The 56,682-nt window shown below is 60.5% G+C and carries 50 protein-coding genes and 2 pseudogenes (2 of these 52 running past the window's edge); 32 read left to right on the forward strand and 20 right to left on the reverse strand.

What is annotated here, in order from left to right; all coding sequences use genetic code 11:
- The 12 genes from treZ to AB4P90_RS15720 form a co-directional block, all read left to right on the forward strand.
- Positions 1–1,671, forward strand: partial view of a malto-oligosyltrehalose trehalohydrolase gene (gene treZ, locus AB4P90_RS15665; RefSeq protein WP_395605105.1) — the 3' portion only. The gene continues 75 nt to the left of window position 1, outside the view; only the last 1,671 of its 1,746 coding nucleotides appear in the window; the start codon falls outside the window, past its left edge; the stop codon is at positions 1,669–1,671.
- Entirely contained in the window at positions 1,668–3,752 is a 2,085-nt protein-coding gene (gene malQ / locus AB4P90_RS15670; protein ID WP_014718608.1) for a 4-alpha-glucanotransferase, read from the forward strand. The genes treZ and malQ overlap by 4 nt, the downstream gene beginning before the upstream one ends.
- On the forward strand, positions 3,749–6,499 hold the full coding sequence (locus tag AB4P90_RS15675; protein ID WP_395605106.1) for a malto-oligosyltrehalose synthase: 2,751 nt from the start codon (positions 3,749–3,751) through the stop codon (positions 6,497–6,499). Before malQ ends, AB4P90_RS15675 begins: the two co-directional genes overlap by 4 nt.
- Positions 6,500–6,522: 23 nt before the next feature.
- Positions 6,523–6,792 carry a DUF2934 domain-containing protein gene (locus tag AB4P90_RS15680; RefSeq protein WP_003191595.1) on the forward strand — a complete coding sequence of 90 codons (270 nt, stop codon included), beginning with the start codon at positions 6,523–6,525 and terminating at the stop codon, positions 6,790–6,792.
- A 121-nt stretch (positions 6,793–6,913) separates the two neighbouring features.
- A complete protein-coding gene (gene glgX, locus AB4P90_RS15685) occupies positions 6,914–9,073 on the forward strand; it encodes a glycogen debranching protein GlgX (RefSeq protein WP_395605107.1) in 2,160 nt (719 codons plus the stop codon).
- 1 nt (position 9,074) lies between these two features.
- Positions 9,075–10,073: an acyl-CoA dehydrogenase gene (locus AB4P90_RS15690; RefSeq protein ID WP_395605108.1), complete on the forward strand. Its 999-nt coding sequence runs from the start codon at positions 9,075–9,077 to the stop codon at positions 10,071–10,073.
- Positions 10,070–10,828 (forward strand): PIG-L deacetylase family protein, encoded by a 759-nt coding sequence (locus AB4P90_RS15695; protein WP_395605109.1) that lies wholly within the window; start codon positions 10,070–10,072, stop codon positions 10,826–10,828. The genes AB4P90_RS15690 and AB4P90_RS15695 overlap by 4 nt, the downstream gene beginning before the upstream one ends.
- The gene (locus AB4P90_RS15700) at positions 10,825–11,424 is read left to right on the forward strand and encodes an SAM-dependent methyltransferase (protein WP_073845454.1); all 600 of its coding nucleotides are present in this window, start codon (positions 10,825–10,827) and stop codon (positions 11,422–11,424) included. The genes AB4P90_RS15695 and AB4P90_RS15700 overlap by 4 nt, the downstream gene beginning before the upstream one ends.
- Positions 11,421–12,080: a glycosyltransferase family 2 protein gene (locus AB4P90_RS15705; RefSeq protein ID WP_020302308.1), complete on the forward strand. Its 660-nt coding sequence runs from the start codon at positions 11,421–11,423 to the stop codon at positions 12,078–12,080. Before AB4P90_RS15700 ends, AB4P90_RS15705 begins: the two co-directional genes overlap by 4 nt.
- Before the next feature lie 290 nt (positions 12,081–12,370).
- A complete protein-coding gene (locus AB4P90_RS15710; protein WP_014718615.1) occupies positions 12,371–13,132 on the forward strand; it encodes a PIG-L deacetylase family protein in 762 nt (253 codons plus the stop codon).
- A gap of 212 nt (positions 13,133–13,344) precedes the next feature.
- Entirely contained in the window at positions 13,345–15,492 is a 2,148-nt protein-coding gene (locus AB4P90_RS15715) for a TonB-dependent siderophore receptor (protein WP_395605110.1), read from the forward strand.
- A gap of 978 nt (positions 15,493–16,470) precedes the next feature.
- Complete coding sequence (locus AB4P90_RS15720) at positions 16,471–17,163, forward strand: methyl-accepting chemotaxis protein (RefSeq protein WP_395606101.1); 693 nt, start codon at positions 16,471–16,473, stop codon at positions 17,161–17,163.
- A 57-nt stretch (positions 17,164–17,220) separates the two neighbouring features.
- Here the strand turns inward: AB4P90_RS15720 and AB4P90_RS15725 are convergent, their stop codons facing one another.
- Positions 17,221–18,126, reverse strand: a complete 906-nt coding sequence (locus AB4P90_RS15725) for a LysR family transcriptional regulator (protein ID WP_395605111.1) — start codon at positions 18,124–18,126, stop codon at positions 17,221–17,223.
- A 68-nt stretch (positions 18,127–18,194) separates the two neighbouring features.
- Positions 18,195–18,968, reverse strand: coding sequence for an SDR family oxidoreductase (locus tag AB4P90_RS15730; RefSeq protein WP_038450297.1), 774 nt, complete (start codon positions 18,966–18,968; stop codon positions 18,195–18,197).
- Positions 18,969–19,101: 133 nt separating this feature from the next.
- On the opposite strand from AB4P90_RS15730, the pseudogene AB4P90_RS15735 reads away from it, so the two are divergent.
- A pseudogene (locus AB4P90_RS15735) lies at positions 19,102–19,257 on the forward strand (VOC family protein); the annotation flags it as partial.
- Positions 19,258–19,261: 4 nt separating this feature from the next.
- Here AB4P90_RS15735 and AB4P90_RS15740 read toward each other — a convergent pair.
- A complete protein-coding gene (locus AB4P90_RS15740; protein WP_032902435.1) occupies positions 19,262–19,927 on the reverse strand; it encodes a TIGR02466 family protein in 666 nt (221 codons plus the stop codon).
- Between the two features lie 217 nt (positions 19,928–20,144).
- Between AB4P90_RS15740 and AB4P90_RS15745 the strand changes: the two genes are divergently transcribed.
- Both AB4P90_RS15745 and AB4P90_RS15750 read left to right on the forward strand, forming a co-directional pair.
- The gene (locus AB4P90_RS15745) at positions 20,145–20,405 is read left to right on the forward strand and encodes a DUF6429 family protein (protein ID WP_395605112.1); all 261 of its coding nucleotides are present in this window, start codon (positions 20,145–20,147) and stop codon (positions 20,403–20,405) included.
- 95 nt (positions 20,406–20,500) lie between these two features.
- Positions 20,501–21,118 (forward strand): LysE family translocator, encoded by a 618-nt coding sequence (locus AB4P90_RS15750; RefSeq protein ID WP_032902438.1) that lies wholly within the window; start codon positions 20,501–20,503, stop codon positions 21,116–21,118.
- 273 nt (positions 21,119–21,391) lie between these two features.
- On the opposite strand, the pseudogene AB4P90_RS15755 reads toward AB4P90_RS15750, so the two are convergent.
- Together AB4P90_RS15755 and AB4P90_RS15760 are read right to left on the reverse strand one after the other, a co-directional pair.
- A pseudogene (locus tag AB4P90_RS15755) lies at positions 21,392–21,907 on the reverse strand (GNAT family N-acetyltransferase).
- A 117-nt stretch (positions 21,908–22,024) separates the two neighbouring features.
- A complete protein-coding gene (locus tag AB4P90_RS15760; protein WP_395605113.1) occupies positions 22,025–23,239 on the reverse strand; it encodes an aldose 1-epimerase family protein in 1,215 nt (404 codons plus the stop codon).
- A gap of 497 nt (positions 23,240–23,736) precedes the next feature.
- On the opposite strand from AB4P90_RS15760, the gene AB4P90_RS15765 reads away from it, so the two are divergent.
- Positions 23,737–24,039 (forward strand): hypothetical protein, encoded by a 303-nt coding sequence (locus AB4P90_RS15765; RefSeq protein WP_395605114.1) that lies wholly within the window; start codon positions 23,737–23,739, stop codon positions 24,037–24,039.
- Between the two features lie 114 nt (positions 24,040–24,153).
- Here the strand turns inward: AB4P90_RS15765 and AB4P90_RS15770 are convergent, their stop codons facing one another.
- From AB4P90_RS15770 to AB4P90_RS15785, 4 genes are all read right to left on the reverse strand, one after another.
- Entirely contained in the window at positions 24,154–25,503 is a 1,350-nt protein-coding gene (locus AB4P90_RS15770; protein ID WP_395605115.1) for an AAA family ATPase, read from the reverse strand.
- A gap of 338 nt (positions 25,504–25,841) precedes the next feature.
- A complete protein-coding gene (locus AB4P90_RS15775) occupies positions 25,842–26,870 on the reverse strand; it encodes a DUF4238 domain-containing protein (RefSeq protein WP_116667391.1) in 1,029 nt (342 codons plus the stop codon).
- A 66-nt stretch (positions 26,871–26,936) separates the two neighbouring features.
- Complete coding sequence (locus AB4P90_RS15780) at positions 26,937–27,491, reverse strand: hypothetical protein (RefSeq protein WP_395605116.1); 555 nt, start codon at positions 27,489–27,491, stop codon at positions 26,937–26,939.
- A gap of 168 nt (positions 27,492–27,659) precedes the next feature.
- A complete protein-coding gene (locus AB4P90_RS15785) occupies positions 27,660–28,607 on the reverse strand; it encodes a LysR family transcriptional regulator (RefSeq protein WP_395605117.1) in 948 nt (315 codons plus the stop codon).
- A 94-nt stretch (positions 28,608–28,701) separates the two neighbouring features.
- On the opposite strand from AB4P90_RS15785, the gene AB4P90_RS15790 reads away from it, so the two are divergent.
- The 4 genes from AB4P90_RS15790 to AB4P90_RS15805 all read left to right on the forward strand — a co-directional run bounded on the left by AB4P90_RS15790 (position 28,702) and on the right by AB4P90_RS15805 (position 33,212).
- Positions 28,702–29,886, forward strand: coding sequence for an MFS transporter (locus AB4P90_RS15790; protein WP_020302295.1), 1,185 nt, complete (start codon positions 28,702–28,704; stop codon positions 29,884–29,886).
- 58 nt (positions 29,887–29,944) lie between these two features.
- On the forward strand, positions 29,945–30,427 hold the full coding sequence (locus AB4P90_RS15795) for a VOC family protein (RefSeq protein WP_073452359.1): 483 nt from the start codon (positions 29,945–29,947) through the stop codon (positions 30,425–30,427).
- A gap of 245 nt (positions 30,428–30,672) precedes the next feature.
- Positions 30,673–32,049, forward strand: a complete 1,377-nt coding sequence (locus AB4P90_RS15800) for a pyridoxal-phosphate dependent enzyme (protein WP_395605118.1) — start codon at positions 30,673–30,675, stop codon at positions 32,047–32,049.
- Positions 32,046–33,212 carry a cystathionine gamma-synthase gene (locus AB4P90_RS15805; RefSeq protein WP_014718631.1) on the forward strand — a complete coding sequence of 389 codons (1,167 nt, stop codon included), beginning with the start codon at positions 32,046–32,048 and terminating at the stop codon, positions 33,210–33,212. The genes AB4P90_RS15800 and AB4P90_RS15805 overlap by 4 nt, the downstream gene beginning before the upstream one ends.
- A 122-nt stretch (positions 33,213–33,334) precedes the next feature.
- Here the strand turns inward: AB4P90_RS15805 and AB4P90_RS15810 are convergent, their stop codons facing one another.
- The gene (locus AB4P90_RS15810; RefSeq protein WP_395605119.1) at positions 33,335–35,533 is read right to left on the reverse strand and encodes an OsmC domain/YcaO domain-containing protein; all 2,199 of its coding nucleotides are present in this window, start codon (positions 35,531–35,533) and stop codon (positions 33,335–33,337) included.
- A gap of 145 nt (positions 35,534–35,678) precedes the next feature.
- Here AB4P90_RS15810 and AB4P90_RS15815 point away from each other — a divergent pair, with 145 nt between their 5' ends.
- A complete protein-coding gene (locus AB4P90_RS15815; protein WP_014718633.1) occupies positions 35,679–36,239 on the forward strand; it encodes a cysteine hydrolase family protein in 561 nt (186 codons plus the stop codon).
- Positions 36,240–36,301: 62 nt separating this feature from the next.
- On the opposite strand, the gene AB4P90_RS15820 is transcribed toward AB4P90_RS15815, so the two are convergent.
- The 3 genes from AB4P90_RS15820 to AB4P90_RS15830 are packed head-to-tail and all read right to left on the reverse strand — an operon-like array spanning position 36,302 to position 38,017.
- Positions 36,302–36,751: an NUDIX hydrolase gene (locus tag AB4P90_RS15820; RefSeq protein WP_395605120.1), complete on the reverse strand. Its 450-nt coding sequence runs from the start codon at positions 36,749–36,751 to the stop codon at positions 36,302–36,304.
- Entirely contained in the window at positions 36,744–37,541 is a 798-nt protein-coding gene (locus AB4P90_RS15825) for a nucleotidyltransferase domain-containing protein (RefSeq protein WP_395605121.1), read from the reverse strand. The genes AB4P90_RS15820 and AB4P90_RS15825 overlap by 8 nt, the downstream gene beginning before the upstream one ends.
- Positions 37,538–38,017, reverse strand: coding sequence for an AAA family ATPase (locus AB4P90_RS15830; RefSeq protein WP_395605122.1), 480 nt, complete (start codon positions 38,015–38,017; stop codon positions 37,538–37,540). Before AB4P90_RS15830 ends, AB4P90_RS15825 begins: the two co-directional genes overlap by 4 nt.
- 640 nt (positions 38,018–38,657) lie before the next feature.
- On the opposite strand from AB4P90_RS15830, the gene AB4P90_RS15835 reads away from it, so the two are divergent.
- On the forward strand, positions 38,658–39,083 hold the full coding sequence (locus AB4P90_RS15835; RefSeq protein WP_054921373.1) for a DUF2231 domain-containing protein: 426 nt from the start codon (positions 38,658–38,660) through the stop codon (positions 39,081–39,083).
- A complete protein-coding gene (locus tag AB4P90_RS15840) occupies positions 39,080–40,372 on the forward strand; it encodes a sorbosone dehydrogenase family protein (RefSeq protein WP_014718638.1) in 1,293 nt (430 codons plus the stop codon). The genes AB4P90_RS15835 and AB4P90_RS15840 overlap by 4 nt, the downstream gene beginning before the upstream one ends.
- A gap of 30 nt (positions 40,373–40,402) precedes the next feature.
- On the opposite strand, the gene AB4P90_RS15845 is transcribed toward AB4P90_RS15840, so the two are convergent.
- Entirely contained in the window at positions 40,403–41,311 is a 909-nt protein-coding gene (locus AB4P90_RS15845; protein WP_058411001.1) for a LysR substrate-binding domain-containing protein, read from the reverse strand.
- 92 nt (positions 41,312–41,403) lie between these two features.
- On the opposite strand from AB4P90_RS15845, the gene AB4P90_RS15850 reads away from it, so the two are divergent.
- Both AB4P90_RS15850 and AB4P90_RS15855 read left to right on the forward strand, forming a co-directional pair.
- Positions 41,404–42,387 (forward strand): DMT family transporter, encoded by a 984-nt coding sequence (locus AB4P90_RS15850; RefSeq protein ID WP_395605123.1) that lies wholly within the window; start codon positions 41,404–41,406, stop codon positions 42,385–42,387.
- Positions 42,384–43,229, forward strand: coding sequence for an alpha/beta fold hydrolase (locus AB4P90_RS15855; protein WP_395605124.1), 846 nt, complete (start codon positions 42,384–42,386; stop codon positions 43,227–43,229). The genes AB4P90_RS15850 and AB4P90_RS15855 overlap by 4 nt, the downstream gene beginning before the upstream one ends.
- On the opposite strand, the gene AB4P90_RS15860 is transcribed toward AB4P90_RS15855, so the two are convergent.
- Together AB4P90_RS15860 and AB4P90_RS15865 are read right to left on the reverse strand one after the other, a co-directional pair.
- Positions 43,216–44,619: an MFS transporter gene (locus AB4P90_RS15860; RefSeq protein ID WP_019817168.1), complete on the reverse strand. Its 1,404-nt coding sequence runs from the start codon at positions 44,617–44,619 to the stop codon at positions 43,216–43,218. The genes AB4P90_RS15855 and AB4P90_RS15860 overlap by 14 nt on opposite strands.
- Positions 44,620–44,762: 143 nt before the next feature.
- Positions 44,763–45,293, reverse strand: coding sequence for a GNAT family N-acetyltransferase (locus tag AB4P90_RS15865; RefSeq protein WP_014718643.1), 531 nt, complete (start codon positions 45,291–45,293; stop codon positions 44,763–44,765).
- Between the two features lie 576 nt (positions 45,294–45,869).
- Between AB4P90_RS15865 and proP the strand changes: the two genes are divergently transcribed.
- The gene (proP, locus tag AB4P90_RS15870) at positions 45,870–47,372 is read left to right on the forward strand and encodes a glycine betaine/L-proline transporter ProP (protein WP_014718644.1); all 1,503 of its coding nucleotides are present in this window, start codon (positions 45,870–45,872) and stop codon (positions 47,370–47,372) included.
- 53 nt (positions 47,373–47,425) lie between these two features.
- Entirely contained in the window at positions 47,426–47,932 is a 507-nt protein-coding gene (locus tag AB4P90_RS15875; protein WP_395605125.1) for a GAF domain-containing protein, read from the forward strand.
- Here AB4P90_RS15875 and AB4P90_RS15880 read toward each other — a convergent pair.
- A complete protein-coding gene (locus AB4P90_RS15880) occupies positions 47,907–48,830 on the reverse strand; it encodes an AraC family transcriptional regulator (RefSeq protein WP_198833556.1) in 924 nt (307 codons plus the stop codon). The genes AB4P90_RS15875 and AB4P90_RS15880 overlap by 26 nt on opposite strands.
- 163 nt (positions 48,831–48,993) lie before the next feature.
- Here AB4P90_RS15880 and AB4P90_RS15885 point away from each other — a divergent pair, with 163 nt between their 5' ends.
- Positions 48,994–50,016 carry an alpha/beta hydrolase gene (locus tag AB4P90_RS15885; protein WP_395605126.1) on the forward strand — a complete coding sequence of 341 codons (1,023 nt, stop codon included), beginning with the start codon at positions 48,994–48,996 and terminating at the stop codon, positions 50,014–50,016.
- The gene (locus tag AB4P90_RS15890; RefSeq protein WP_395605127.1) at positions 50,013–51,203 is read left to right on the forward strand and encodes an MFS transporter; all 1,191 of its coding nucleotides are present in this window, start codon (positions 50,013–50,015) and stop codon (positions 51,201–51,203) included. Before AB4P90_RS15885 ends, AB4P90_RS15890 begins: the two co-directional genes overlap by 4 nt.
- Here AB4P90_RS15890 and AB4P90_RS15895 read toward each other — a convergent pair.
- Positions 51,196–52,017: a helix-turn-helix domain-containing protein gene (locus AB4P90_RS15895; protein WP_014718649.1), complete on the reverse strand. Its 822-nt coding sequence runs from the start codon at positions 52,015–52,017 to the stop codon at positions 51,196–51,198. The two genes, AB4P90_RS15890 and AB4P90_RS15895, sit on opposite strands and share 8 nt — an antisense overlap.
- A gap of 102 nt (positions 52,018–52,119) precedes the next feature.
- Between AB4P90_RS15895 and AB4P90_RS15900 the strand changes: the two genes are divergently transcribed.
- The gene (locus AB4P90_RS15900; protein ID WP_032872382.1) at positions 52,120–53,331 is read left to right on the forward strand and encodes an MFS transporter; all 1,212 of its coding nucleotides are present in this window, start codon (positions 52,120–52,122) and stop codon (positions 53,329–53,331) included.
- 497 nt (positions 53,332–53,828) lie between these two features.
- Here the strand turns inward: AB4P90_RS15900 and AB4P90_RS15905 are convergent, their stop codons facing one another.
- Positions 53,829–54,143, reverse strand: coding sequence for a DUF2834 domain-containing protein (locus AB4P90_RS15905; RefSeq protein ID WP_014718650.1), 315 nt, complete (start codon positions 54,141–54,143; stop codon positions 53,829–53,831).
- Between the two features lie 191 nt (positions 54,144–54,334).
- On the opposite strand from AB4P90_RS15905, the gene AB4P90_RS15910 reads away from it, so the two are divergent.
- Positions 54,335–56,044 carry an amidase gene (locus AB4P90_RS15910; protein ID WP_020302599.1) on the forward strand — a complete coding sequence of 570 codons (1,710 nt, stop codon included), beginning with the start codon at positions 54,335–54,337 and terminating at the stop codon, positions 56,042–56,044.
- A 129-nt stretch (positions 56,045–56,173) separates the two neighbouring features.
- Here the strand turns inward: AB4P90_RS15910 and AB4P90_RS15915 are convergent, their stop codons facing one another.
- Positions 56,174–56,407 (reverse strand): DUF6434 domain-containing protein, encoded by a 234-nt coding sequence (locus tag AB4P90_RS15915; RefSeq protein WP_014718652.1) that lies wholly within the window; start codon positions 56,405–56,407, stop codon positions 56,174–56,176.
- Positions 56,408–56,561: 154 nt separating this feature from the next.
- Here AB4P90_RS15915 and AB4P90_RS15920 point away from each other — a divergent pair, with 154 nt between their 5' ends.
- Positions 56,562–56,682, forward strand: partial view of a nuclear transport factor 2 family protein gene (locus AB4P90_RS15920; RefSeq protein ID WP_014718653.1) — the 5' portion only. The gene runs 311 nt beyond the window's last position; the window shows 121 of its 432 coding nt (coding positions 1–121); it begins with the start codon at positions 56,562–56,564; its stop codon lies beyond the right edge, outside the window.

Consider the following 56,682-nt stretch of genomic DNA (forward strand, 5'->3'; position numbering starts at 1 on the left):
TGGGCGCCAGACGCATTTTATGTCAGCGTTGAATTGGAACAGGGTAAAACCATCGTCATGCTTCCCCAGGCCGGTGGTTGGTTCGAAGTCGAAGTCGCGTGCCCTGCCGGCACGCTTTACCGCTTTAATATCGATGGCGAAAACACGGTGCCCGACCCCGCTTCCAGGGCCCAGGCGCTGGATGTGCATGGGTGGAGCCGAGTAGTCGACCCCCTCGCCTATGAATGGCACCACAGCCAGTGGCAGGGTCGCCAGTGGCACACGGCGGTGATCTACGAACTCCACGTCGGCGCCATGGGCGGCTACGCTGCCGTCGAGAAACACCTGCCCCGCCTGGCTGAACTAGGCGTCACCGCAATTGAATTGATGCCTTTGGCGCAATTTCCCGGCGAACGCAATTGGGGCTATGACGGCGTGCTGCCCTATGCGCCCCACGCCACCTACGGCACTCCCGAGCAACTCAAGCAACTGATCGACAGTGCCCACGGCCACGGTTTGGCCGTGATCCTCGATGTGGTCTACAACCACTTCGGCCCCGACGGCAATTACCTGGGCCAGTACGCCCAGGGGTTCTTCCAGGAGGACGTGCACACCCCCTGGGGCGCTGGTATTGATTTCGAGCGCCGTGAAGTGCGGGATTTCTTCCTCGATAACGCCCTGATGTGGCTGCTCGAATACCGCTTCGACGGCCTGCGCCTGGATGCCGTGCACGCCATTGACAACCCCGGGTTTCTACAGGAACTGGCACAACGGGTACGCCAGCAGGTGGACGGCGGACGCCACGTGTGGCTGATGCTGGAAAACGAACTGAACCAGGCCAGCCTGTTGCAGCACGATTTCGACGCCCAATGGAATGACGACTTTCATAATGTGCTGCACGTACTGCTCACCGGTGAAACCGACGCTTACTACAGCGATTTTGCCGAGCAGCCCACCGCCAAGCTGGCGCGCTGCCTGGCCGAGGGGTTCATCTACCAGGGTGAAACGACACGCCATGGTCATGCACGGGGCGAACCCAGTGCGGAACTGCCCCCCAGCGCCTTCGTCGCATTCCTGCAGAACCACGACCAGGTTGGCAACCGCGCTCTGGGCGAACGCCTGCACCAGTTGTGTTCGCCCCAGGCCCTGAAAGCCGCGACCGCCCTGCTGCTGCTGTGCCCCATGATCCCGATGCTGTTCATGGGCGACGAAGTAAATGCCGCCGAGCCCTTCCTGTTTTTTACCGACCATCATGGCGAACTGGCCGAGGCGGTGCGTGAGGGGCGGCGCAATGAATTCGCCGACTTCGCGGCGTTTCACGACCCCGAGCAACGCCAGCGCATCCCCGACCCCAACGCGCTGCAAACCTTTTTACAGTCGGTGCCCTCCTTCGTCGAGAACGACCACACCCAGCTCTACCGTCACCTGCTGAGCCTGCGTCACACACACGTGGTGCCGCACTTGCCCGGCACGGTGGCCCTGGGCGCGCAGGTGCTGGCTGACCATGCCGTCACCGCGCGCTGGCGTCTGGGCAACGGCCGTGTGCTGCAGATCGACCTGAACCTGAGTGAACAGCCCCTGGATCATCCGGCACCCCACCCGATTATTTTCCAAACGCCTGCCCAGCAAGGTGCGCACTTACCGCCCTTGAGCGCACGCGTTTGCTTATCCCCTGTTGGAGACATTCTTTGAGCGAAGCGAACCTGGAAATTCTCGCCAGCCGCGCAGGCCTGGCCGTCGATTGGATCGATGCCAACGGTCGCCCGCAGCATGTAAAGCCTGACGCCCTGCGCGCCGTGCTCAAAGGCCTTGGGCATCCGGCCGACAGCGATGCCGAGATCGACGCCAGCCTGCAGCAACTTGAGCAGGCGCAGCAAGACACCCACCTGCCGCCGTTGATGACCACCGACAGTGGCGCGGGCCTGGACCTGGCGCGTTATTTCGCCCCCGATACCCCGTGTCGCGTCAGCCTGGAAGGCGGCGAAACCCTGGAACTGCGCCTGGACGGCGAGGCTGTGCTGCCCGGCGTGATCGCCCTGGGCTACCACCAGGTGCATATCGACGGGCAAACCTTCACCCTGGCCGTCGCTCCCAGCCACTGCTACAGCGTGGCCGACGCGGTCGACAGCCAACCCGCTCGTGCCTGGGGCCTCAGCGCCCAACTCTATGCCTTGCGCCGCCTCGGCGATGGCGGTTTTGGCGACACCCTGGCTCTGGAGCACCTGGTGCGTTCCGCCGCCGAGCGCGGCGCCGACGCTGTGGCGATCAGCCCGATGCACGCGATGTTCAGCGCCGACACCGAGCGTTTCAGCCCTTATTCACCCTCCAGCCGCCTGTTTCTCAACAGCCTGTATGCTTCGCCGGCGTGCATCCTCGGTGAACGTGAGGTGCGCAACGCCATCGAAGCTGCCGGGTTGGCTGACGAGTTGCATGCCCTGGAACAGCTCCCGCTGATCGACTGGCCGGCCGCCGCCAAGGCCAAGCAACGCCTGCTGCGCACACTGTATGAAGACTTCCGCCACGGCGCGCATCCCCAGCATGCCGACTTCCAAAGCTTCCGCCAGACCGGCGGCGAAGCCCTGGAAAACCACTGCCGCTTCGAAGCCATACAGGCCCAGCGTGCTGCCGCCGGTGAGGACCTGGACTGGCGCCAATGGCCCGAAGCCTGGCGCACGCCGCAAAGCCCGGCCCTGGCGCAGTTCGCCGAGGAAAACCGCGACGAAATCGGCTATTTCGCCTTCACCCAATGGCTGATCGCCCGTAGCCTTGAGCGCGCGCAACAAGCCGCCCGTGGCAGCGGCATGGGCATCGGCCTGATCGCCGACCTAGCGGTGGGTGCCGATGGCGGCGGTAGCCAGGCCTGGAGCCGTCAAGACGAACTGCTGGCCGACCTGACCGTGGGCGCGCCACCGGACATTCTCAACCGCGCAGGCCAAGGTTGGGGGATCTCTGCCTTTTCCCCAGAGGGCCTCAAGCGCAATGGCTTTCGCGCCTTTATCGAAATGCTGCGGGCCAACTTCGCCCATGCCGGCGGCTTGCGCATCGACCATGTGATGGGCCTGCAACGCCTGTGGGTGATCCCCCTGGGTGCATCACCCCGCGAAGGCGCCTATTTGTATTACCCGGTGGACGACCTGCTGCGTTTGCTCGCCTTGGAATCGCACCGCCACCAGGCCATCGTCCTCGGTGAAGACCTGGGCACCGTGCCTGAGGGCCTGCGCGAAAAGCTCAGCGCCCGCTCGATCCTGGGTATGCGTGTGCTGCTGTTCGAACAGAACCATGACGGCCAGTTCAAGCCCATCCTCGATTGGCCCGACAACGCCTTGGCCACCACCAGTACCCACGACTTGCCGACCCTCAACGGCTGGTGGCACAGCCGCGATATCGAATGGAATATCCAGCTGGGCCTGATCGATGCGCCCACCGTGGACCAATGGAGCGAACACCGCCTGCGCGAACGCCAGGCACTGCGCCAAGCCTTGAGCCAGGACCCGCAGAACTTCATCGATGAGATCCGCAACGACACCGACCATATGATCGACGCCAGCGTGCGCTACCTGGGCCATACCCGTGCGCCACTGGTGTTGTTGCCCTTGGAAGATGCATTGGGCATCGAGGAGCAAGCCAACCTGCCGGGCACCCTCGACACCCACCCCAATTGGCGCCGCCGCTTGCCCGGCGAAGCCGCCAGCCTGCTCGACAATGACAGCGCCGCGCGTCGCCTCGAACTGCTGGCCGTGGCGCGCAACCAAGCCTATGAGCGTGACCGATGAACGCACTGCCCCTGCGCGCCACCCAGCGCCTGCAATTTCATAAAGATTTTACCCTCGATGACGCGGTGCCACTGGTGCCGTACTTTGCCCAACTGGGCATCAGCCACCTGTATGCTTCACCACTGTTAAGCGCCCGCGCCGGCTCCATGCACGGCTACGATGTGGTCGACCCGACCCGCGTCAACCCGGAACTGGGGGGCGAAGCGGCGTTGCGTCGCCTGGTCGCCGCGCTGCGTGAGCACGACATGGGTTTGATCCTCGATATCGTCTCCAACCATATGGCCGTGGGCGGCGCGGATAACCCTTGGTGGCTGGACCTGCTGGAATGGGGCCGCCTGAGCCCCTACAGCGAGTTCTTCGACATCCAGTGGCACTCCCCCGACCCGCTGCTCAAGGGCCAGTTGCTGATGCCCTTCCTCGGCAGCGATTACGGCGAAGCCTTGCAGAACGGCACCCTGGCGCTCAAGTTCGATGCCGCCCAGGGGAGTTTCTACGTCGAGCATTACGAACACCGTTTTCCGATTTGCCCCAGGGACTACGGCCTGATCCTGGGCAACGATGAGTTACTCAAACCCCTGGCCGAACGTTTCGCCGCCCTCGCCTATCAGCACGACGCCTACGCCGAAGCCACCACGCTCAAACAAGCCTTGGCCGAACGCGCCAGCGAGCTGCTACCCGCTATTGAACAACGCCTGGCCGCATTCGACAGTCGCCAGCCCGAGGGCTTCGAGCGCCTGCATCACCTGCTGGAACAACAGACCTATCGCCTGGCCAGTTGGCGCACCGCCGCGGACGACATCAACTGGCGGCGCTTCTTCGACGTCAATGAATTGGGCGGCCTGCGGGTCGAACGCACGGCGGTGTTCGAAGCCACCCATGGCAAGATTTTCGAGCTGATCAGCGCTGGGCTGGTCGACGGGCTGCGCATCGACCATATCGACGGCCTGGCTGACCCGCGTGGCTATTGCCGCAAATTGCGTCGGCGTGTGGACGCGCTGTCACCCGAGCGCCACTTGCCGATCTTCGTCGAAAAGATCCTTGGCGAAGGCGAAACTTTGCGTGAAGACTGGCAGGTGGACGGCACTACCGGCTACGAGTTCATGAACCAGTTGTCCTTGCTGCAACACCATCCCGAAGGTTTTGCACCGCTGGCCGAGATGTGGACGCGTCACAGCGAACGGCCTTCAGCCTTCAGCGAAGAAGCGCGGCTGGCGCGCCAGCAGATCCTCAATGGTTCGTTGGGCGGCGACTTCGAAAGCGTGGCCCAGGCCCTGCTGCAAGTGGCCCGCGATGACGTGATGACCCGCGACCTGACCCTGGGCGCCATCCGCCGGGCCCTGCAGGAACTGATTGTGCATTTCCCGGTGTACCGCACCTATATCAGCGCCAAGGGCCGCAGTGCGGCCGACGACAAGGTGTTCCAGCAGGCCATGGAGGGTGCACGCAGTACCCTCAACGAAGGCGACTGGCCGGTGCTCGACCATCTGGAACAATGGTTGGGTGGTCAGCCCTGGCGCAATCGCCCGGTAGGCCGGGCGCGCAAGATGCTCAAGCATGCCTGCGTGCGCTTCCAGCAACTGACCTCGCCCGCCGCCGCCAAGGCTGTGGAAGACACCGCCTTCTATCGTTCGGCGGTGTTGTTGTCGCGCAACGATGTGGGTTTCAGTACCGAGCAATTCAGTGCGCCGTTGGCAGATTTCCATGCGGCCAATCAACAACGCCTGAAGACCTTCCCCGGCAACCTGCTGGCCACCGCCACCCACGACCACAAACGCGGCGAAGACACCCGTGCGCGCCTGGCGGTACTCAGCGAGTGCGCCCCCTGGTATGCCGAACAGGTCGAGCACTGGCGCGGCCTGGCCGAGCCTTTGCGCGAGAGCGAAGAGAGCCCCTCGGCGGGTGATGAACTGATTCTTTATCAGGTGCTGCTGGGCAGTTGGCCGCTGGAGCCCAACCCCGATCTGGAGGCGTACCAGCAACGCCTGTGGCAGTGGCAGCAAAAAGCCCTGCGCGAGGCCAAGTTGCAGAGCAGTTGGAGCGCGCCCAACGAGGCTTACGAAAAGGCGGTGGAAGCGTTCCTCAAGCGCCTGCTGCTCAGTGAGGCCGGTGCGCCGCTGCGCAGTGCGTTGGACATCGCTGCGCAGGCCATCGCCCCCGCCGGCGCCCTGAATGGGCTGGCGCAAACCTTGCTTCATCTGACCGTGCCGGGTGTGCCGGATATTTACCAGGGCGATGAGCTCTGGGACTTCAGCCTGGTCGACCCGGACAACCGGCGCCCGGTGGACTTCGCTGCGCGGCAACGTGCATTGCAGGCACCACCGGACATCGGCGAACTGTTGTTCAACTGGCGCGACGGGCGTATCAAACAGGCAGTGATCGCCCAGGTACTGGGCCTGCGTAAAGCCTGCCCCGAGCTGCTGCGCCATGGCAGCTATACACCGCTGGAAGTGCTGGGCCAGCACGCGGAACGGGTGGTTGCGTTCTACCGTGAACATCAGGGCAGGCAGTTGCTGGTGGTGGTGCCGCGCTGGTCTTATCCGCTGCTTGAAAACGGGATGTTTCCCCAGATCAATGCCCAGGTTTGGGGCGATACACGGGTGAAATTACCGTTCGCCGCCCCTGCACAAAACTGGAAGGGACTTTTTCAAACGGGCGTAGTCACACCCAACAAGGAGCTGTTGATCAGCGCTGCCCTGGGGGATCTCCCGGTCAATGTCTTTATCAATCCTGATAATCAAGAAAGCTGAAAATTTTCTGTGAGGAGTTTGTGATGAGTAAAGAAGACAAACGCATTCGCGAACTGGCGCATCAGATCTGGGAGTCTGAAGGCAAGCCTGATGGCGCCCATGATCGCCACTGGGAGATGGCGCGCAAGCTGGCGGAAGCCGAGGCGCTGACGCCGAGCAAGCCTAAACCGGCCGCCAAGCCGAAAACCGCGCCCAAGGCTGCGGCAAAGCCCAAACCTGCTGCGCCTGCCGCCGCCAAACCTGCGGCGAAGAAACCCGCCGCCCCGAAGAAGCCCAAACCGCCCGCCCCATGATTTCCCGGGCCTGCAGCACGCATTGCGCGCTGCAGGCCCTTTTCCGTCCAAGCCATGCGCTGAAGCACCGTCAGTACGGCGGCGTTCGGCCCGAAAAAAGACCCCTTGCAGGAGCAACTCGATGAGCAAGCCCGACAACACCACAGCGACGCCGGTTCATGAGCCGTCGCGGATCCGTGAAGGTTTGCCCTTCCCCCTCGGCGCCACCTGGGATGGCCTGGGTGTGAATTTTGCGCTGTTTTCCGCCAACGCCACCAAGGTGGAGCTGTGCCTGTTTGACGATACCGGCGAGGTTGAGCTGGAACGCATCGAACTGCCCGAATACACCGACGAAATCTTTCATGGCTACCTGCCCGATGCTCACCCCGGGCTGATTTACGGTTATCGCGTATACGGCCCCTATGACCCGGCCAATGGTCATCGCTTCAACCACAACAAGCTGTTGATCGACCCCTACGCCAAGCAACTGGTGGGCGAACTCAAATGGTCCGAAGCGCTGTTTGGCTACACCATCGGCCACCCGGACGACGACCTCAGTTTCGATGAACGCGACAGTGCGCCCTTCGTGCCCAAGTGCAAGGTCATCGACCCGGCGCACACCTGGGGCAACGACCAACCGGTACGAGTGCCGTGGGACCGCACGATCATCTACGAAACCCACCTGCGCGGCATCAGCATGCGTCATCCTTCGGTCGGCGAGTCGGTGCGGGGGACCTGCGCCGGTTTGATGGAAGATGACGTGCTCAAGCATATCCGTCAGTTGGGCATTTCCTCGGTCGAGCTGTTGCCCGTGCACGCCTTCGTCAACGACCAGCATCTGCTGGAAAAAGGCATGACCAACTATTGGGGCTATAACAACATTGCGTTCTTCGCCCCTGACCCGCGCTACCTGGCCAGCGGCAAGATCGCCGAGTTCAAGGAGATGGTCGCGCACCTGCATGAGCAGAAGCTGGAAGTGATTCTGGACGTGGTTTACAACCACACCGCCGAAGGCAACGAGCGCGGCCCGACCCTGTCGATGCGCGGCATCGACAACGCCTCCTACTACCGGCTGATGCCCGACGACAAGCGTTTCTACATCAACGATTCCGGCACCGGCAATACCCTGGATCTGAGCCACCCGTGCGTGCTGCAAATGGTCACCGACTCCCTGCGCTACTGGGCCACCGAGATGCACGTGGACGGCTTCCGCTTCGACCTGGCGACCATCCTCGGTCGCTACCGCGACGGGTTCGATGAGCGCCACAGTTTCCTCGTGGCTTGCCGCCAGGACCCGGTGCTGCGCCAGTTGAAACTCATCGCCGAACCCTGGGACTGCGGCCCCGGTGGCTACCAGGTGGGCAACTTCCCACCAGGCTGGGTGGAATGGAACGACCGCTTCCGCGACACCGTGCGTGCGTTCTGGAAAGGCGACGATGGCCAACTCGCCGATTTCGCCGGGCGCATGACCGCCTCGGGCGAGATGTTCAACCACCGCGGGCGCAGGCCGTACAGCTCGGTGAACTTCATCACCGCCCACGACGGCTTCACCCTGCACGACCTGGTGTCGTACAACGACAAACACAACGAAGCCAACGACGAGAACAACCAGGACGGCAGCAATAACAACCTGTCCTGGAACCACGGTGTCGAAGGCCCTACCGACGACCCGGAGATCAACGCGCTGCGCCTGCGCCAGATGCGCAACTTCTTCGCCACTTTGCTGCTCGCCCAAGGCACGCCAATGATCGTCGCCGGGGACGAGTTCGCTCGCACTCAACACGGCAACAACAATGCCTATTGCCAGGACAGCGAGATCGGCTGGGTCAACTGGGACCTGGACGATGACGGCAAGGCCCTGCTCAAGTTCGTCAAGCGCCTGATCAAGCTGCGCCTGGCGTACCCGATCCTGCGGCGCGGGCGTTTCCTGGTGGGCGACTACAACGAAGACATCGGCGTGAAGGACGTCACCTGGCTCGCGCCGGATGGCAACGAAATGACCACCGAGCAATGGGAAGACAGCCAGGGCCGCTGCCTGGGCATGCTGATGGATGGCCGCGCCCAGGAAACCGGGATTCGTCGTGCCGGGGCCGACGCCACGCTGCTGCTGGTGGTCAACGCCCATCACGATCAGGTCAATTTCCGCCTGCCGCCGGTGCCGGAGGGCGAGTTCTGGACATGCCTGCTCGACACCAACGACCCGGCTGTGCGTGGCCAGGAACGCTTTGATTTCGAGCATGAGTACGCGGTCACCGCTCGCTCGCTGCTGCTGTTTGAACTGCAGCACGAAGGCGAGGTGTGAAATGGCGTTGCACGGTTTCCTTCAGGGCTACCGAGGCTATGCCGACACGCAAGCCCTGGGTAATGCCCTGAGGGCCCTTCAAGAAGAAGGCCTTGATCAACTGCCGTTGCCGGGCAGCGGCCAGACCCTGTCCCGCTTGAGCCAACTGGCCCAGGTGGCCGGGCATGACTTGCGCCTGTGCAAGTTGTTCGAAGGCCATACCGATGCCCTGGCGATCATTGCCGAACTCGACAGCCCCTTGCCGCCGCTGGGCAGCACCTGGGGCATGTGGGCGGCCGAGCCGCCGACTGCCAAGGTGCGCGTGCGTCGCGACGGCCAGCGGCTGCTCGTCGAGGGGCGCAAGGCCTGGTGTTCCGGTGCGGCGGTGGTCAGCCATGGTTTGCTGACGGCCTGGGACGAAGAGGACCGCCAGCAGTTGGTGGCCGTGGCGATGGATCAACCGGGCATCACGGTGACGAATGAGGGTTGGAAGGCGGTGGGCATGGCGGCGACCGGTAGCGTCGACATCCTGTTCAGCGCCGCCAGGGGATTTGCCGTGGGCGGCCCGGGGGACTATCTGTCCCGTCCGGGCTTCTGGCACGGTGGGATCGGCATTGCCGCATGCTGGTACGGCGCGGCGCAACGCCTGGGTGAAGTGCTGCGCGCCCAGTGCGCCACACGTGCAGAGCCCCATGCACTGGCCCACCTCGGCGCGGTCGACAGCGCCTTGAACAGCGCCGCCTGCGTGTTACGCGCCAGCGCCGCGCAGATCGACCGCGAGCCACGCGCCGATGCGCGGCAACTGGCGCAACAGACGCGTGCGTGTATCGAGGACACCGTCGAGCAAGTGATCCAGCATGTGGGCCGCGCGGTCGGCGCCGGGCCGTATTGCAAGGATCCGCACTTTGCCCAGTTGATGGCCGATTTACCGGTGTATGTGCGGCAAAGTCATGCCGAACGCGACTTGGCCGCCCTCGGTGAACAGGTCGCCGGCGAGCCCACAGGGAGATGGGCGCTATGAGGCCCAATCCGATTGTTGGCCAGGGCACGCCGTTGAGTCACTGGCAAAACAGCGCACGATTGGCCGAGTTGCCGCACATCAGTGTGGCGCAGTTGGTGCCGCCAGGGCATCGAGCGGTGATCGTCGCCCCGCATCCGGATGACGAGGTGCTGGGCAGTGGTGGCCTGCTGCAAGGGCTGGCTGCGCTGGATCGCCCTATCCAGTTGATCTCCGTCACCGATGGCAGCGCTAGCCACCCGGGCTCCCGGCGCTGGCCGGTGGAGCGTCTGAGTGTGGTGCGTCCGCAGGAATCGGCCCAGGCCTTGCACCGCCTTGGCTTGCCGCTGCACAGTTTGAAATGGCTGCGCGGCGGGTTTGCCGACAGCCATGTGGCCGAGCGCGAAACCCAGCTCTGCGAATTTATCCAGCGCCACCTCAAGCCTAACGATGTGGTGTTCGCCACGTGGTGCGAGGATGGGCATTGCGACCATGAGGCCGTGGGCCGCGCCAGCGCCAAGGCAACCAAGGCCGTCGGCGCAGTGTTGTGTGAGCTACCGGTGTGGACCTGGCACTGGGCCACCGCCGAAGACCACAAGGTGCCCTGGCATCGGGCGCGCAAGATCCCGCTGACCGCCGAGCAAGTGGCACGCAAACGCCATGCGATCCACGCCTTTGCCAGCCAGTTGGAGGGCGACCCGCAAATCGGCCTGCCACCGGTGCTGGCGCCCTATGTGGTGGAGCGCTTGCTGCAACCTTTTGAGATGGTATTCGTATGAGTGTGGCAACCCCCTACTTCGACCAGTTGTTTGCCGGCAATGACGACCCTTGGGCTTTTCGTCAGCGCTGGTACGAACAACGCAAGCGCGCCCTGACCTTGGCCGTGCTGACGCGGCTGCGCTATGTGTCGATATTCGAGCCGGGTTGTGCCAACGGCGAACTGAGTGCCGAGCTGGCGCCGCGTTGCGACCGCCTGCTGTGTTGCGACACCGCCACCGCTGCGGTGCGTCTGGCACAGGCGCGGCTGGAGCATTTTCCTCATGCCCGCGTGGAGCAGCGTCGCCTGCCAGAACAATGGCCCGGCGGGCAATTCGAACTGATCGTATTGAGTGAGCTTTGTTATTACCTTGATGTCGATGATTTTAATCGTCTGATCGATTGCGCCCTCGCCGCCTTGACCGCTGACGGGCAAATTCTGGCCTGTCATTGGCGAGTGCCCATTGACGGTTGCCCGCAAACCGCCGAACAGGTGCACGCCGTGCTCCAACAGCGTCTGGGTGTAGCACCGTTGGTGCAGTACCAGGACCCGGATTTCCTGCTCAACCTGTGGAGCCTCGATGGCACCTCGGTCGCTCGCCACGAGGGTTTACGATGATCGGTATTCTGATCCCGGCACATAACGAAGAAGCCCTATTGGATGATTGCCTGAGAGCTGCGCGGATCGCCGCCAACCACCCGGGCTTGCTGGGTGAAGCGGTACAGATTCTGGTAGTACTCGACAGTTGCAGCGATGCCAGCGCGGCGATTGCCCAGGCCCACGAGGTGCATTGCCTGCACGTGCAGGCCCGCAACGTCGGGCACGCCCGCGGCGTGGGTGCAGGGTACTTGCTGGAGCAAGGCGCGCGGTGGATTTCCTGCACCGACGCCGACAGCCGTGTCGCCCCTGACTGGTTGGTGGCCCAACTGGCCCAAGGTTGCGACGCGGTGTGCGGCACAGTCACCGTGGACGCCTGGAGCGAAGGCTTCGACCCGGCCGCGCAGATTCGCTATCAGCAGGCCTACCAGGCCCGCGACGGGCATCGGCATATCCACGGTGCCAACCTGGGCGTGAGTGCCCGCGCCTACGTAGAGGCCGGTGGGTTTGAACCGCTGGAATGCCACGAGGATGTACAACTGGTACGTGAATTGGAGCGTTGCGGTGCCTCCATTGCCTGGAGCCATGCACCGCAAGTGGTGACCAGTGCGCGACTGGATTGCCGGGCTGAGGGTGGGTTCGGTGATTACTTGAAGAGCTTGATGCGGGCTGGGTAAAAACAAAATCGCAGGCAAGCCAGCTCCCACAGGGACCCATGCCAGGCGCAGATTTTGTGGGCAACATAGACCCTCTGTGGGAGCTGGCTTGCCTGCGATGACGTCAGCCCAGCAAACATCGCATCAAAGTTGTGCAGATACCCATGCCTGTCTATGCTCCTAACGCCTCGCACAGCATTTCAGTATTGGCATGCCACGCACTCACCTCAGCGGAGCCTGCGGTGAAGACAAGAGCGTCGTTCCGTCAACGGAGCACGACCCGGTATCAACCGACAAGGATGTGACACCCCATGAAGCCTGCCTCCTTAAGCGAAGGCCGTCGCGGCCCCGCGCAAATCTGGAACACTGCGCCGCAGTTGGCGCAAACCCCCATCATCTCCCTGAACACCCTGGTACCGCCCGGCGCTCGCGTCGTGGTAATCGCACCCCATCCTGGCGATGAAGTGCTGGCGTGCGGCGGTTTGCTGCAACTGCTCAGCACCCACGAGCATCCGCTGCAATTGATCTCCATCACCGACGGCAGCGCCAGCCATCCCGGCTCTCAAGTATGGCCGGCCAGCCGTTTGAGCGTGGTGCGCCCCCAGGAAAGCGCCGAGGCCCTGCGTCGACTGGGCATGCCCTTGCACAGCCTGAAATGGATTCGTGGCGGGTTTTGTGACGACGCCCTGGCCGCCCGTGAATCGCCGATGAGCCAATTCATCGCGCGCTACCTGCAACCCGGCGACGTGGTGTTTACCACCTGGCGCAACGACGGCAATGACGACCACGATGCCGTCGGCCGCGCGAGTGCCAGGGCGTGCAGCCTAGTAGGTGCCCAACTGTATGAACTGCCGATCTGGGCTTGGCATTGGCCGGCCCGGGAAAGCGCGGTAATGCCCTGGCAGCGTGCACGCAAGGTCCGCCTGGATACCTGGACCGTCGCGCGCAAGCTGCACGCCGCCCACGCCTACGCCAGCCAATTGGTGGGTGACCCGCAGATCGGCTTACCACCGATGCTCGCGCAGATATTGCTAGAGCGCATGCGCGAGCCCTACGAAATCCTGTTCACCTGACCACCACCCTGTAGGAGCGAGCTTGCTCGCGAAAAACCTCAACGATAACGCGGGCTTACTGAATTAACGCGGCGCTTGCGCGTCTTTCGCGAGCAATCGCGCTCCTACAAACGTTGGGCTTTTCCCTACAGACTCAATCTGCCAAACTGATGCGAATAATTATCAACAGATTTACTATTCGCCACGGAAGGCACTTGGGGAGCCCTACTTTCATGTTTGTGCAACAACGCGGCGGCAACGTTTTTACACCCAGTCTGATGGCAATCACTATCGCTTTAGCAACCTCCAATGCGGCCATTGCCGCCGACGCACCGGCCACCATTGAGCTGGGCGCTACCGAGGTTTCGGGCCAACAGCTTGGCGCAACCACCGAAGGCAGCGAGTCGTACACCACCGGCTCGATGAAGACCGCAACCAAACTGCCGCTGACCCTGCGCGAAACCCCGCAGGCCGTCACCGTGATCACGCGCCAGCGCATGGATGACCAGGCCATGACCAGCATCAACGACGTGGTCAACGCCACGCCGGGGCTGTTCCTCAATTACTCCAACGGCCCTGGGCGACAAGGCTTTACCGCACGCGGTTTCGATATCGACAACCTCATGTATGACGGTATTCCCAGCGGCTACAACGGTGCGTCGGTAGGCGCCCAGCCGAACCTGGCGATGTTCGACCGCGTCGAAGTGGTGCGCGGCGCTACCGGCCTGGTGACCGGCGCAGGCAACCCTTCGGCCGCCATCAACCTGATCCGCAAGCGGCCACTGGATGAGCAGAAAGTCACGCTCACCGGCGCCGTCGGCAGCTGGGACGACTACCGTGGCGAGTTCGACGCCTCCAGCCCACTCAATGACAGTGGCACCTGGCGTGGCCGTGTCGTCACCTCTTACCGCGATGCCAACAGTTTTATCGACAAGGCCGAGCAGGATCATGGCCTTTTCTATGCCGTCACCGAAGCCGACCTGAGCGAAGACACCACCCTGACCCTCGGTTACTCGAACCAGAAGGACAAGACCAACTACTTCTGGGGCGCTTCGATGGTCGGCCTGGATGGACGCCACCTGGGCCTGTCGCGCTCTTACAACCCAGGCACCGACTGGGAAAACAAGGACCAGGAAATCAACACCGTTTTCGCCGAGCTGCGCCAGCGCCTGGCCAACGACTGGAGCCTGCAGGTCAACGCCAACTACGCCGAACAGAACGCCTTGTTCTCCGGCTCCTACCAATCGCGCTGGACCAACGACACCCTGGCCCGCACGGTGTACCAGGCCACCTACGATGAAAACCAGGCCGGGCTCGACGCCTCTGCCAGCGGCCCCTTCGAGGCGTTCGGCCGCACCCATGAACTGGTGGTGGGCGCCAGCAAGCGCATCTACGACATGACCACCCACAACTACAGCCCGTACGACCTCAACTGGCCGATCAATGCGGGCAAACCGAACTTCACCCGCACCAACAACGTTCGCGAAGTCACCACCCAGGACGGTTTCTACCTGACCAGCCGCCTGAGCCTGGCCGACCCGCTGAAGCTGATCCTCGGCGCTCGCCTGGACTGGTATGACTACGACAACCGTGATGCCGCTGGCGACTACAAGGTCACCCGCAACCTCACCCGCTACGCCGGCCTGATCTACGATCTGGACGACCAGCATTCGGTTTATGTGAGCTACAGCGACATCTTCACGCCGCAAAAAGACAAGAGCACAGCCGGCACTCCGCTCAAACCCATCGTCGGTAAAAATTATGAGGTGGGCGTCAAAGGCGAATACTTCGGTGGCACGTTGAATGCCAGCGTAGCGCTGTTCCGTGTCGACCAGGAAAACCGCGCCGTGGCCGTGGTGGTGCCCAACTGCCCGCAGGCGTCCTGTGCCGAGGCCTCGGGCGAAATCCGCAGCCAGGGTATCGACTTCGAACTGCAAGGCGCCTTGACCGAAAACTGGCAGGTCGGCGGCGGCTATACCTATGCGCGCACCCACACCATCAAGGACGACGCCAACCCGCAGAAGGTCAACAAGCAGTTCGATACCGACATCCCGGAACATCTGTTCAAAGTGACCACCCGCTATAACTTCCAGGGCCCGCTGGAAAAACTCCGCGTCGGCGGCAATATCTCCTGGCAGAGCCGCATGTACAACGACATCAAGCTAGCGGATGGCAGCAACTACCGGCTCCAGCAAGGCGGCTACGCCGTCACTGACTTGATGGCAGGCTACCGGGTCAATCAGCACCTGGATTTGCAACTCAACGCCAACAACATCTTTGATCGCCACTACTACCAGTCCATCTCCGACTCAGTGACTTATGGCGGCGACTCCTATGGCAGCCCCCGCAACATGATGTTGACTGCCAAGTACAGTTTCTGAGCCTCATGCCCACCTCGGCTGCCCGCTCGGGCAGCCGTTCTTAAAGTCCCGCGCCCGCGTGCCGATAACGCGTGGGTAACCGGCAACAATCCTGAACATCTGCTTCACTCCACAGCGGCGCGCCTGTATGGCACACCGCGTGCTTGCTTGACCTCGACGCCCCCTCTCATGGAGTAAGAGTGAATGCCCGTCCGTTTTCTCGAGCACTATCGCAAGGCCGACCGCATCATGCTGGCATTGATCTGGCTGATGTGCCTGTTCTCCCTCGGCCTGGCGTTCTGGCACGACACCCTCATGCAGGCCGTGATCGTCGGTGGCGGCACCGGCGTGGTGCTCACGGCGCTGTATCGCGTCATTGGCGGCACCCGGGTGATGCGCTGTGCACTGGGCGCCGGCTTGATGGTGATGGCGGCGTTGCACATCAACCAGGCGCACGGGGTGATCGAATCCCACTTCGGTATTTTCGCGCTGTTGGCGGTGCTGACCTTCTACCGTGACTGGCTGCCGATCCTCGTGGCGGCACTGACCATCGCGGTGCATCACGTGGTGTTCCATGCCTTGCAACACCAGGGGTTCCCCGTGTTTGTGATGGAGCATCACGGCGGCTGGACCATGGTGTTCGTTCACGCCTTCTATGTGGCGATGGAGACCGTTGCCCTGCTCTACCTGGCCGTTCATAGCCAGGCCGAAGCGGTGGAGAGCCAGGAAATGCTTGAGAAAATGCTCGCCGTCACCTCGCAGTTCACCGTGGAAACCGCCCAAGGTGAAGGCAAGGCCCACGTATCCCTCGCCAAGCGGTTCGACCACTTCCTGCAGCAACTCACCCACCTGATCGACGGCGTCGCTCGCGACTCCCATGGCCTGGGCCAGCTCGGCCAGGAACTGGCCAGCGCCAGCGGCACCTTGGAAAAAGGCGCACGGCATCAACTGGCGCAGATCGGCGAAATGACCGGCTCGATGCAGCGCATGGAAGACGCCATGGGCCACATTACGGCGCAGGTCGAACAGGCAGTGGAACATGCAGGCCAGGCCAGCCAGCAGATTGTGCGCGGCCAGGAAAGCGTCGGCCGCGCCCAGCATGAAATCAGCCAACTGGCTTCGCGTATCAACGGCACGGAGTCGACCGTGGAATCCCTGGCGGTGCAGGCAGAGCAAATCGGCTCGGTGCTGGAAGTGATCAGCAGCATCGCCAACCAGACCAACCTGCTGGCCCTCAACGCCGCCATCGAGGCCGCCCGCGCCGGCGAGCAAGGTCGTGGCTTTGCCGTGGTTGCCGATGAAGTGCGCAGCCTGGCCCAGCGCACCGCCCTCTCCACCCAGGAAATCAAGAGCATCATCGAGGGCCTGCAACACGGCAGCCGCCAAGCCGTCGAAGCCATGCACGCCAGCCGCGAAGGCGTAGAGCGCTGCGTGGCAGACAGCCAAGAGGCGGTGGACATGCTACGGGCGGTGGGCGAGGACATCGCGCACATCGACCAACTCAACGGCCACATCGTCACCACCACCCGCGAGCAGACCTCGGCCAACCTGGAGATCGTCGAGCGCTTGCAGTCGGTGCAAAGCATCGCCCAGAACACCGCCGACGACGTCGAGACACTCGCCCGCAGCAGCGAACGCCTGCCACCGATCGCGGTGCGGCTGGATGCGTTGGGGCGCAGGTTTCATCCTTGAACCCAATCCGAAACACGGCGAGTCAAAGAGAATAGGTGGATATACCGCTGGAGTGCATCAAGGTTCCAGATGCGGAGCCATCAAAGCGGCAAACCAATCGATGAACGCGCCAAGGCGACGAGAGCGTTGGCGGCGAGTCGGGTACAGGGCTGAAACGCACATGGGGGCCGGCCGATAGGCCGTCATCACCTCAACCAATTCGCCGCTGTCCAATAAATGCTGAACATCGAACAACGGCACCTGAATCAAGCCAAGCCCTGCACAGCATCCTGCGATATAGCTTTCGGCATTGTTGACCACCACGCGGCTCGGCATCATGAAAGCCTGCGCGGTGCCATCGACGCAATATTCCCACGCCGTTTCCTGACCGCCTGCGCTCGTGCTGTAGCCGATACAGACATGCCGATTTTGCAAATCGCCAGGCTGTGTGGGCACCCCGAATTCCGCCAAGTAGGCGGGGCTCGCGCAATTGACCAGCAACACCTTACCCAAAGGTTTCACCACCAGGCTGCTGTTCTGCGGGGTGCCAAAACGAATGACACAGTCAACGCCTTCCTGTACCAAATCAATGGCGCGATCGGTGGAGCCCAGGCCGAGTTGGAGTCCAGGGTAGCGGTGGAGAAACTCGGCCAACGCAGGCATCACCAGGCGCCGCGCTATGCGGCTGGGCACGTCCACTTCCAGACGGCCCATGACCTGTTCCTGATGGCGGTTAAACAGTTGGTCGATATCATCGATGTCCAGCAAGACCTGGCGCGCCTTCAGCAGTAACTGGGTGCCATCGGCGGTCAGGGAGACCTTGCGGGTTGTCCGGTGCAGCAGTCGAGTGCCGGCATTGGCCTCCAGCTGTTGAATGGCGGCCGACACGCTCGCGCGTGGCAGCCTCATCAGCCGTGCCGCTTGTATAAAACTGCCAAGCTCTGCGACCTGAACGAAGACGCGGTACTGTTCGATTCTATCCATGGACTCTCAATGCTCGGGGGGCACGGATCGATCGGCGCTCACCACGTCTGCGCCAGCGCGTTAACCGTTTACTTGGTGGTGTAGCCGCCATTGATCAAAATTGTCTGGCCCGTCACCCACCACCCGTCACTGACCAGGTTACGGATGAACGGGACCACATCCTCGATATCTGTCAGGCCCGTGCGCGAGAACGGCGACAGCGCGGCAGCCGTCTTGTGGTAACTGACCGCATCCTCACCTTCGGCCGGGTAGAAGAACGGCGTGTCCATGGGACCCGGCCCTACTGCCGTGACCGAAATCCCCCGAACGCCCAGCTCCTTCGCCGCCGCCCGCGTGAATTGCTCTACCGGAGCCTTGCTGCCGGCATACGCCGCGTAGAAGGGGGTGAAAGCGCCCAGCAATGAAGTGACGATAGTGCAGATCTTGCCATTGTCATTGAGGTGCTTGCCGGCTTCCTTGATAAAAAAGAACGCAGTCTTGGAATTGACGGCCATCATCTCGTCGTACTCCGCCTCCGTGATTTCAGCCATTGGCTTTTTCAGCACCTTGCCCACGGTATTGATCGCGATGTCCGGCCTGCCAACTGCCGCGACGGCATCATTGAAGAGTTTTTCCATCGCCCCCGCCGTGGTCAAGTCCGCTTGCAAAGCGACAGCCTTCGCGCCTAGCGCCTCGATTGCGGCAACGGTTGTGTTCGCGTCAGCCTGGCTGGAGGCGCTGTTGTAGTGCACGACCACAGCCTTGGCGCCATGCTTGGCCAGATCGCGGGCGATCAACCCTCCGAGGTTCTTCGCACCACCCGCGATCAGTGCAACCTTGCCGTTGATTGAATGATTAGGCATGACAACATTCCTTTAATTGGGAGAAGTACGCCGCCATTCTAGAGTGACCCCCGACAAAGATAAGCACACCTTGGCTGGATGCAGTGTCCAGAGATATTGCCTAATCACAAAGGCCCTATCGGTGAATGAAAAGTACGCAGATAACTTGGACAGTGTGCAGCAGCGGCTTCAACAGCTGGGTGCGGTGATAACCCGCCAGACGTTTTCGTTTCCCGGTGGCAGCCGGTTCCACTTCACCGATCCGGATGGGTATGAGTTAGCGGTGTGGAGTGTTGCATCGCTGACTTGAGCGTTCAGGCACCAAAATTGAAGGCAATGGAGATTCGCGGCCGTGTGCCTTCAAAGCGGCGTACCGAATGCATCAACCACGACGGAAACATCACGAATGTGCCCGTGGCGGCGGCGCAGGTGCTGCTGAACCCAGCAGTCAGGCAGTCTTCTACTCGCATGCGCAGTGCCGGGTTATAGGTCGAAGCCACCATGCCGCGCGGGTCCAGGAACTCCAGGTCGCCGCCCACCGCCGGGTCATCCTCGCGGCCACCGGCATCGACCCAATAAACACCGGACCAAAACGCCCCAGGGTGGCCGTGAAGTGCATTGCTGTGGCCCGCCTCATTCACGTTGACCCAGGCGTTGACCTTCCACTCGAAGCCGGGCTCGATGAACCCATATTGCTCGCTGTGCACGACGGTCATTTGGGTGGCGAACTGCGTGGCAAACCTCACCAGGGCTTCACAGGCCTCCCCGCCCCACTGCGCAAAATCACCGGCCGACTGCCAACCTCCGGCATTGCTGCGCTGCGTGCCGTAAACGTCGTCTGCCATGCGCTGGGCAATCTGGGCCTTGAGCTCAGTATTCAGCCTTTTCGCGTCGGGAAACTGAATGCTGGCCAATGGGCTTGGAAACAGCCGGCGGATGTTGATGAGCTGCGGGTCCAGTGGGTGTTCAAGGAACTGCATCGACGTTCTACCAAGTTGTGCAAGTCACTGAAAAACATACCGAATAGACGCAGTGACCGGTGTAAACCTTTGTTAAAAACTTGAGGGTTATTGATAGGTGTCGGCAAGTCGGCTAAAAAAGCTTTTGCAATCGCTCAAGCACGTGACTGCATGCATTCTTGAACCGCAAGGCCCCGAGGCTCGACAGGGTCTGTGTAATCCAAGCGGAGTACCCATTATGGAATACGACGAAAAACTGATTGAGGAAGCCGTACTTGCCCTGCTGACCACCTTCAGCTTTGATAACGGCAACTCATGGAAAGGCCACGACTTTCAAATAATGAACCGGCTTCACGCGCAAGGTTTTATCAGTAATCCGGTGAACAAAAACAAGTCCATTTGGCTGACGCAGGAAGGCTTGGAACGGGGCCGGCAAATCGCCGATCGGTTATTTGTCGCAACCCCTGAGGCCAAGCGTTCATCCAATCCGGACACCTGAAGCGCTCGCGGGGCCAGAAGCCCGGCCACGGAGTGTTAAACCGCGCTTCATCTGTTTATCCTCAAGACTCCCCGACCTGCCAACCCGGAGCCGCCATGGACCTCGCCACCCTCGCCCTCTTCCTCCCCGCCTGCTTCGCCCTGAACATGGCCCCCGGCCCCAATAACCTGCTATCCGTGAGCAACGCTACCCGCTATGGCTACCGCACCTCCTGCCTCGCCGGTCTCGGCCGCCTGCTGGCCTTCGCCGGCATGATCGCCCTCGCATCCGCTGGCTTGGCGGTGGTACTGCAAACCTCGGAGTTGTTGTTCTACGGGATCAAGATTCTCGGCGCGGCGTATCTGTTTTACTTGGCATATCAGCTATGGCGCGCAGACCCGCAGCAGGTAGAAACCGCGACGAGCAAGGTAGGCCTGTGGGCCTTGGCGCGGCAGGAATTTCTGGTGGCCGCGGGCAACCCCAAGGCGATCCTGATCTTCACCGCCTTCCTCCCGCAATTCGTGGTGCCCGGCCAACCCATCACCGCGCAATTTGCCCTGCTGGGTGTGATGTTCCTGGCCCTGGAATGGGTCGCCATCAGTGCCTACGCCTATATGGGCCTGCATATGCGTCGCTGGTTTGCCGAGCCGAAGGGCAAGCGCCTGTTCAATCGCTGCTGCGCAGGTTTGTTGTCAGCGGCCGCGGCGGTATTGTTGACTGCGCGCAGGGCGTAACCGCGGTGGGAGCGCCCTTGGCAGCCGACGCCGATCGAGCTGTGCCCCGCGATCCAAATGTGGGAGCTGGCTTGCCTGCGATGGCGGTGGTTCAGTTGAAAATTCAGTGACTGACACACCGCCTTCGCGGGCAAGCCCGCTCCCACAGGGGATCTGTGCCAGGCACTGATTTTGATGGCAATGCATGACCAATGTGGGAGCGGGCTTGCTCGCGAAGGCGGCCGGGCAGCCGACGACGATTCAACTGATGCCCAAGTTGCGTAGATACCTATGCTATCTCAACCGCAAACCATACCTCACCTCCACCAGCGCCACACCGCCCCTCTCAAGATAGCGCTCAGTCCCTGCCTCCTCGACACACCCCGCCCTGCGATAAAATCGAATCGCCCGTTCATTACCAGCCAAGACCCACAGCGTTAAACGCTCTTAGCCCTGCGCCAACAGATCCTGCAGACCGGCATTCCACAAGGCCAGCCCGACGCCGGAGTACCAATGCTCGGCGAGCACGTAGATGGCCATGACCTCACCTGCATTGGCCTGCACGGCGTCTTCGTCACGGCTGGCGCCAACGGATATCCAGCCGACAATCTGCTGGCCCACCTCGGCAACCCATACCGTCGACTCACCCGAGGCAAGCGAGCGAGCCCAATGGGCTTCGCGCCGAGCAAGCGTTACTTGCAATCCGCTCAAGAACTGGGCGGGCATCAGGTCACGGTAGGCGTCTTGCCAACTGCTGATATGCACCTGGGCAATGGCCTTTGCGTCGGCGGGTAATGCTCTGCGAATCACGGATAGGCTCCTGAAACACGGTTATTTCAGTATGCATGCCCATCGATGACAGTTGCAGGGCGCGGGTTCCGGCGTCGATGAAGAACGCCGGGGCCCGCGTGAAGGCTCCAGCCCATGTCACCCCTTGGTCAGATCCACCAAAGGCGTCTGCCGCACCTCAGTCTCCCGCCCACCCTGAATCTCGCTGACCTGCTTCAAGGCCTTTTCAACAGCCGCCTTATCCGCCAACAAGCTGTAGCTGATACGGAACTGCTTATGTTCCTTCGCCCCGATCGTAGGCACCAGGTTCAGTGGCCGCTGATAACGACGGTTATAGGAAAAACTCGTCCCCGGCTCCAGCCCCGTGACATAGCCCTGCCCTTGGGTATCAGTGTTCTTCCACAGGGAAAACACCGGCAGTGTCTGCGTATTGAAACCCACCGAAACCCCCAGGCTGCCGGCCTTGTTATGCAACACCGTCAAGGTATCACCCTTGGCATCGGCATACGGCACCACGTTGTAAACCGTTTCGTCATAGTCCTTCGTCGGTGCGCGATAGGTTTGCCAATCGGCCAGTTCGCCCTTGGCCTTGTCGTTGAACGGCGACACCTGCTTCACCGGCGCAACGAACCGCGCGCCTTGCTCCAGGAACGGGGTGCTGAAGTTACTGTGATACAGCGCCTGGTATTCCTTCGGATAATCGCCATTGTTGGTCAGCGTGTCGTTGAGGGCGAACACCACACTGCCAGGCTCGGTGACCAGTTCGGTCGCAACAGAGAAATCGACCTTCTTGAACGCCTGCTCTTTCAACTCGCCACGCAGGGTGATCGCGTACGGCGGTTTTTCATCGATATGCAGGGTGACTTTGTTCGCAGGAATATTGGCCGCCCGCCCGTGCAGGGTCAGCAGCTCGCCGTTGTCGATACCAGGGTGCCCGACCCATTCGTAGCCGCAGCGGGTGACCAGCTCATTGAAACCTTCCAACCATCCCAGACCACCGCGGCCATTGAGCTCGATGAAGGAAGGATTAACCACTTCCTTGACCGGCGAATCCCAGCCCATCCGCACATCGCCAACCGACGCCTGCAACACGTTCATGCCACGCGTCGGCACCACCGAGAGCTTCATCGTGCCGTTATCGATATCGACGATGCTCACGCCCTCCTGCCGACCACCGTGCAAGGTGCGCAGAGTAACGCTGAAGGGTTTGTCGGTTTGGATGCCGAGTTGCTGGCTGGTGACCTGCCAGTTCTGGGCGGCTTTGTCGGTGTCTAGCAGCACGTAATCCCAGGCCATGGCGTGGGAGGCGGCAGAGAATGCGCTGAGGGCAACGAGGAGTTTTAGTGGGGTCATGGCGGTGGCCTTTATTGGAGTTGTTTGCGATTTATAAACTCGATGAAACGTTTCAGCAAGCTTAATAAGCGAGACGGTGCATGGAAATATCAAAAAGGATTGAGGGAATATTCGGGAGATTGAGACGGTGCGATTGCGAGCACGACGGACAACAAAGTGGATGGGTTGATTTATCTGCTGGGTCGTCATCAGCTTCAGCGTATCGAAGCCATTTACAACCTCAAGGTTGATCCTCCAACGCATTGACGCTTATAGTCCGCCCCGTCGCCCATATGGCGATCAGGTTTGGCGACCTGACTATCGGATGCAAAAGCACTGCGCTTTTTTGCAGAAGCTGCTGCACATTCGCAAAGCTGCCTCAATGGCAGCTGTGCGCGGGAGACCTTCGGGTCTGCCGGGTCTCCGATACCGGTTCGCCAACCTGCGTACAGCTGCCACCCGATCGTTTGGCGACGACTGGGTGGTGGTTAACTGCGGTATTTATCGGAGATTCAAAGATGGAAAGATATATCCCCCTTACCGGAATCGATCTGGTTCCTGCATCCCTGCTCATTGACTCAGAAGCACCGCTTGATGTGCTGCAAGCGATGGCTGACTACCGCATTCGCACCGTGACTCAAGTGCTGGAGAACATTGCCTTTCGGGGTGAGGTAGACGCTGACTGCGTTGTGCTTTCAGACTTCGCACAATTGTTGGCTATACCGTTGCGTGACGGATGTGACCTGATGGATGTCATCGGACGGCGATTGCAGAAGGAGGCTTTCGAGGCGGAAGTTGCGCCTGCCGAGACCGTTAGCTAGCGGATGATCTCCGCGCGCTGGAGTCGAACAGGCCAGCGCGTGGGGAACGTCGCCTCGCTGACTGCAATCGACCCATCGCGGACACTCAGGTTTCTACGAACGTGGATAGACTCGCTATTTGCAAATCTCGGTTAGCAATTCAATTGAGGCCCTCAACTCCAACTCTGTGAAAGTATTGCCCGAATCTGGGTGATGGATTGAATTTCGTATATAGGTGCTAAGCGTTTCATAGGTAGTATTCCCATAGCCAGAAGGCTTCGCATGTTTTGAAGGGTCGTAGCTCGGATGCGCTTTTATAAAGTTGTCGCATGCTTTGACTGTACCTACACTTTCTTTGTCCTGAAGCCACCCATAAAGCTCAATATGATAATCATTTGATACCACATCAAAAGCTAGATAGGTCGTCTCAGCCGTAGTGATCGAAGGCAAAACCGACGGGGCGTCTATATTTCGGCAGGCAATGACACCATCGGTCTCTTCTAAAGTCACGACAATGCTGTCCACCTTGTCAATCAGGGCTTCTTTGAGAACGTGATCCGAATGAGTCGCAAATATAAGCTGAGCCTTTTGCTGTCCGCTCAGAGAGAACAAGCTCTTGTAGTAACTCAATATTTTTCTTTCCCATTTAGGGTGCATGCTTAGCTCAGGCTCATCTATCATGATGGCTGCGCCATCTAGGATATTTGTATTTTTAAGTAGGAATATACCTCTAAATACGATTTGCTTCTCGCCAGTACTCAATCTATCAACTGGTATAAGCTTACCATTTTTGGAGAACAGAATGGTTTTCTCACCTTCCATGTCGTCCACCTTCTCGTATTTCATTTTTTCAAAAAAACTGTCAAATGCATTTTTAAATCTATACAGCTTTGAAGTTTGATAAAAATCATCCCAGGATCTTGGATTACTTCCTAGCGCCTTATTAGCTTCCGAATAACCGGCATTATCCTGATTTACCACATCAACAATTAGCTGTTTAAGCGAAGTAAAATCCTCCGTAATATCAACGTCGTGCTTATTCTTATCCAGTTCGCTAGTAGTGGTTGATGTTATTTTCTGAGTTTTATAGTCTGATCGCGCCTTAGAATAAACGCATCCATAATGCCTCAAGTCATTTGTTTCCGAAGTTAACAAGCCAGGATTATTACCCCTGTCATACCTGATATTTTTAACATTGCCACCTTGGTCAACAATATCAAAAAACGGTTTATGTGTAGTTCCATCAGTTGGCGCTGCAGTTCTGAATATATTATCGCCAATGGCGTACTCGATATAGTCAAAATCCTCATACGGACCGAGATTCAGAAAACTGCTAATCGCTTCGAGAATTGTTGACTTGCCTGTTCCGTTTTCACCAGCCAAAAGAATGGTACTGTAAGGCGTCCCGGTTCTATAGTTAATGAAATCCAAGGTAAGATCACCCAGTACCGGATGCTTGTTCCATTTTATTTTTCTGAGCTTCATGTTTGCCCTCCATGGAAAATTAAAAAAGATCATATAACATTATTTTTTGAGCAGCCTCCCATTAAAACTAATGGTATCTACGCTGGCAATGTGCATGAAGAGTTTTGGACTGCCGAGCAATAATTATCGCAACGGTAGGCAGCCGAACGCTATAAATTTGAGTTCACAACCGGCGAACGGCCCCCCCCTTGATCAACTTCTGTTTGACGAGCCTCCTCGATGGAGGTGAGCTCATTTAGGTTTCGTAGATACTGAGTGACTGCTCTTGGCCGATTGCTACCTTTCGCTAGGGGCAGCTTTCGACCCCAACAGGGCTTTCAGGTGTGAGGGCAATTACGTCAGAGGTCAGGATACTGTGCTTCCTCTCTTGATTGGCTTTCATGCCACTCCTCCCAAAGTTTCGCATCTGCATCAAATAGTTCACGAGAGACAGTGCGTGGCCTGATCTCATCAATATCCTGTATATCCGTTGCAAATACGTAGCGGTTGGCACCATTGAGGATGATCGTTCGAATAAATGCCGCTTCCGTAAGACTCAGCGTGGTGCCTCGTTGAGGGGGGCGATAACCAACACAAGCGAATAGAAGATGCTTGGGGCTCAGAGGAAGGAAAAGTCTTGTGCCTGGCACACCCCAGCCACCCTCCAGGCTCAACTTCCCGTTCACTCCGACGCCCAGTCTCGTGAACGGGTTATCGGTGGTTGGCCAGGTGATTCCAGGGGGAGCCTGCAGGATGGTCCATCGATGAGTTGGTATGCGATGGATTGTGTTCTTGAGGATGTGTTCGAGCTGCCAAATCCAAAACTTCCGTCCGTTCAACACCCTCGCTTCGATACCTTCCTCGCCGTCCTCATTCTTTACACGATGGAGTTTGAGCGGAAGCTTGCTGTATGGGTCTACAACTGGGGCGGGTTCAAGCTTGATACCGGCAGCTAACGCTTCGCTAACTTTGGCAACCGACCCTTTCATCGATTCAGACAAAAATGCTCCAAGCGTTTCGTCCTGGCGCTTCATAAATCGCTGCAAGCCGGCGGGCGTCCTGACGGATTGAGCTACGGCAAAGCGGAATAAATTGTTCCAATCCTCGCTGGTTAATCGCGACTCGCTCACCACCTTAGCGATCGCCGCGAATCCAGGCTCTTCGAAGTCACGATCAAGCCAGCGCTCTATCTCATCGCTATCTTTAGACCCCGAAAAGTAAGTGTACAAGTGTTGGTGTTTCGCAATACTTTTGGGTGAGTGCGGCTTCCAGATCTCGGATTTTTCATGTGGCACCAAAAGCCTGTAGGTAAGGATTTTACCATCGATCGTCCACTGCCTCAGGTAGGCCTGAGGTACATAGTGGTTGTCCTTTTTGAAGTTTTCCATCTCGGAGTTAAATCCTCATTGCTCTGCCATAGTGCAGTAAGCCGTCTTCAAGATTCGTGAGCGGGATCAGAAAAGCTGACGCACACGCCCTTCAAGCAAGCTTCTTCCAAGAGAAAAGAACCAGCACTGTGTCAACAATGCGAATCCCCAGACGATAAAGAAGCTAGCCTTCGAGAACTGAAATGTTTCGGGCTCATACCACCACCAAAGAACGGGGATAGCAAAGAAAAGTCCTACCAACACACGCCACAGCGAGTGAAGTGCTGTCCCGATTTCTGTCCAGGTGGAGCGCCAGAATGTAGAACGAGCTTTGATCAGCTCTGTTTTCTTCCAAACAAAGCGGTCAAAGAGAACTGCTATGAGATAAGGCGCTGGCAAAGTGATCAGGTACCAAAGTACTTTATCAGGCGGCATCTGAGCCTTAACGGCAGCGTCCAGCAGCTTAACTCCACCTGACCAGTAAGCGATGAAGGTAGGGACGCTTCCCAAAGCCAAAGCAATGAAAAATTCTTGATACAGCCTCTTGCGCTTATCCATAGCTACCATAACGTTAATTTTTAGAGCACCATGGTAACGGCCTTGTGCCACTACAAGCCAGTAGCCTGAGCCTGATTGCTTCAAGTAGGTCCTTCGGTGCGGAATGCGCATTTCTCGTGTCTACCCACGCCTACCCCTTTCCAGCTGGCGCGCCCACTAGAAGGCCTGGGAGGTTTCTGGTAGCTCAGGCGTCCTTGTTTACTGCTCCAAAAAATAAATTACCCTTAGTTTTATTATTCACAAAATGACCGATTATGTCCGAAATCCGTCGGTTACATCCGCTCTCAAAAAATCCAAACTCACACCACAACCCCCACACCTCTCCACCAAAAAATCCACAAACGCCCTAACCCGCGCCGGCATCGCCCCTCCCCCCACAAACACCGCATGAATCGGTTCCACATCTCCAGGATTAAATTCCTCCAACAACACCACCAACTCCCCCCGTCTCACTTCCTCCACCACACTAAACGCCCCAATTCTCGCCACCCCCGCCCCCAGCTTCGCCAACTGCGCCAATGCCTCGCCGCTATTTCCCTCAATCGTCCCGGCCACCTTCAACGAAAACTCCCGCCCCTCCACCCGAAACGGCCAATCCGGCGCCGCCCTACGGAAGTTGAAGCGCAGACAGTTGTGTTGCAGTAAATCCTGCGGCGTCACGGGGGTGCCATGCCGTGCCAGGTAGTCCGGTGAAGCAACGATAACCTGCCCGGTAGAGCCGATAAGGCGAGCAGTCAGAGGGCTGTCGGCGAGGGGACCGAAGCGGATGGCGACGTCGGCCTGGCCGCCGAGGATGTCCACGACTTCGTCGCCGAGCATCAGGTCGACGACGATGGCGGGATAGCGGGCGCTGAAGGCGGCGATCAGGGGGACGATGGTCATGCGGCCGTGGGCCAGTGCGGCGCTGACGCGCAAGCGTCCGCGTGGGGCGCCCTGGTCGGTGATGGCGTCTTCGACTTCGGCCATGTCGGCGAGGATGCGTCGGGCGCCGCGCAGGTAGGCTTCGCCTTCGGCGGTGAAGGTGATGGCGCGGGTGGTGCGCAGTAGCAGACGGGTGCCGATGCGCTGTTCGGTGCGGGTAATGATGCGGCTGATGGCCGATGGGGTCAGCCCCAAGGCCCTGGCCGCGCCCGACAGGCTGCCGTGCTCGGCGACCATGGTGAACACTTCCATCTCTCCCGAACGCCCGCCGATGTCCATTTGTGCCTCCTGCGCAAAGCTGTAGTTCCCAACCAAGGGCTACTGCTGCAAAAGGCAGGATTGTAGCATTTGGCTCACAGATGAGGAGTCACCCATGCGTATCAATCCCCCCCTTGTAGCATTGTCCGTCGGTGCCTTTGGCATCGGGGTCACAGAGTTTGCCCCTATGGGCATGTTGCCCGGTATCGCCGCTGATCTTGACGTCTCCATTCCTGCTGCGGGGCTGTTGGTAAGCGCCTACGCCATGGGCGTGTTGATTGGCGCGCCGATCATGACCCTGGCGACGGCCAGGGTGCCCCGCCGTTATCTGCTGATAGGGCTGATGGCGATTTTTACCCTGGGTAATTTGCTGTCGGCGTTGGCCAGCAACTACCAGACATTGATGATCGCCAGGCTGGTGACGTCGCTCAATCACGGAGCGTTCTTCGGGATTGGCTCGATCGTGGCCGCAAGCCTGGTGGCGCCCGAGAAGCGCGCGGGGGCTGTGGCGGCGATGTTCATGGGGCTGACCCTGGCAACCATTGGCGGCGTACCCCTGGCGACCTGGTTTGGCGAGAACTTTGGTTGGCGCACCGCGTTCTGGGGCATCAGTGGGCTTGGCGCGGTGGTCATGGCGGCGCTGTGGTGGGCCTTGCCCAATGCGCCGGCACCCAAAGGCGGCGGGCTGATGGCGGAAATCCGTGTGCTGGGGCGCGGGCCGGTGCTGGCCGCGCTGGCCCTGACCGTGGTGGGCTCGAGTGCGATGTTTACGGTATTCACCTACATCGCGCCGATTCTGCGCGATGTCACCCATGCCTCGACCAACTTCGTCACTGGAATGCTGGTGCTGTTCGGAATCGGGCTCACCCTGGGCAATGTGTGGGGTGGCAAATCTGCGGACCGCTCAGTGGACCGCACTTTGATCATCTCGCTGGTGGTGTTGATTGCTGTGCTGTTGGCTTTTTCGGTGCTTATGCAATGGCCGCTGCCCGCGGCGTTGTCGATCCTGCTGTGGGGTGCTGCCAGCTTTGCCCTGGTACCGCCGCTGCAGATGCGGGTGATGGAGGCAGCAAAGGATGCGCCTAACCTGGCTTCGGCGATGAACATCGGTGCGTTCAATTTTGGCAATGCGATTGGTGCGGCATTGGGTGGCGCGGTGATCAATGCCGGGCTGGGCTACCCGGCCATTTCCCTGGCAGGCGCACTGATGGCGGGCCTGGGCTTGCTGATGGTATTGGGGCTGAGCTGGCGTTCGCGGCGGGCCGACGCACGCGCTGGCCGGGAGACGGTGCAAGCCTGAGTAGCGTGCAGGTTGTTCGTCTAGACTTCATGCACCTTTCAACCCGAGGAGCCTTGCGATGAACAACAAGAATACGATTTGCCTCTGGTACAACGGCGATGCCCTGGAGGCAGCGACCTTCTACGCGCAGACCTTCCCCAACAGCGAAGTAAAGGCCGTACACCGTGCGCCTGGCGACTACCCATCCGGCAAGCAGGGTGATGAGTTGACTGTGGAATTCACCGTACTGGGTATCCCCTGCGTGGGCCTCAATGGCGGCCCCCTGTTCAAGCACAGTGAGGCGTTTTCCTTTCAGGTGTCTACCGAGGATCAGGAGGAAACCGACCGGTTGTGGCATGCCATCATCGACAACGGTGGGCAGGCGAGCGCTTGCGGTTGGTGCAAGGACAAGTGGGGGCTGTCGTGGCAGATCTCGCCGCGGGTGTTGGTCGATGCAGTTACCAGTAAAGATCCTGCCGTCGCCAAGCGTGCATTTGAAGCGATGATGACCATGACCAAAATCGACATCGCTGCCATCGAAGCCGCCATTGCCGGAAACTGAACGGTGGGAGCGCTCGAGCCTTAGCGAGGCCGCGATGGCGGTGGGTCAGGCAACATAAATGCCAACAGCACCACCGCCATCGCAGGCAAGCTCCCACATCTGGATTGCGCGCCCTCTCCCATGCGGCAAAAAAAGTCATACAACGGACGCCCGGTTGCGACACGGGCGATACCGGCCTATGTTCCAAGCCATGCTGTTTTTTTGCTGCCCCCCGCCCTACGTCCATCCCGTAACCAGGAGACGACATGCCCACGCCTTCACGCCCTGCCGTACTTGAACTGGTCGGCAACACCCCGCTGGTCAAGGTCAGCCGCTTCGATACCGGCCCCTGCACGCTGTTTCTCAAGCTTGAATCGCAAAACCCCGGTGGTTCCATCAAGGACCGCATCGGCCTGGCGATGATCGACGCCGCTGAACGCGACGGTCGCTTGCGCCCGGGCGGTACCATCATTGAAGCCACCGCCGGCAATACCGGCCTGGGCCTGGCGCTGGTGGGCCGGGCCAAGGGTTACCGGGTGGTGTTGGTGGTGCCCGACAAGATGTCCACGGAAAAAGTGCTGCACCTCAAGGCCATGGGCGCCGAGGTGCATATCACCCGCTCCGATGTGGGCAAGGGCCATCCCGAGTATTACCAGGACGTGGCGGCACGTTTGGCCAAAGATATTCCGGGCTCGTTCTTCGCCGACCAGTTCAATAACCCGGCCAACCCATTGGCCCACGAGACCAGCACCGCGCCGGAGATCTGGGCGCAGACCCAGCACGACGTAGACGCCATTGTGGTGGGCGTCGGCTCGGCCGGCACCCTCACCGGCCTCACGCGTTTCTTCAAGCGCGTGCAACCCGAACTGGCCATGGTGCTGGCCGACCCGGTCGGTTCGGTAATGGCCGAATACAGCCGCAGCCGCACCCTGGAAACTCCCGGTTCCTGGGCCGTGGAAGGGATAGGCGAGGACTTCATCCCCTCGATCGCCGACCTGTCCAGCGTGCGCCACGCCTACTCCATCAGCGATGCCGACAGCTTCGACCACGCCCGCCAATTGCTCAAGGCCGAAGGCATCCTCGGCGGCTCATCCACCGGCACCCTGCTCGCCGCGGCCTTGCGCTACTGCCGCGAGCAAACCGAGCCCAAGCGCGTGGTCACCTTCGTCTGCGACACCGGTACGCGCTATCTGTCTAAGGTTTACAACGACCAGTGGATGAACGACGCGGGCCTGCTGCAGTACAAACACTACGGCGACCTGCGCGATCTGATCGCGCGCCGCTTCGAAGACGGCCGCGTGATCAGCGTGAGCCCCGACGACACCCTGCTCACCGCCTTCCAGCGCATGCGCCTGGCGGACGTGTCGCAACTGCCGGTGCTGGTCGATGGCCAGACCCTGGTGGGTGTGATCGACGAGTCCGACATCCTGCTGGGCCTGCACCACGACGCCGCAGATTTTTCCATGACCGTCGCCAGCGCCATGACCAACACCCTGCACACCCTGGCCCCCAACGCCAGCCTGGCCGAACTGCAGGCTGAACTGGATCGCGGCCTGGTCGCCATCATTGCCGACGCCGCAGGCTTTCATGGCCTGATCACCCGCGTCGACCTGCTTAACCACCTACGGAGATCCCTTGCATGAGCCAGCCCGATAAAAGCGCGTTTGCCACCCGAGTGATCCACGCCGGGCAGTCACCCGACCCGACCACGGGCGCGCTGATGCCGCCGATCTACGCCAACTCCACCTACCTGCAAGACAGCCCCGGCGTGCACAAGGGGTTTGACTATGGCCGCTCCCATAACCCCACGCGTTTCGCCCTGGAACGCTGCGTGGCCGACCTTGAAGGCGGCAGCCAGGCATTTGCATTTGCCTCGGGGCTGGCGGCGATCTCCACCGTGCTCGAACTGCTGGATGCTGGCGCGCATATCGTCTCGGGCAATGACCTGTACGGCGGCACTTTCCGGCTGTTCGACAAAGTGCGCCAGCGCAGTGCCGGGCACCGTTTCAGCTATGTCGACCTCAGCGACTTGTCGGCGTTTGAAGCGTCATTGCAGGACGACACGCGCATGGTCTGGGTCGAAACCCCAAGCAACCCGCTGCTGAGCCTGACCGACCTGCGCGCCGTGGCCCGCATCTGCCGTGCCCGCGGGATTATCTGCGTGGCCGACAATACCTTTGCCAGCCCCTGGATCCAGCGCCCGCTGGAGTTGGGCTTCGACATCGTGGTGCACTCCACCACCAAATACCTCAATGGGCATTCTGATGTGATCGGTGGTATCGCTGTTGTCGGTGATAACGCTGAATTGGCCGAACGCCTGGGCTTCCTGCAAAACTCCATCGGCGCCATCGCCGGGCCGTTCGATGCCTTCCTGACCCTGCGCGGGGTAAAAACCCTGGCGCTGCGCATGGAGCGCCATTGCAGCAATGCCCTGGACCTGGCCACCTGGCTGGAGCAACAGCCGCAAGTGTCACGGGTTCACTACCCGGGCTTGCAATCCCACCCACAGCACGACCTGGCCAAGCAGCAAATGCGCGGCTTTGGCGGGATGATTTCAGTGGACTTGAACAGCGACCTGGCCGGCGCGACGCGCTTTCTGGAAAACGTGAAGATCTTCGCCCTGGCCGAGAGCCTGGGGGGCGTGGAAAGCCTGATCGAGCACCCGGCGATCATGACCCATGCCAGCATCCCGGCGGCGACGCGAGCGCAATTGGGGATTGGCGATGGGCTGGTGCGGTTGTCGGTGGGGGTTGAGGATGTGGAGGATTTGCGCGCCGATCTGGCTCAGGCCTTGGCCCACATTTAACCGCCATGATCGTTCCCACGCTCTGCGTGGGAACGCATTCGGTGACGCTCTGCGTCACGCTTGGGAACGCAGAGCGTCCCTGGCTGCATTCCCACGCGGAGCGTGGGAATGATCAGTGTGTATCAGGCTTGGGTGATGTTGGCCCGCGCCGCATGCAGCTTCTTGTAGCTATCGATCAAGCGTAAATGCCGGTCCAGGCCTTCCAGCTTCATGCTCGTCGGCGTGAGCCCATAAAAGCGTACACTGCCGTCGACCGAGCCGATCACCGCGTCCATGCGCTCGTTGCCAAACATGCGCCGGAAGTTGGCCTCGTAGTCAGCCAGTTCCAGGTCCTCATCCAGTTCCATCTCCAGCACCGCGTTCATCGCCTGGTAAAACAGGCCGCGCTCAACGGTGTTGTCGTTGTACTGCAGGAACATCTCTACGCATTCCTTGGCCTCTTCATACTGCTTCAGCGCCAGGAATATCAGCAGTTTCAGCTCCAGGATGGTCAACTGGCCCCACGCGGTGTTGTCATCGAACTCAATGCCAATCAGCGTAGTGATATCGGTGTAGTCGTCCAGTTCGCTTTCTATCAGACGCTCGACCAACGCCTGCAGCTCATCCTCGCTGAGGCGGTGCAGGTTGAGGATGTCTTCGCGGAAAAACAGCGCCTTGTTGGTGTTGTCCCAGATCAGGTCATCCACCGGGTAGATTTCCGAGTAGTCCGGCACCAGGATGCGGCAGGCGGTAGCGCCCAAGTGCTCATACACCGCCATGTACGACTCTTTGCCCATGCCTTCGAGGATGCCGAACAGCGTGGCGGCTTCCTGGGCGTTGGAGTCTTCGCCATGGCCGGAGAAGTCCCACTCGACGAATTCATAATCCGACTGAGCACTGAAGAAGCGCCACGACACCACGCCGCTGGAATCGATAAAGTGCTCGACGAAGTTGTTAGGTTCGGTGACCGCCTGGCCTTCGAAGGTCGGCTGCGGCAGGTCGTTCAAGCCTTCGAAGCTACGGCCTTGCAGCAGCTCGGTGAGGCTGCGTTCCAACGCCACTTCCAGGCTCGGGTGCGCGCCGAACGAGGCGAACACGCCGCCGGTGCGCGGGTTCATCAAGGTCACGCACATCACCGGGAACTCACCGCCCAGGGAGGCATCCTTGACCAGCACCGGAAAGCCCTGGGCTTCCAGGCCTTCGATACCCGCCAGGATCCCCGGGTACTTGGCCAGCACTTCGGCGGGTACGTCCGGCAGGGCAAATTCGCCTTCGATGATTTCGCGCTTCACCGCCCGCTCGAAAATCTCCGACAGGCACTGTACCTGGGCTTCGGCCAAGGTGTTACCCGCGCTCATGCCGTTGCTCAGGTAGAGGTTTTCGATCAGGTTGGACGGAAAATACACCACCTCGCCATCGGACTGACGCACGAACGGCAGGGAGACAATGCCACGGGCTTCGTTGCCGGAGTTGGTGTCGAACAGGTGTGAACCGCGCAGCTCGCCCTCGCGGTTGTAGACTTTCAGGCAGTAGGCATCGAGGATTTCACTCGGCAGCTCATCGTTGGGGCCCGGCTGGAACCAACGCTCGTCCGGGTAATGCACGAACGGCGCGTTGGCCAGGTCCTCACCCCAGAACTGGTCGTTGTAAAAGAAGTTGCAGTTCAGGCGCTCGATGAACTCACCCAGCGCCGACGCCAACGCGCCCTCTTTTGTCGCGCCTTTGCCGTTGGTAAAGCACATCGGCGAATGGGCGTCGCGGATATGCAGCGACCACACGTTGGGCACGATATTGCGCCACGAGGCAATCTCGATCTTCATGCCCAGGCCCGCGAGAATCGCCGACATGTTGGCGATGGTCTGCTCCAGCGGCAGGTCCTTGCCGGCAATGTAGGTGCCCTCTGCGGACGTGGAGTTGGGCATCAGCAACGCCTGGGCATCGGCGTCGAGGTTGTCGACTTCCTCAATCACGAATTCCGGCCCGGCCTGCACCACCTTCTTCACGGTGCAGCGGTCGATGGAACGCAGGATGCCTTGGCGGTCCTTGTCGGAGATGTCTGCGGGCAATTCGACCTGAATCTTGAAAATCTGGTTGTAGCGGTTTTCCGGGTCGACGATGTTGTTCTGCGACAGGCGAATATTCTCGGTGGGAATATTGCGCGTCTGGCAGTACAACTTCACAAAGTACGCCGCACACAACGCCGACGAAGCCAGGAAGTAGTCGAATGGCCCCGGTGCCGAACCGTCGCCCTTGTAGCGGATGGGCTGGTCGGCAATGACCGTGAAGTCATCGAACTTGGCTTCAAGCCGAAGGTTGTCGAGAAAGTTGACCTTAATTTCCATGCGGGCACACCAGAATAACGAGCTAAACAAATTGGCCGCCATTATGAAGCGTTTCGCCGGGAAGTCTCAGGGATTTGCGTATGGGCTGCCGATCGGTGCTAACTTCCAACCAGTTAGATAATGTTCACCTCTGCCAGGACAGGCCATGGAACCGATAGCGACTAACGCCGCATTGTTGATCATCGATATGCAAAAAGGCATGGCCGATCCCACCCTTGGCCGCCGCAACAACCCAGACGCCGAGCTGCGCATACAGCAATTGCTCAATGCCTGGCGCCAGGCGCAACGCCCGATCATCCATGTGCGGCATATCTCCCGCTCTGCCGCTTCAGTGTTCCGGCCAGGCCAGCCCGGCTGTGAGTTCCAGGATGCGCTGCACCCCCTGGCCCAGGAGCATGTGGTTGAAAAAAACGTACCAGATGCGTTCAGCGCCACGGGCCTGGAGCGCTGGCTGCACCTGCGCTCGATCCAGCAGTTGGTAATCGTCGGGGTCATCACCAACAATTCAGTGGAATCCACCGCACGCTCGGGCGGCAACCTGGGGTTCGACGTGATCGTGGCGGCGGATGCGTGTTTTACCTTCGATCAAACCGACTTGTCGGGGCGGCTGTGGGCCGCAGAGGATGTGCATGCACTGTCGCTGAGTAACTTGGCGATGGACTATGCAAGGGTGTTCCAAACGAGTGAAATCCTGGCCAGTCATTAATGAGCAATGCAGACATGCATCAGGGCAAACGCACGATGGCGACCGCTTGCCGGCCTGGACGGTTAAAACACCCCGGCATCCTCCAGCATTTGCGGTAACGCCTGCGGCCATACCGTATCGCTCGTGGCGCGCAGCGCCTGTGCCGACCACCAATGATGATCCGCCATCACCTGAGTCTCCTCTACCGTCCACTCGGCCCGGGAAAGCGCGTCGCTGGATGCATGCACAACGAAGTACCGCTCAACCGCCAACACGGTTTCACCGCTGGGTAACATCAACGGGAAACTACGCTCTGCCACGGATTCGCCGATGCTGCTGACGGTGATACCCGTCTCTTCGCGCAACTCACGAATCGCAGCGCTGTGGAAGCTCTCCCCTGCCTCCACGCCACCACCCGGCGTGGCCCAGTAATCCCGGCCGACCAGGGCGCCGTCTTTATGCACGAAGCGAAATAGCAACACTTGCTGTGCAGGGTTTATGACCAGTAATCGTGCGGCTTTGCGTTCACGCATCTGATTGATTCCTTTCTATAAGTGCCGAAACCATCCAGCTCAGAAACGCCCGTAGGCGTGTCGTAAATGCCTCGCACTCGGCGCTCGGGTTGCGTGCTTCAAACAGGAAGTAGGCGATTTGCACGCGCATGGTCGGGTAATGATGAACAAACAGCCCGACGTAGTCTTCCAGGGTTTGCGGCCAGGTTTGCGCATCTTCCGCTCGCAGGATGTGGGTGGCGCGGATCAAGGCCCGTGATGCTTCCCGCTGCAGGCCAAGCCGCGTGTGTTCAGGGCTGGCCTGTTCAATGCGCACCAGGTAAGTCGTGAGCGCCTGTTCAAAATCACCATTGACCGCCAGGGCGATGGCGCGGGACGGGCGAAACGGTTCGACGTGCAGTGACAGGTCTTCGCCCCAGAGACAGCGGCAATGATGTTTGAGCCAGAAGCCCCAACTGTTTCGGTTTTCGGGCGCCAACACCTGGGCGCGGTGGCCGATGTCGAAGTCGATCTTGGTGACGCTCGGATGCCGTTGCTCCAAAGCGAGTCGGGCCGACTCCAATTGTTCAAGCACCGGCGCATTCGGTGGTTCGACCAGTATCAGTGAAAGGTCAAGGTCGCAAACTCCGGCCTCGCCCTCGCCCCGTGCAATGCTGCCATACAGGTAAATCCCGTGCAGCCCCAGCTCAGGCCGGGACAAAGTCGTGCAGATGTCCGTCAGCAGGGGCTGGAACTCGGGTTGTATAGGCGTATCGGCAACGGTGAGGATATAGCCATCGGCATCGATGCCAGCAGGTTTTTGGGTAGTCACGGGCGGTGCACCTCAATCACCAACCCTTCCTCTTCACTCGGCACACTGAAATGGCGAGTGATCAGGTCGAACTCGGCATCGCTGGCGGCAAAATCGTGGTCACCTCGGGCGTTGCGGGCGTGCAGGCGCGCACGACAGGTGGCATCGTCCAGCTCCAGGTAATGCAGGCAGTGCGGCACCTTGGCTGCCTGGGCCAGGCCGAGTAACCATTGACGATTGGCGAGGGTATTGGCCGGAAAATCCAGCACCACATTGACGCCGCACGCCAACAGATCGATCACCAGCGGCTCAAGTACCCCACGAACCCGCAGGGCACAGCGCAGGTAGTCGGCAATGCTCTGGATTCCGCCGGGATAGAGATTGGCCAGCCACTGGTCTTCGCTGAGCACAATGGCCCCCTGCTCGGCGGCCAGGGTTTTGGCGAGTGTGGACTTACCGGATGCGATCTTGCCGCAGAGCAGATGCAGGGTGGGCATAACGCTATTCCTCATGTCGGGCCAGGAAGGATGAGTCATATAGCCGCTGTGGTAAACATAAGCAGGCATAGGTATCTACGTAACTTTGTAGGCGGTAGCAGCAGACGGTAACCACGATGCGAAGCGAGCCGCTCTTGATCTGCTTGTGATCTTGATCTCAGGCGCCCCGTTAAACCACGTTGGCCGGAATTCGACAGGGATTACGGGCACACCGAGCCCAAGCGAGGTGCCGAGTGGTGGGGCAAGAGCGTTTTGCTTACTTTTGCGCTTTTCAAAAGTGAGCCGCCGTCAGGGCGGAACCCTAGGTGGCCGTTACCTAAATAACGGATATGTACCCGGTCCAACTGTGTTGACTGTTAGGCCGCCTTCGCAGGCAAGCCAGCTCCCACAGTTGGATGGTGGGGTGTCAGGTAGATAGATGTCGGCTGTCAGGCCGTCACGGGAGCAAGCTCCCTCGCCACAGGTTCAGCGTCGCACCAAAATTGTGTAGATACCTATGCATATGCAGGGGAACGCCGGATCGAAACACACCTCGACACGCCCTCCCAGTGAACTTTCTTACAAGTGCCATGCTCCTTTCCTATGCGAAGTCAGCGCGCCCTGAGCCCAGGGTGCAGAACGATAAGGAGCCGCCACCAACATGACTACCCTCTCCACTTACCCCGTCGTCAGGCCTGGGCCGTTGCACGGGACTTTGCTTGCCGGCACCGTGCCGTTGTTTCTCGGGGCCTTGCTCAGTGATATCGCCTACGGCCAGACCTACCAGATTCAGTGGGCCAATTTCGCCTCCTGGCTTATCGCAGGAGCCTTGGTGTTCTGTGGTTTTGCCCTGCTGTTTGCACTGGTCAACCTGGTGCGCGCCGAACACAAGGGCGGGCGCCCGGTGGCGTACTTCCTGCTGTTGCTGGGCACTTGGGTGCTGGGGCTGGTGAACGCCTTTCAACATGCCAAGGATGCCTACGCCATGATGCCTGCTGGCTTGGTGCTGTCGGCGATCGTCACCGTGCTGGCGATTGTCGCCACCTGGATCGGCTTGACCAACCTGCGCTCAGGAGCTGCCCGATGAAACCACTCAACACACTGACCCTGCTCAGCGCCGCCCTGTTGCTGAGTGCCTGTGGCGGCGAAGGTGACAAGACCCAGGCACGCGGCCCTGACCCCAAGCTGCCCGAACAACAAAGCAGCCTGTTGCCGAGCATGAAGATTGCCGAGCCCACGCCGTGGGGCGATCAAAAGCCCAAGGTACCCGAAGGCTACAGCGTCACCGCCATCGCCACCGACCTTGCGATCCCGCGCCAGACCCTGGTGCTGCCCAACGGCGATATCCTGGTGGCCGAAGGCCGTGGCGGCAGTGCGGCCAAGCTCAAGCCCAAGGACGTGATCGCCAGTGTGATCAAGGCCCAGGGCAACACCAAGGTCAAGGGCGGCAACCGCATTACGCTGCTGCGTGACGCCGACGGTGACGGCACCTATGAACTCAAGACCGTATTCGCCGACAACCTCAACGCCCCTTACGGCCTGGCATTCGCCGACGGCAAACTGTATGTGGCCAACCAAGACGCACTGGTGCGCTTTGACTACGCCGACGGCCAGACCAAGGCCAGCGCCCCGCCCGTCAAAGTCACCGACCTGCCGGCGCAGATCAACCATCACTGGACCAAGTCATTGGCCGTCAGTGACGACGGGCGTCAGCTGTATGTGGGCATCGGTTCCAACAGCAACATCACCGAACGCGGCATGGAAGTGGAGATCGACCGCGCAATGGTCTGGCAGATCGATGCCGCCACCGGTGCGCATAAGCCCTACGCTACAGGCCTGCGCAATCCGACGGCGCTGACCATCCAACCGGGCTCAGGGCAACTGTGGACCGTGGTCAACGAGCGCGATGAACTCGGCCCCGACCTGGTGCCAGACTACCTGACATCGGTGCGTGAAGGTGCCTTCTACGGCTGGCCCTACAGCTACTGGGGCCAGAACGTCGACCCCCGCGCACAACCGCAAAACCCGGCCAAGGTGGCTGCGGCGATCAAACCCGATTACAGCCTGGGCTCCCATGTGGCCGCGTTGGGCGTGGATTTCTCCATCCCTGCCATGGGTGAAAAATTCGCTGACGGCGCGTTTGTCGGCGAGCACGGCAGTTGGAACCGTGACAACCCAGTGGGCTACAAGGTGATCTTCGTGCCGTTCAGCAACGGCAAACCGGCGGGCGAGCCCATCGACTTTGCCACCGGCTTCCGCGGCGACGACGGCAAGACCCGTGGGCGTCCAGTGGGGGTGACGGTGGACCCCAAAGGCGCGCTGATCATTGCCGACGACTTGGCCAATACGATCTGGCGCGTCACGCGTAACCAATAACCGCAGATGACAGGGGCTGCGACGCCCCTGTCAGCCGTCACTCTGCAATTGTGCGTCAAGCCAGGCCAACAACGCCGTAATCTCCTCCCGACTGCCCGTCCCTTGCTGCCTGTAGACCGAAATAGCCTCGGGCAAAAACACGCTTTCTGCGCAGGGCCGCACCAGCGCCCCACTCTCTATCAGCCGGCTTGCGGTACGACGCCAACCCATGGCGATACCGTGCCCTTCCACGGCAGCTTGCAACATCAGCGGGTAACTGTCGAAGGTGGCACTACGCGCATCCCTGGGCAACGTGTGGCCGAACATCTGCAGCCACTCATCCCATTCCATCAAGTGCGGCGGCTCGGAGCTGTGGTGCAGAAATGTACAGGGCTGTAATTCAGTCAGCGCTAACGGCTTTTCCGGGCAGAGGTAGCCGGGGCTGCACACCGGGAACACCTCGTCGGAGGCGGTGAACATCAACGTATGGCTGCCACTGGCGCGCCGGGTACTTTGCAGGGCCACATCGAAATGCCCGTCGAACTGGGTGATCGGCCGCGTACAGGTCACCACCTGGATCTCGATCTGCGGGTATTGCTGGTGGAAGGTCGCCAGACGCGGCATCAACCAATAGAACGCCTCGCATAGCTGGCATAGCAGTACCACGCGATTGCGCTGGGGCGATGTTCTCAGGCTGACCGCGCCCTCACTGATGCTCTGCAAGGCCTGGCTGACCACCCGCCCCAGCTCACGCCCTTCTTGCGTCAGGAACACCCCACGGTTGCGCCGACAAAACAGCTTGACCCCCAGGTTGTCTTCCAGCCCGCGAATCTGCCGACTGACAGCCGCCTGAGTAATGTGCAATTCATCGGCCGCCTTGGAGAAACTCTCCAGGCGCGCCGCCGCTTCAAACGGCAACAAACTGGCCAGCGGCGGTAAGGTTTTGCCAAGTGCATTCATAATCTGTGGTTATGCATCCAAGGCTGAAAACTCGTTTGTAGCACACCCGCCGCGCTGGGCACCATGACTCCCTCACTTCATGGATCAGCCTGATGACCACCGCCCGCGCCTCACTCTTTACCGGTGTGATATTGGCCGTTGTCGCCACCCTGGGCTGGGCGCTGAACTTCATTGCGCCCTACGTCACCGGCGTCTACAGCCTCTACGACTTGATGGCCGTACGGTTCCTGATGGCCGGGGGGCTGGGCATCGCCTGGATGATGGTGTGCAGGGCGCAATTGAGTGCACTCAGCTGCGGCCAGTGCCTGCTCGCCGCAGCACTGGGCGCACTGGGTTGCCTCGGTTATGGCGTGTGCATTGCTGGCGGTGTGATGTTCGGCGGCCCGGTGCTGACGCCAGCGTTTGTCGGCATGGTCCCGGTGCTACTGGCGTTGATAGGCAACGCCAGTCACAAGACCCTGCAATGGCGCCAGTTGGTGATGCCGTTGTCCTGCCTCACTGTGGGGCTGTTGCTGGCCACGGTCAGCAGCCTCCACCTGCCCGCCTCCGGCACCGGTTCCTGGCTGGCGGGGTTGTGTTTCTCCTTGGGCGCAGTGGCCTTGTGGCTGGGGTTCAGCGTCATCAATCAACAGCAACTGGCACGCCTGCCTGCCCGCGCAACCGGCCTGTGGACCGCCTTGATGCTGGTAGGCGCAGGGGGCGCGGCGCTGTGCCTGCTGCCGTGGCTATACACGCTCGGCTTGTTCCGGTTGCCGACCCTTGGCGCGGGCTGGAACCAGGCATGGCCGCTGTATGCCTGGAGCCTGGGCATCGCCGTGATGTCTACGGTGGTCGGCGCCTGGGCCTGGAACGCGGCAACGCGGCGCCTGCCCATGGTACTGAGTGGCCAATTGATTGCCCTGGAATCACTCTTCGCCAGCCTGCTCGGTCTAGGCTTTCACCGGCGCTGGCCGACGCCAATGGAAGCCGTGGGCCTGGCTGCCGTGCTCGTCGGTGTGGTCATGGCGGTTCGTATCCTCCTGGCGCAGGCAAAACCCGCCACAACCCATCAGACCTTCGGGGAGATTCAACCATGACCCATTCAAACGACGCACTGGCACTGCCCCACACCTTTGACTTCCACAATCAGACCGTGCGCTGGGGCCAACTGGGTACCCAGGGGCCGGCGCTGGTGATGGTGCATGGCACGCCGTTCTCCTCCCATGTGTGGCGGCGTATCGCGCCCTTGTTTGCCCAGCAGTACCGCGTGTTCTATTACGACCTGCTTGGCTATGGCCAGTCTGAACAGGCGCCGGGCCAGGACGTGTCTCTGGGCGTGCAAAACCTGTTGCTCGCCGCCCTGCTACACCATTGGGGCCTGGAACGCCCCCATGTGCTCGCCCATGATTTTGGCGGCGCCACGGCCCTGCGCGCGCATCTGCTTGATGGCTGCGACTATGCCAACCTGACCTTGATCGACCCCGTCGCCATGGCGCCCTGGGGTTCGCCGCTGGTGCAGCATGTGCGCCGCCATGAACAGGCCTTCAGCGACGCGCCGGCCTATATCCATGAGGCGATTGTGCGTGCCTATCTACAGGGCGCCGCCTTCACGCCGCTGCCTGCCGAGGTGCTGCACGCCTATGTCACGCCCTGGACAGGCGAGGTAGGCCAGCCCGCCTTCTATCGCCAGATTGCACAGATGGACCAGCGCTATACCGACCAGATTGAAGAGCGGCTCGCCGAGCTGCGTTGCCCGGTGCAACTGCTCTGGGGCGAAGAAGACCAATGGATCAACGTGGCACAGGGCGACGCGCTCGCAGGTAGATTAGGTGCACGCTACCTGCGCGTCCCGCGTGCGGGGCATCTGGTGCAAGAGGACGCGCCCGAGGTCATCGTCGCTGCCTTGATGACCTTTCTAGCTAGCGTCACAGATCAGTGATTTCCTTGTGGCGCGGCACCAGCGTCTTCATCACGCTCCATGCCACCAGATAAGCCAGGGCGCAGATGGCAAACATGATCATGTAGCCGGTATGGATGTCGTTGATGGACTTGTAATAGTCGAACACCCAGCCGCCGATCTTGGTCATGAGCACGCCGCCCAGGCCACCGGCCATGCCGCCAATGCCGACCACCGAGGCCACGGTTTTCTGCGGGAACATGTCGGACACGGTGGTGAAAATGTTGCATGACCACGCCTGGTGTGCCGAAGCGCCCACACCGATCAGCAGCACCGGCACCCAGAAGCTGAGGTAACCCAACGGCTGCGCCAGCAACACCACCAGCGGGAACAGCGCAATCACCAGCATGGCTTTCATGCGCCCGTCATAGGGGGCATCGCCGCGCGCCATGAAGTAGCTGGGGAACCAGCCGCCGCCAATACTGCCGACCATGGTCATGCTGTACAGCACCGCCAGCGGCATCACGATATCGGCGCCTTTCATGCCGTATTGGGCAGACAGGTAGGTGGGCAGCCAGAACAGGAAAAACCACCACACGCCGTCAGTCATGAACTTGCCGAAGGCAAACGCCCAGGTCTGGCGGTAGGTCAACAGTTTGAACCAGGAGACTTTCTTTCCTGCGGTGCCCGTCGGTGCCGGGGTAAACGGTTGTACGGTCTGGTCGCTGCGGATGTAGGCCAGTTCCTCAGGTGACAGGCGTTTTTGCTGTTCCGGTTTTTCGTAAACGGCGGCCCACACGGCTACCCAGACAAAACCCAGCATGCCGATGACCATAAACGCCGCCTCCCAACCCCACAGGCCGGCAATCAGAGGGACACAGATCGGCGCCAGGATCGCGCCGACGTTGGCGCCGGAATTGAAGATACCGGTGGCCAGGGAGCGTTCTTTCTTGGGAAAATATTCGGCAGTGGCCTTGATCGCGATCGGGAAGTTACCCGCTTCGCCAATCGCCAACACAGCCCTTGAGAGCATGAAACCGGCAATGGACACCGGGATCACCGCCAGGCCAATGGCACCACTGACGGCTGCGATACCCTCGCCCATCGGCACCGCAAACGCATGCATGATCGCGCCGGTGGACCAGATACCAATGGCTACCACATAGGCGGCCTTGGTGCCGATCCTGTCGACGAAGCGCCCGGCAAACAGCATGGAAATGGCGTAGACGAACTGGAACACCGCCGCGATGTTGGCGTAATCGGTGTTGCTCCAGCCAAACTGCGTTGACAGTTGCGGTGCCAAGAGGCTGAGCACCTGGCGGTCGAGGTAATTGACCGTGGTCGCGAAAAACAACATCGCGCAGATCGTCCAGCGATAGCTGCCGACCGCCTGGCCGACACGAAGGGCACTGATGGGCTCGTTCAGATTCATGGCATCACTTTTTATTTTTGTTAGGTAGGACATATGTAACGTCATATGTCGTCGTACAACTGCGAGTTTTATAACGAGACGCCCACGCAGTGTCAATCGCAAAGATTGCCGCTTATCGAGGATTTACGCGGAATAGGAAAATGTCAGGCTTGTGCAGTTGTAGGATGACAAACCCTGAGCACCAGGCTGGGCGCTTGGCCGGGTACATCATCCAGCAGGCCAAAACGTTGCATGCCGAGCTTCTCCAATACGCGGATCGACGCAGCATGATCGGGTCGCACTAACCCGAAGACTTCCGGTAGAGATAGCGTGTCAAACGCCAGCGCCAGGGCATCCCGCCCCAGTTCAGTGGCATACCCCTGCCCCCAGGCCTCGACGGCCAGGCGATAGCCAAGGTTGATGCGCTGCTGCGTCAGGTAGTTAAGTGGCGCAATGCCGCCAAACCCGATGATGTGCTCGGGGCTCTCTTTGCAGGCAATCGCCCACCAGCCGTAGCCCTGGGAGGTCCATTGCTCCAGCCAGTGATCCAATAGCCGTTGTGCCGCATTTAGGTTGGGCAGCGGGCCGGCAGGATTGAACAAGTTGGTCTGTGGATCACCGAAGATCGCGAACAATCGCTGAACGTCTGCGGCCCGTGGTTGGCGGTAGGTAAGGCGTGAATGACTGCTTGGCATTTAAATGACTTCCCTGCTTTGCCTGACTAACAATGACAATTCCCCTGTGGGAGCGCTCGAGCTTTAGCGAGGCCGCGATGGCGACAGTCCAGGCAACACAACTGCCAACAGTACCGCCGCCTTCGCAGCCTCGCCGGGGCTCGACAACTCCCACATCGGTTATGCGCCTGGCACAAATCCCCTGCGGGAGCGGGCTTGCCCGCGAAGGCGGTGTGTCAGTCACTGAATCTTTGACTGAACCACCGCTTTCGCAGGCAAGCCAGCTCCCACATTGGTCATGTACTACCCACAAAACCTGCCTGGCACAGATCCCCTGTGGGAGCGGGCTTGCCCGCGAAGGCGGTGTGTCAGTCACTGAATCTTTGACTGAACCACCGCTTTCGCAGGCAAGCCAGCTCCCACATTTGATCTGTTTTGCCAATAGCCATGCTTCGGCCTCCAGAACCCGGCATTTTTACCCCCGTGAGAAAAAATACACAAAGCGGTGAATTATTTCGTGTCCACTTGTATCTGAACTGACAGAGCGGTGCCATCGTAGCGATGGCACCTCCCCTGTTCAGCTTTTGAGTGGCCCGCATGAAACTACGTAAAAAACGCGTCAAACCCATCGGATTGAAAGACATCACCATTGTCGACGACAACAAGATGCGCAAGGCGATCACCGCCGCCGCACTTGGCAATGCCATGGAATGGTTCGACTTTGGCGTCTATGGCTTTGTCGCCTATGTGCTGGGCAAGGTGTTCTTCCCTGACGCTTCCCCCAGCGTGCAGATGATCGCAGCGCTGGCCACCTTCTCAGTACCTTTCCTGATTCGCCCGTTGGGCGGCCTGTTCTTCGGCGCACTGGGCGATAAGTACGGGCGGCAAAAAGTCCTGGCCGCCACCATCGTGATCATGTCCTTGAGCACCTTTGCCATCGGCTTGATCCCCGGCTATGCCTCCATTGGCATCTGGGCGCCGATCCTGTTGCTGCTGTGCAAAATGGCCCAGGGTTTCTCGGTGGGCGGTGAGTACACCGGCGCGTCGATTTTCGTGGCTGAATATGCTCCGGACCGCAAGCGCGGCTTCCTTGGCAGTTGGCTGGACTTCGGCTCCATCGCCGGTTTCGTGCTCGGCGCGGGTGTGGTGGTGTTGATCTCCACCGTGCTCGGTGAAGCAGAATTCGAGGCCTGGGGCTGGCGCTTGCCGTTCTTCCTCGCCCTGCCCCTGGGCATCATCGGCCTGTACCTGCGCCACGCGCTGGAAGAGACCCCGGCGTTTCAACAGCATGTCGACAAACTCGAACAGGGTGACCGCGAAGGCCTGAGCCACGGCCCCAAAGTCTCGTTCAAGGAAATCGCCACCAAGCACTGGCGCAGCCTGCTGACCTGCATTGGTATCGTCGCGGCCACCAACGTGACCTACTACATGCTGCTCACCTACATGCCGAGCTACCTGTCCCACAACCTGCACTATGCCGAAAACAGCGGCGTGCTGATCATCATTGCGATCATGGTTGGCATGTTGTTCGTGCAGCCGTTCATTGGTTTTGTCAGCGACAAGATCGGCCGCAAGCCGTTCATCATCGCCGGCAGCATCGGCCTGCTGTTCCTGTCGATTCCGGCCTTCATGCTGATCACCAGCGGCAAGACCGGCCTGATTTTCGGCGGTCTGTTGATTCTGGCGGTGGTGCTGAACTTCTTTATCGGTGTGATGGCGTCGACCTTGCCGGCAATGTTCCCCACCCACCTGCGCTACAGCGCCCTGGCTAGCGCCTTCAACGTCTCGGTACTGATCGCCGGTGTTACGCCGACCGCCGTGGCCTGGCTGGTGGAGAGCACCAACGACCTGTACATGCCCGCCTATTACCTGATGGTGTTTGCGGTGGTTGGCCTGATCACGGGCCTGACCATGAAGGAAACCGCCAACAAGCCCCTGCGTGGCGCGGCCCCGGCGGCTTCCGACATGGAAGAAGCCAAGGAGCTGCTGCAGGAGCATCACGACAATATCGAGCAGAAAATCGAAGACATCGATGCCGAGATTGCCGCGCTGCAAACCAAGCGGGAAAACCTGGTACAGCAACACCCGCGCATCAACTAATAACCTGACTGTGCGTGGTCGCGGCCTGCGACCACGCCATTGGAGCGTTCAGCATGGTTTCAAGCGTCACCGCCGCACACAGGTTACTCAGCGCAGACGAGCGCGCCGCCATTGCCGAAATTGAAGCAACCACCAATATCCTCAAGCTGGTCACTCGTCTGACCGGGATGAGATTCGCCGGCATCGCCAAGTTCACCGACCAGGAATGGGTGGTGTGTTCGGCCTACGACCCGCTACAAATGGGCATCAACGTCGACGACGTACTCGACCTGGAAACCACCCTGTGCAGTGAGTTCTGCATCAACCCACACACCCTGTTCGTCCCCCAGATCAGCCAGAACGGCCGTTTCGCGTCACGCCCGGTGGTCAAGCAATACGCCATCGAAAGCTACGCCGGTGCGCCGATCTTTCTGCCCGATGGCCGCCTGTTCGGGGCGCTGTGTGCGCTGGACTCACGGGCCATGCTGTTCAACGACCCGAACCTGCCGGAAACCCTGAGCCTGTTCGCACGGCTTATCGGCTGCATCTTCTACGCTAATCTGACCCCGGCGGATCACTGACACCCGCCCGGCCCCGCAGTGCTGCCATATCACGCTTGGGCGGCACCCCGAACAGCCGGCTGTACTCACGGCTGAATTGCGACGGGCTCTCATACCCGACTTTGAACGCGGCACTGGAGACATCCTGGTGCTCGTTCAACATCAATCGTCGTGCTTCATTCAGACGCAGCCATTTCTGGTATTGCAGCGGGCTCATCGCGGTCAGTTGCCGGAAGTGATGGTGAAAGGTCGCCGCGCTCATTTGCACCCGCGCTGCCAGCTCTTCCACACGCAGGGCCCCGTCGAAATTCAACTTCAGCCAGTCGATCGCCTTGGCAATTCGATAGCCCTGCCCGTCCACCGAGCAGATCTGGCGCAGTCGGCCGGCCTGGTCGCTTTTCAATAGCCGGTAATGAATCTCGCGCTGGATCAATGGCGCGAGTACCGGGATAGCCTCGGGTTCGTCCAGCAACGTCACCAGGCGCGCGAATGCGGCCAGCATGCCGTCGGTGACCGTGCCGATCCCCACGCCCTTCATGACTGCGCGCTCACGCACCGGCGGCAAGCCACCCTGGGCGATCAGCTCGGCGAGCATGCGCAGGTCCAGCTTGAACGTCAGCCCCAGGCACGGCTGCTCGGGGCTGGCGGCCAGCACCTCGGAATTGGCCGGAATGTCCAGCGACGTCACCAGGAACCGGGACGTGTCGTAGGGGTAGCCCTCGCCGCCGACCCACAACTGCTTCTCGCCCTGAGCCACCAGCACGATGCACGGCTCAACCATGCACACCACCGGCGCAGCGGGTTGCTCACGCCGATAAAAGCCCAGGCCGGGGATCGGCATCGCGTAGTCGCCGGGCGACGGGGTGCGCGAACCAATCGACTGGATCAGCGCGTTCAGGGGGGTGGGAGTGGACGTCATAACAGACCCTTTCAATGCTTCATTGCACTTTACCCGCGCAAGTCACGGGCGTCGTCATCTGGCGCTGAAACTCAGAGGATCAGGCAAGTAATCCACTCAAATGCACTACAGAAGCCCTGCCGTCACCCGGAAAATGTGCGGACACTTCACAAGGAACATCCCTATGAAACGCCTCTTGCTCGCCCTGGGTTTGCTGGTGACTTCTCTTTCTTCATTTGGAGCCGATATGTCTAACGGTGCGGATAACTTTTACAGCAGCGACACAGTGACGGCCGAACCTGTCACCTTCAACAATCAATACGGCATGCAGGTGGCAGGCACGCTGTTCGTGCCCAAACACCTGGCCTCAGGCTCAAAGCACGCAGCCCTGGTCGTCGGCCACCCGATGGGCGCCGTCAAAGAGCAAAGCGCCAACCTCTACGCCACCAAAATGGCTGAACAGGGTTTCGTGACCCTGTCCCTGGACCTGTCGTTCTGGGGCCAAAGCGCCGGTACGCCGCGCAACGCGGTGTTGCCCGACCTCTACGTGGAAGACTTCAGCGCCGCCGTGGACTTTCTCGGCACTCGCCCACAGGTCGACCGGGAACGCATCGGTGCCATCGGCATTTGTGGCAGCGGCAGTTTTGTGATCAGTGCTGCGAAGATCGATCCGCGTCTCAAGGCAATCGCCACCGTCAGCATGTACGACATGGGCGCGGCCAACCGCAATGGCCTCAAGCACGGCATGACCTTGCAACAGCGCCAGCAGATCCTGCGCCAGGCCGCCAACCAGCGCTATGTAGAGTTCCAGGGCGGCGAGACCCTCTACACCGGTGGCACGCCGCACAGCCTTACCGGCGACCCGGTCGGCGACGAGTTCTACGACTTCTACCGCACCCCGCGCGGCGAAGTCACCCCGGCAGGCGCCTCATCGCAGACCACCACCCGCCCGACGCTGACCAGCAACGTCAAGTTCATGAACTTCTACCCCTTCAACGATATCGAGACGATCTCGCCGCGCCCACTGCTGCTGATTACCGGGGCCGACGCGCACTCCCGTGAGTTCAGTGAAGACGCCTACCAACGCGCCGCCGAGCCCAAGCAATTGCTGGTCATCCCCAACGCCGGCCATGTAGACCTGTACGACCGCGTCGAACTGATCCCGTTTGACACGCTCACCACCTTCTTCCAGAGCCACTTGCAGTGAGTTCCGTTATCCCTCAACCGCAACGCTGGGGCGCGGTGCTGGCGATGTCGCTCGCGGCGTTTGCCTTGGTCGCCTCCGAGTTCATGCCGGTCAGCCTGCTCACACCGCTGGCCGCTGACTTGCACATCACTGAAGGCCAGGCCGGCCAGGGCATTTCCGTGTCCGGGGTGTTTGCCTTGCTCACCAGCCTGGTGATCGCGGCGGTTGCCGCGAGGATGGATCGCAAGCGCCTGCTGATGGCCCTGACCCTGCTGATGATCGTCTCTGGCAGCGTGGTGGCGTTCGCACCGAATTACGCGGTGTTCATGTTCGGGCGCGCATTGATTGGGGTGGCGATTGGCGGTTTCTGGTCGCTGTCGGCGGCCACGGCAATGCGCCTGGTCGAGCCCGCCCAAGTGCCAAGGGCCTTGGCCATCGTCAACGGTGGCAACGCCCTGGCGACGGTGATCGCGGCGCCGCTGGGCAGCTTTCTTGGCGGCCTGATTGGCTGGCGCGGCACATTTTTTTGCGTGGTGCCGGTGGCCGTGATTGCGCTGGCCTGGCTGTGGCTGAGCTTGCCTGCGCTCAAGCACAGCGGCGCAGCGAACACCGGCAATGCGCTGCGCCTGCTGAGAAACTCCAAGGTGGCCGTGGGCATGTGCGCCGTCAGCCTGTTCTTCATGGGCCAATTCATGCTGTTCACTTACTTGCGGCCATTCCTGGAAGGCGTGACCCGGGTCGAGGTGTCCACCCTGTCGCTGATGCTGCTGGTGCTCGGCCTGGCCGGCCTGGCGGGTACGGTGTTGATTGAGCATTTGCTCAAGCGTCACCTGTACCCGACGCTGATTGCCATTCCGTTGATCATGGCCGGCATTGCCCTTGCGCTGGTGGGGTTCGGCGGTTCAGCGATTGTCACCACTCTGCTGTTGGGCTGCTGGGGCCTGGTAGCGACAGCTGCACCGGTTGGCTGGTGGACATGGCTGGCGCGCACCTTGCCCGACGACGCTGAGGCCGGCGGGGGGTTGATGGTCGCCATCATCCAGTTGGCGATTGCCGCCGGTGCCACCGTCGGTGGTGTGGCATTCGACTTGAGCGGTTATCAGGCCACCTTCGAGTTGAGCGCCGCCTTGCTGGTAGTCGCCACACTGCTGGCTTACCTGGCATCCCGGCGCCCTGCTCACGCGCGCGTGGCGAGCGACGCTACTTGAAAAAATGACTCGGCGTTTTGCCAAACTGTTTCTTGAACATGCTGGTAAAAGCGCTGGGGCTTTCGTAGCCCAATTCAAACGCCACATCAATGATCTTCTCCCCCACCGCAATGCGCTCCAGCGCCAGCAGCAACCGCGCCTGCTGGCGCCATTGGCCGAAGGTCATGCCGGTTTCCTTACGGAACAGGCGCTGGATGGTGGTCTGGTCCAATCCCAACCGCGCACTCCAGTCGGCGACGGTGGAGGCATCACTCGGTTCATCCTGCAACGCCAGGCAGATCGGGCTCAGGCGCGGGTCGGCAGGCTGGGGCAGCGACAGCGGCAAGGCCGGGAGAATGGCCAGTTCGTCAAGAATCAGGTGCATGATCCGCGCGTCGCGTGAGTCCTCGGCATACGGCGGTTTCAAGCTCACCGAGGCCTTGATCAGTTCGCTCAGCAGCGGCGAGACCGTCACCGTCTTGGGCTCGGCCGGCAAGTTGGGGAAGCTGTCCGGGCGCACGAACACGCTGCGCATCTTCAGCGTACCTACGCAGCGCAGTGAGTGAACTTGACCGCAAGGCATCCAGAAGCCACGATTGGGCGGCACCGTCCATTGCCTCAGGGCCGAGTACACCACCATCACACCGCCAATGGCGTACAGCAGTTGGTGCTTGTTGTGGCTGTGTTCGGGGATCACCCAGTTTTCGGGGTAATCGGTGGCCGAACTGATGACGGCCCAGTCGCCCTCATCGATCTCTCGCAGAAATTTATCCAGTGATTTGATCATTTCGCCCTTTTTGCGATGGTTTCTGCCCGAATTGCGCGAGACAGGCATTGGCGCCGAATCTAGCATAAACGCCGAGTCCAGATGGAGTGGCGGTTCACATCACCGCCGCCCGCCTCCACGCCTGTCAGTTGCCTTGTACGGAATGCCCGCATGTCCACAGTCACAGCGTCACCCGCCGCACCTTCGACCAGCTCGCAAGTAAGCCCCTTAGTCATGCGCGTCCTGGGCGCCTGTGCCCTGGCGCACCTGATCAATGACTTGATCCAGGCGGTACTGCCGTCGATCTACCCGATGCTCAAGGCCAACTACGGCCTGAGCTTTACCCAGGTCGGCCTGATCACCCTGACCTTCCAGTTGACCGCCTCCCTGCTGCAACCGTGGATCGGCTACCACACCGACCGCCACCCCAAACCCTGGCTATTGCCGGCGGGCATGGTGTGCACCTTGATCGGCATCTTGATGCTGGCCTTTGTCGGCAACTTCCCAGCGATATTGCTCGCGGCAGCGCTGGTAGGTGTGGGCTCATCGACCTTCCACCCGGAAACCTCCCGCGTCGCACGCCTGGCTTCCGGTGGGCGCTACGGCCTGGCGCAATCGACCTTCCAGGTCGGCGGCAACACCGGCAGCGCTTTCGGCCCGTTGCTGGCGGCGGCGATCATCATTCCCTACGGCCAAAGCCACATTGCCTGGTTCGGCCTGTTTGCGGTGTTCGCCATCCTGGTGCTGTACGGCTTGAGCCGCTGGTACCGCCACCACCTCAACCTGTTCAAGCTCAAGCAAGGCAGCCAGGCCACCCACGGTTTGTCCAAAGGCCGCGTGACCTTCGCCCTGGTGGTATTGGCTGTGCTGGTGTTTTCGAAATACTGGTACATGACCAGCCTGACCAGTTACTTCACGTTCTACCTGATCGAAAAATTCCAGCTGTCGGTAGCCAGCTCGCAGATGTACCTGTTCCTGTTTCTCGGCGCAGTGGCCGTGGGCACCTTTGCCGGTGGCCCGATCGGCGACAAGATCGGCCGCAAGAAAGTCATCTGGTTCTCGATCCTCGGCGCCGCACCGTTCACCCTGGCCCTGCCCTACGTCGACCTGTTCTGGACCGCCGTACTCAGCGTGGTCATCGGCTTTATCATCGCCTCGGCGTTCTCGGCCATCGTGGTGTTTGCCCAGGAACTGGTGCCGGGCAATGTGGGCATGATCGCCGGGATATTCTTCGGCCTGATGTTCGGCTTCAGCGGGATCGGCGCGGCGCTGCTCGGGATGCTCGCTGATCATCACGGCATCGAATACGTGTACAAGCTGTGCTCGTTCCTGCCGCTGGTGGGCATCCTCACGGTACTGTTGCCGTCGACCAAAGGCGTTTGATCGATCACGTCGCCCCATAGCCGTAGTTATCTACAACTTTGGGGCGACGCGGGACCTGTGGCGAGGGAGCTTGCTCCCGTGACGGCCTGCCAGCCGACGCATATTTATCTGACACCACTAGATCCAAATGTGGGAGCTGGCTTGCCTGCGATGGCGGCCTGCTAGCCGAAGCCTATCTACCTGACACCCCCACGATCCAGATGTGAGTGGCTTGCCTGCGATGACCATAGGTATCGACACAATTCCGTAGCGCTCAACGGTAACCACGATGCGAAGCGAGCCGCTCTTGATCTGCTATGGATATGTCCACAATCCAACTGTGTTGACTGCCAGGCCGCCTTCGCGAGCAAGCCCGCTCCCACAGTGGGATCGCGGTGCTTCAGGTATAGAAGCGTCAACTGTCAGGCCGCCATCGCAGGCAAGCCAGCTCACACTTTGGATCGTCGTGTGTCAGTCAGATCAGCGTCGCTGGCAGGTCGTCACGGGAGCAACAAGCCTCACTTCATGGCCCGGCGAGAAAACCCATTAACCACGATATAGAGCAGCGGCCCTACCGACACAAACACTGCCGTCAGTAAAAAATACGGCAGCACTGAGGCCATCGACCGCCCTCGCCCACGCGCATCCCGGTACATCCACACACACGCCAGCACCGCCATCAGATACAGGTCAATCACCACCTGTGCCGTATCGGGTCTGGACATCAGTTCCCATCCAAATGCCAACAGTGACTGCTCGGCCGTGAGCATGGTCGCCACGGTATAGACGGTGAATCCCAGCAAGGCCGCCAGGGCGATATAAGGTTTTTGCATGGTCTCTTCCTTGAAGTGCAACGTTGATCAACGCGGCCACCTTAGCGACAAGAGACTGCCGCTCGCAATCCTGCTGACGTCTTTCTCGAGATGTCCTGCGCGCCGCCCACACGAAGTAGGCCGCGCTGGTTTTGTGAAATATCTGTACGTAGACTGCCGCCATACCCCCACTTGAAGGCGGCGAAAAAAACGTGATGCAAGTTACTGAAGTCTCCATTGCCCAATTGCGCGCTGCGCTTGAAGCCGGCCAGACCACGGCAGTTGAACTGGTGCAGGCGTACCTGGCGCGGATCGATGCCTACGATGGCCCGCAGACGGCCACTGCACTGAACGCCGTGGTGGTACGCAACCCCGATGCGCTCAAAGAAGCCCAGGCGTCTGATGCACGCCGCGCCAAGGGGCAAACCCTGGGGCCACTGGATGGTATCCCCTACACGGCCAAGGACAGTTACCTGGTCAAGGGGTTGACGGCTGCATCCGGCAGCCCGGCGTTTGCCAAGCTGGTGGCCCAGCGCGATGCCTTCACCATTGAGCGTCTGCGTGCCGGTGGCGCTATCTGCCTGGGCAAGACCAACATGCCGCCGATGGCCAATGGCGGTATGCAACGTGGCGTGTACGGTCGCGCCGAAAGCCCCTACAACGCCGACTACCTCACCGCGCCGTTTGCGTCGGGTTCCTCCAACGGTGCCGGCACCGCCACCGCCGCCAGCTTTGCCGCGTTCGGGCTGGCTGAAGAAACCTGGTCCAGCGGTCGCGGCCCGGCCTCCAACAATGGCCTGTGTGCCTACACGCCTTCACGCGGGGTGATTTCCGTGCGCGGCAACTGGCCGCTGACCCCGACCATGGACGTGGTAGTGCCCTATGCGCGCACCATGGCCGACCTGCTGGAAGTGCTCGACGTCGTGGTGGCCGAAGACCCGGACACACGAGGCGACCTGTGGCGCCTGCAACCCTGGGTGCCAATCCCCAGCGTCACCTCGGTGCGCCCGGAGTCCTACGCGGCGCTGGCAGTCAACAGCGAAAGCCTGGCCGGCAAGCGCTTTGGCGTGCCGCGCATGTACATCAACGCCGACCCGGAGGCTGGCACCAGCGAAAAACCCGGTATCGGCGGCCCGACCGGGCAAAAAATCCACACCCGCGCCACGGTGATTGAACTGTGGCAAGCCGCGCGCCAGGCATTGGAAGCGGCGGGTGCCGAAGTGATCGAAGTGGATTTCCCGCTGGTGTCCAACTGCGAAGGCGACCGCCCCGGCGCACCGACGGTGTTTACCCGTGGCCTGGTCTCTAAAGAGTTCCTCCACGACGAACTGTGGGAACTGTCAGCCTGGGCCTTCGATGACTTCCTGCGCGCCAACGGCGACCCGCACCTGAACCGCCTGGCCGATGTGGACGGGCCGAACATCTTCCCCCACGACCCCGGCACCCTGCCCAACCGTGAAGACGACCTGGCCGCCGGCATGGACGAATACGTGCGCATGGCCCAACGCGGCATCACCTCATGGGACCAGATCAGCACCGTGCCCGATGGCCTGCGCGGCCTGGAGCAAACCCGGCGCCTGGACCTGGAAGACTGGATGGACACCCTGGGGCTTGACGCCGTGCTGTTCCCCACCGTGGCCGACGTAGGACCGGCCGATGCCGATGTGAACGAAGCGTCTGCCGATATCGCCTGGAGCAACGGCGTATGGGTCGCCAACGGCAACCTCGCCATCCGCCACCTGGGCGTACCCACCGTCACCGTGCCGATGGGCGTGATGGCGGACATTGGCATGCCGGTGGGGCTGACCTTCGCCGGGCGTGCCTATGACGATTCGGCGCTGTTGCGCTTTGCCTCGGCGTTCGAAGCCACCGGCAGCAAACGGATGATCCCGCCGCGTACGCCACCGCTGGCGGCTATCTAGCTGGGCTCCTCACTCAAAGTGTGGGAGCGGGCTTGCTCGCGAATGAAGTGTACCAGTCAACAAATCAGGTGACTGACACGGCGCATTCGCGAGCAAGCCCGCTCCCACACTTTTTGTTCATATTTCAGTTCAAACACCGTGGTGCGACGACCGAAGAACCTCGTTGCGACGCTGCCACTCCTCCACCACTTCCCCCAAGGTCTTGGGTGCGCCATTACGAATCCACGCCATGAATGGACGGTTGAACTTGAACGCCGGGCCGCACTGCTCAAGCATAAAGCGGCGCACGTTCTGGGTGTTTTTGTAGCTAGGGGTGACGGGTGTAGCACGGGTGATGACGTCGCTGTGCCAGTCAAAATCCATGATGTACCTCGGCTGCGCGGATGGTGATTAACACTCTAGCGCCTCCTCACCTCAAGCTCCTGCAAATTTCACTTTCCTTCCCCCTTGAGAATATTGCATGGTTGTACGACGACATACCTCGTCGTATTTCCCAACAACAATAAGGAAAACCCCCATGCCCAACTTCAAAGTGCTGATCGGATTTCTGTGCCTGTTCTGCGGCTACGTCGCCGCCGCGCCCGGCGCAGCCGAGAAGGATGTAGCCCAGGCAGTCGATCAATTGACCCAAGCCATGC

The sequence above is a fragment of the Pseudomonas sp. B16120 genome, from assembly GCF_044218845.1.
Lineage (GTDB): Bacteria > Pseudomonadota > Gammaproteobacteria > Pseudomonadales > Pseudomonadaceae > Aquipseudomonas > Aquipseudomonas paracarnis.

Excerpts from the sequence above, each read along its gene's own strand:
- AB4P90_RS15675 (WP_395605106.1), top strand. The coding sequence starts at position 3,749 with ATGAACGCACTGCCCCTGCGCGCCACCCAGCGCCTGCAATTTCATAAA.
- AB4P90_RS15680 (WP_003191595.1), top strand. The coding sequence starts at position 6,523 with ATGAGTAAAGAAGACAAACGCATTCGCGAACTGGCGCATCAGATCTGG.
- glgX (WP_395605107.1), top strand. The coding sequence starts at position 6,914 with ATGAGCAAGCCCGACAACACCACAGCGACGCCGGTTCATGAGCCGTCG.
- AB4P90_RS15690 (WP_395605108.1), top strand. The coding sequence starts at position 9,075 with ATGGCGTTGCACGGTTTCCTTCAGGGCTACCGAGGCTATGCCGACACG.
- AB4P90_RS15695 (WP_395605109.1), top strand. The coding sequence starts at position 10,070 with ATGAGGCCCAATCCGATTGTTGGCCAGGGCACGCCGTTGAGTCACTGG.
- AB4P90_RS15700 (WP_073845454.1), top strand. The coding sequence starts at position 10,825 with ATGAGTGTGGCAACCCCCTACTTCGACCAGTTGTTTGCCGGCAATGAC.
- AB4P90_RS15705 (WP_020302308.1), top strand. The coding sequence starts at position 11,421 with ATGATCGGTATTCTGATCCCGGCACATAACGAAGAAGCCCTATTGGAT.
- AB4P90_RS15710 (WP_014718615.1), top strand. The coding sequence starts at position 12,371 with ATGAAGCCTGCCTCCTTAAGCGAAGGCCGTCGCGGCCCCGCGCAAATC.
- AB4P90_RS15715 (WP_395605110.1), top strand. The coding sequence starts at position 13,345 with ATGTTTGTGCAACAACGCGGCGGCAACGTTTTTACACCCAGTCTGATG.
- AB4P90_RS15720 (WP_395606101.1), top strand. The coding sequence starts at position 16,471 with ATGGGCCACATTACGGCGCAGGTCGAACAGGCAGTGGAACATGCAGGC.
- AB4P90_RS15725 (WP_395605111.1), bottom strand. The coding sequence starts at position 18,126 with ATGGATAGAATCGAACAGTACCGCGTCTTCGTTCAGGTCGCAGAGCTT.
- AB4P90_RS15730 (WP_038450297.1), bottom strand. The coding sequence starts at position 18,968 with ATGCCTAATCATTCAATCAACGGCAAGGTTGCACTGATCGCGGGTGGT.
- AB4P90_RS15740 (WP_032902435.1), bottom strand. The coding sequence starts at position 19,927 with ATGCAGTTCCTTGAACACCCACTGGACCCGCAGCTCATCAACATCCGC.
- AB4P90_RS15745 (WP_395605112.1), top strand. The coding sequence starts at position 20,145 with ATGGAATACGACGAAAAACTGATTGAGGAAGCCGTACTTGCCCTGCTG.
- AB4P90_RS15750 (WP_032902438.1), top strand. The coding sequence starts at position 20,501 with ATGGACCTCGCCACCCTCGCCCTCTTCCTCCCCGCCTGCTTCGCCCTG.
- AB4P90_RS15760 (WP_395605113.1), bottom strand. The coding sequence starts at position 23,239 with ATGACCCCACTAAAACTCCTCGTTGCCCTCAGCGCATTCTCTGCCGCC.
- AB4P90_RS15765 (WP_395605114.1), top strand. The coding sequence starts at position 23,737 with ATGGAAAGATATATCCCCCTTACCGGAATCGATCTGGTTCCTGCATCC.
- AB4P90_RS15770 (WP_395605115.1), bottom strand. The coding sequence starts at position 25,503 with ATGAAGCTCAGAAAAATAAAATGGAACAAGCATCCGGTACTGGGTGAT.
- AB4P90_RS15775 (WP_116667391.1), bottom strand. The coding sequence starts at position 26,870 with ATGGAAAACTTCAAAAAGGACAACCACTATGTACCTCAGGCCTACCTG.
- AB4P90_RS15785 (WP_395605117.1), bottom strand. The coding sequence starts at position 28,607 with ATGGACATCGGCGGGCGTTCGGGAGAGATGGAAGTGTTCACCATGGTC.
- AB4P90_RS15790 (WP_020302295.1), top strand. The coding sequence starts at position 28,702 with ATGCGTATCAATCCCCCCCTTGTAGCATTGTCCGTCGGTGCCTTTGGC.
- AB4P90_RS15795 (WP_073452359.1), top strand. The coding sequence starts at position 29,945 with ATGAACAACAAGAATACGATTTGCCTCTGGTACAACGGCGATGCCCTG.
- AB4P90_RS15800 (WP_395605118.1), top strand. The coding sequence starts at position 30,673 with ATGCCCACGCCTTCACGCCCTGCCGTACTTGAACTGGTCGGCAACACC.
- AB4P90_RS15805 (WP_014718631.1), top strand. The coding sequence starts at position 32,046 with ATGAGCCAGCCCGATAAAAGCGCGTTTGCCACCCGAGTGATCCACGCC.
- AB4P90_RS15810 (WP_395605119.1), bottom strand. The coding sequence starts at position 35,533 with ATGGAAATTAAGGTCAACTTTCTCGACAACCTTCGGCTTGAAGCCAAG.
- AB4P90_RS15815 (WP_014718633.1), top strand. The coding sequence starts at position 35,679 with ATGGAACCGATAGCGACTAACGCCGCATTGTTGATCATCGATATGCAA.
- AB4P90_RS15820 (WP_395605120.1), bottom strand. The coding sequence starts at position 36,751 with ATGCGTGAACGCAAAGCCGCACGATTACTGGTCATAAACCCTGCACAG.
- AB4P90_RS15830 (WP_395605122.1), bottom strand. The coding sequence starts at position 38,017 with ATGCCCACCCTGCATCTGCTCTGCGGCAAGATCGCATCCGGTAAGTCC.
- AB4P90_RS15835 (WP_054921373.1), top strand. The coding sequence starts at position 38,658 with ATGACTACCCTCTCCACTTACCCCGTCGTCAGGCCTGGGCCGTTGCAC.
- AB4P90_RS15840 (WP_014718638.1), top strand. The coding sequence starts at position 39,080 with ATGAAACCACTCAACACACTGACCCTGCTCAGCGCCGCCCTGTTGCTG.
- AB4P90_RS15845 (WP_058411001.1), bottom strand. The coding sequence starts at position 41,311 with ATGAATGCACTTGGCAAAACCTTACCGCCGCTGGCCAGTTTGTTGCCG.
- AB4P90_RS15850 (WP_395605123.1), top strand. The coding sequence starts at position 41,404 with ATGACCACCGCCCGCGCCTCACTCTTTACCGGTGTGATATTGGCCGTT.
- AB4P90_RS15855 (WP_395605124.1), top strand. The coding sequence starts at position 42,384 with ATGACCCATTCAAACGACGCACTGGCACTGCCCCACACCTTTGACTTC.
- AB4P90_RS15860 (WP_019817168.1), bottom strand. The coding sequence starts at position 44,619 with ATGAATCTGAACGAGCCCATCAGTGCCCTTCGTGTCGGCCAGGCGGTC.
- AB4P90_RS15865 (WP_014718643.1), bottom strand. The coding sequence starts at position 45,293 with ATGCCAAGCAGTCATTCACGCCTTACCTACCGCCAACCACGGGCCGCA.
- proP (WP_014718644.1), top strand. The coding sequence starts at position 45,870 with ATGAAACTACGTAAAAAACGCGTCAAACCCATCGGATTGAAAGACATC.
- AB4P90_RS15875 (WP_395605125.1), top strand. The coding sequence starts at position 47,426 with ATGGTTTCAAGCGTCACCGCCGCACACAGGTTACTCAGCGCAGACGAG.
- AB4P90_RS15880 (WP_198833556.1), bottom strand. The coding sequence starts at position 48,830 with ATGACGTCCACTCCCACCCCCCTGAACGCGCTGATCCAGTCGATTGGT.
- AB4P90_RS15885 (WP_395605126.1), top strand. The coding sequence starts at position 48,994 with ATGAAACGCCTCTTGCTCGCCCTGGGTTTGCTGGTGACTTCTCTTTCT.
- AB4P90_RS15895 (WP_014718649.1), bottom strand. The coding sequence starts at position 52,017 with ATGCCTGTCTCGCGCAATTCGGGCAGAAACCATCGCAAAAAGGGCGAA.
- AB4P90_RS15900 (WP_032872382.1), top strand. The coding sequence starts at position 52,120 with ATGTCCACAGTCACAGCGTCACCCGCCGCACCTTCGACCAGCTCGCAA.
- AB4P90_RS15905 (WP_014718650.1), bottom strand. The coding sequence starts at position 54,143 with ATGCAAAAACCTTATATCGCCCTGGCGGCCTTGCTGGGATTCACCGTC.
- AB4P90_RS15915 (WP_014718652.1), bottom strand. The coding sequence starts at position 56,407 with ATGGATTTTGACTGGCACAGCGACGTCATCACCCGTGCTACACCCGTC.